Here is a 57,671-nt window from a genome sequence, read left to right on the forward strand (position 1 = left end):
ATCTTCAGTAAACTCTGCATACACCGTCGCTGACATCACCAAAGTAAACACCATGGCAAGTGTAAGCAATATTGATAAAAATTTTCCTTTACCTATCATTGAATAATTCCTCCTTTTAACCTTTTTATGTACTATAAACATCATCTGTTATGACATTAACAGCACTTAATAAAACTGCTTTTGTTGGTTCCTAAATAGCTTATAAACCTGCTATTGTTAATACTTCTTCCAATCTCATCAACTATAGAAAGATAACTAAGCTGTAATATTACTAGATGAAATTGATGCATTAACAATTACTTCTTTTATTGTCCTATCACTACTTCATAATCTGTATCACCAATTTCAACTGTCAATCTTTCTGCATCACTTAATACTGCTGTTGCAACTACTATTTCACCATCAGTTGTTGATGCTAATTCACTTCCATCAAACTTAAGTGTAAAATCAGATATTGTATCACCACCAAGTTCTACTGTTACAACTGAAGTTGGTAATGCACCTTGTGCTTGTGGTGTGTGAGAAATAACAGCTTCATCTGGTACAGTGCCTACAAATACTGGTTGTCCATCTTTTTGCAATTCTATTGTATTGTCAATGTTGTATCCATATCCTTGAGCTGTAATATGCAATGCTCCATATGGTAAACCTTCTTGAACCGTCCCTTCTACAACTATCTCACCTGATTCATTTGTAGTTCCTGTGTACGCTAGAAAATCATCTTCCTCTGTCATAGTATCCAGTATTTTAAGATCAGATGCCCATGGCCCATCTTCACCGCCACTTTCACCTACAAAAATCGGCATACAAATAACCACATCTGTATTTACTGGAAATCCACTAATTGTAAATGAAATTGTATCTCCAGCTTCATAATAATTTTGGGATAAGTCTGCCACACTCAATACAACTTCTTCCCATTGAGCAAATAATATCATATTGCTATCTACCTCTGTAGAGTCTGTAAATTCAGTTCCTTCTCCATCAGAATCAGTATTCCATCCTTCAAATGTATAACCAAGTCTAGTTGGAGTATCTGGAAGAGATTGTACAGTTTTGCCATGTACAACTGTCACTCTTCTTTGCTCTTCAGAAATCATGTTTCCACCATTGCTGCTAAATCTAACTGTATATGATCTAGGTGACATTGTAACTGTTTCTTCTGAAGCCCCTTCAGTTATTGTTCCTGTAGTGCTTTCATAACCGCTCTTATAAACATCATAGTCATATGTTCCATCTGTCAATTCAATATCTGCTTTTCCGTCTGAGTCAGTTGTTGCTAATTCTCCGTCAATGTTTACAGTTGCTCCTTCAATTGGATCGTCTTCATCATCCATTACAGTAAACTCAACTTCTCTAATGTCAATTTCGTCTATTTCTACACCTGTGGCTTTTGTTGTCTCAGAAACTGTGGCCTCAGAACTTGTAGCCCGTTGAATGTTTGCGTTTACATTAAATGTTGTTATATTTGAATTGCCCAAAGCTTCTATCCTTGATCCTTCTGCTGTTTCTGATACTTCTACAGTCGTTACTGTAGTTCTTCTCATTGAAGTCCTTACTCCTGGAGTATTTACATTCATGCTTCCTAAATTGGAATCTCTTATCCTGATTGACTCACTTCCACCTCCATCAATTGTAAGTCCATCAAAATTAGTATCTGCTGCCGTAAAGTTGTCTATTCCTTCTGCCAAAGTAACTTCATCATTTACGTCCACATTTTCAACAATTACTGAGTCTCCTTCTACATTCAAATCACCATCTATAGTAACATCATATAAAGCTATACCGTCTGCTTCTATAGTTAAATCACCATCTATTGTAGCATCATTTCCTATTATTGTCTGCCATGCAACAGAAGCTGTAAAGTTGCCATCATAATTAGATCCATCAAGGGTAATCAATGATATGCTATCATCTTCAAGAGCTTCACTTAATCCTGCACTGTCTGAAGGCTCTGCTTCACTATTTGGATTCCATACAATTTCAAGCTCTGCTATGTCTGAATCATCCATGCCATCTTTGATTGCAACAGCTTTAATTGTAATGGAACCTCCACCTGAACCCTCTGGATTAGATACCTCAAATACTCCCTCGTAACGAGTATCATCCGCACTTGGCTCACTTCCATCAACTGTGTAATATATAGAAACATCATCTGTCGCACTCTCCATCATTACCAAAACGTCATCCTCATAATATACTCCATCAACATTCTCAGGTTCTGTTTCAATAATAATATCATCAATCGTTGGTGTTGGTGTTGGTGATGTTTCTGATGCTGTTCTGCTTCCGCTTGGAGATGTAGTTGTAGTTTCCTCTTCATCGTCTGAAGCATCTGCTAATGTAACTCCATCTTTTAATACCAATTCCTCTGGCTGGGTTTCAAAAGATACTCCACTTACATTAACTTCTGCATTTTTAATTGTACCTTCACCTCTAATAGCTACAATAGCATTTGCTTTTAGGTTGTTTACAACAACGTTTTCTGCAATGTTAACTTCAGCGGCTGCTCTTATATCAAGAGTTTCTACTGTGCCTTCCTCAAAGCTTACTTCAGAATCTGAATTAACATTTACTTCGTTGAAGTTACCCTTTAATCCAATTGCTGCCTTTGAAGCTTCTTCTGCTATGTCTATTTTCTTAAACCCTTGTCCAGTAAGTTCTTTTGTTTCAACCCTTGCACCAGATTTTAATGTTAAGTTTTCTACATCTGTACTGCCTTGTGCTTCAACTCTTATCTGTCCATTCTTTTTCTGAACTACTGTATTTGAAAGGTTAGAATCCTTAATCACTATAGAATCCTGACCTCCACCGGCAATAAGTGTATCTCCTTTAACTGTAACGTTATCAAGATTTACATCTCCTTCGCCAATACCTTCTGTCAAATATAATATGCCTTCAACTATTGTATTACTGAGATTAACATTAGATGTGCTTACTATTAGATTTCCTTCGATTGTCCCTGTTCCTGTTTGAGGTCCACTATTCCCTGCAACATTAACTACTTCTGTAGCAACATTGTTAAACATTGCCACCGTCTCTGCTCTTCTTATAGGATTTCCTGATCTGATGGTGTCATCTTCATAACCACTGATATATCCTTCTTCCACTGCAGTAGCTACAAAGCCTCTGCTCCAATCTGCAATATCTTCACTATCAGCAAATCCTGCTAGTGATACCGTACTATTTGACTGTTCTCGCCTTAATATGTTACATACTATTGCCATTGCTTCTTCGCGAGTAATAGGGTTATTAGGTCTCATTGTGCCATCTTCGTAGCCTGATATGTAGCCTATTTCACTGGCTTTGGCTATTTCCTCATAAAACCAGTCTTCTGAATTTACATCGTTAAAGGATGTTATACCCACATCTTTGTAACCAAATAAACTGTTAGCAATAGTTACAAATTCAGCACGGGTAATGTTTGAATCAGGCCTAAAGGTGTCATCATCGTAACCTGTAATAAACCCCCTCTCTATCCAGTTTTGAATTTCACTTTCTGCCCAGTGACCTACAATATCACCTGGATTTTGTGCGGATAAGCCTGCGACGTTTATGCCGCACATCATAAATATCATTGCCGCACATGTAAAAATAGCTAAGGTCTTTCTCATTTTTCTGTGCAAAATAAATCGCTCCTTTCATGTGTTTTAATGTCTTGCTTTTTAGTTTATTTCAACTACACTTTTAAACATAAGTTCAAAATACATTCTTTATTGTCTATATTTACAAATACAAAAACACTAAGAGCTAAAGCATCAAATTATATGACTCCCCGATATTAAATTTTTAAAATACTATGAATTTACTATAAAAAACTTAGAACCGCTATTATAATAGCTCAACATTGCTATTAATATAGCCTAGAAATGTTTTAATAAGATAACGCAAGATTAAAATCCCTTCTTCCAAGTAGTTTTTGTAGATTTAAACTGCTAGTCCCCACAGTTTAAGGGATACTTCCTTTACGTTCCAAAAAAATTACTCAAATTTTTATTGAGTATTTACATTATATAAACTATTAGAAATAAAGTCAATGTTTTTTTTATACTTTTTTTGTATTAAAATTTAAATGCTATTTTAAAGCATATTTCGAACACTTTCGTAACACAATTGTAATAAATTACTCTTTATCTTTTATTTTCAGACGATATTTACGTCTTTTTTCTGCCTCTTTGTAAATTATTCCCTCTTGCTCTGTCTTTAAAATCAGTGGCGGAACCTCTGATGGGTTTCCATCATCGTCTAAAGCTACAAAAGTTATAAAGGCTCTGTTTGTAAGCATGGTGCTCCCTGTTTTTATATTTTCAGCATAAACTTTTACGCACACTTCCATAGAAGTTCTACCCACCCAAGTAAGCCTTGCATTTAACATTACCACTTCTCCTAATCGTACAGGATGCCTAAAATCAAGGCTGTCCAATGCTACAGTTGCAACCACCTTATTAGAATGTCTTGATGCCGCCATAGCACCTGCAATATCAATCCAATGCATCAACTTTCCACCTAACAGGTTTCCCAAAAGATTGGTGTGGTTAGGAAGTATTAGTTCTGTCATTTGAACTTCAGACTCATTTGCAGTCTTCCCCTTACTGTTTTCTTTATATTCATTTGAAATTTGGCTCATTTATCATTCTCCTTAATATATAATTTCTTGTATTTATAATACTACAATTTCATTAACCTCTATATAATTTTTCCCTTTATCTTATTCTAAGACTCCACCTAAAGCCTCTATGTTTAGCTTTAGATAAACGAGTTCATTTTATATATTGTATCAAAAAAACGGCAATTCTTTGCCGTTTAAAATCTAAAATACATATTTAATTAGAAACTCCATCATCAAGATAGTGTTATTCCAACAGAATTTATCAAGTAATTAAGTCTCTCACTATCTAACCCATCATTTATTTTAATACCATTTATACTAAGCAATCCTACAGTATATACTGGAATCTGAAGTACACTTTCTAAATATCTACTAAGACCTTTAAGCTGAGAACCTCCACCTATAATATAAGCCTTCCCGACTTTTTCTCCAAAACATCTCTTTTCATAAAACTCAAAACACTGAAATATCTGCTTTACTATTTCATCAATAACAGATTTTATGCTGTTATGAATTAATTCCTGCTCTTCGCTAGAGTTTAAATCTAAAGACTTTAACCCTTGAATTTTTTTAAGTCTTTCTGCGTCAACCAGCCTTTTATTTGCGTTCTCTGCAATAACTTCATCTAAATTACTGCTTCCTTTTAATATAACTTTGTTAAATTCTAAAACTCTGTCTTTTAATATATTAACTATTGTTGTTTCAGAACCAAAATCTAAAACAGCAAATGTACTCTGATCAAGCTTCCCATATCTATTTTTCTTAAACCATGTATCACTTTCAGAAATTACTATATCCCTGTTGAAAAACTTTGCCGCACTATTAGCAGGGATATCTACTGATATAGGTTTTAACCCCAACTCAACCAATATATCTATATAACTCTTTATAATACTCTTTAAAACAGCAGTAACAAAAACCTTAACTTTAGGAACTCCATCATCTTTTATGTCTTTTAAAACTTTGTAATCAATTTTGTGAGCATCCAAGTCTATAGGCATGCTTTGAGAAATAGTCATTTTCACGGTATTATCTAAGCTTTCACCAGGAATATTCTCAACCAAGAAAACACGCGAAATAATGTTGGTACCAGACATTACTATTTTAGCATTCTTTGTCCTCACACCAATATCTTTCATAACTCGCTTTATTTCATTGGTAACAGCACGAACATCTCGAATAGCACCATTTTTGATTGAATCCTTAGGTGTAGAAGCTATACCAAAATTTTTTATAAAAACCTCATTATTTTTGCCTGTTTCCACCTCTACAATTTTTATGTTTCTAAAGCCAATGTCAATACTTAAAAGGTTGTTTTTTAAGAAAGGTATAGTCACCATTGTATTACTCCTTAAGTATTATAAATTTTTATCCAATCTTGTTCCTATATATTATATCTTATCATCCATGAATTTTAAAATCAATAATTTTAATTGAACTTACATATAAAAATAATACAAAACAAGTTTTTTTGAATTTTCTTACTTACAAAGTTAGTTTTAGTTTCTTTATATTTATAATATCATCCTCTTTCAAATATTCATACAATAATCTTATTATTTCCTCTTTAGAGTTTGATTTAAATATTTTATCCTTTAGACCAGCGGACTTATACATACCTTTTAAGTACCAGGCAATATGTTTTCTCATTTCCCTAATAGCTGTATATTCTCCTTTATATTCAGTCATCATATTGAAATGCTTGATTATCATAGATACTTTTTCTTCATAACTAACATCATTAACTGAATGTTTTAACATATTTTTAAAAATCCACGGATTGCCCTGTGCACCTCTTCCAACCATCACAGCATCACAATTAGTTTGATAGAGCATATTTTTTACGTCTTCAGATGTTAAAACATCCCCATTTCCTATTACTGGTACGTCCACAGCTTTTTTTACTTCTCTTATTATTTCCCAGTCTGCCTTGCCCTTATAAAATTGTTCCCTAGTTCTGCCATGAACGGTAACAGCTTTAGCTCCATTTTCTTCAGCAATTTTTGCAATTTCAACAGCATTTACTTTTGTATCGTCCCATCCTTTACGAATCTTAACAGTTATCGGTTTTTCAGATGCTTTTGAAACTTCTTTCACAATATCGCCTACCAATGAAGGCTGAAGCATCAATGCACTCCCTTCTCCATTTTTAGTTATTTTAGGAGTGGGACATCCCATATTTATATCAATTATACATGCATTGCTCTCATTTAAACGCTCTGTAACCTTTGACATAATTTTAGGATCTGAACCAAATATCTGAATAGCACAAGGCTCTTCAGATTTATCGATAAAGGTAAGTTTTTTTGTTTTTTCATCTTTATAATAAAGCCCCTTTGCACTAACCATTTCAGTGTACACAAGACCGCAACCCTGTTCTTTACACAAAACGCGAAATGGCATATCTGTCACTCCTGCCATCGGGGCTAAAAAAACATTGTTTTTAAAATTAATATCTCCAATACGCATGTCATTCCTCCACATTATATTTTATCACATTAATCTCTCAAAAATAATATTTTTTAAATATTTTTTTAGATGTTCAGACAAGGAAGCACATTGAACTCGTTTAGCTAAAGCTAAATATCAAATCTTCAGGTGGAGACTCAACGCTACCTGAAGATTTATAAGAGCAACTCACATTATAGAAAGTGGCGTCTTAGAACAAGATAAAAAAATTTGTTTACAAATTATTCACAATATTTATGGTATAATATTATATTATAAAAGATACTCTGGGGGTAACAATCTATGAACAAAGTACTTAAAGAAATACTCAGCTGGACACTCCACATAATTATAGCAGTTATATGCGGACTTGCAATAAACATTTTTGTTCTTCAACCAACACAAGTTCAGGGAATATCCATGGAATCTACATTGACACAAAACGACAGAGTAATAATAAACAAGCTTATGCATACTTTCAATCGTGAACCTGATTATGGTGATATTGTTGTTATTGATAGTCGTGTAGAAAGACCACGCTCAATAAAAGATGATGTTATGGATAGCCTTAAGTATAATGCTATTTCGTACCTTTTAACAGGAGAACAGGAAGAAATACTCTGGATTAAAAGAATTATAGCAAAAGAAGGCGATACCTTAGAATTTAAGGATGGAGATCTCATTAGAAATGGTGAAGTGTTAGAAGAGACATATATCAATGAGCCTATGCATCAATCACAAGCGAATTGGGAAGTTACAGTACCGGAAGATCATGTTTTTGTTATGGGTGATAATCGCAATCACAGTAAAGACAGCAGAAAAATTGGAACTGTTCCCCTAAATCATGTACTTGGCAAATACCTTTTTAAGTTTTAATAGATTTTGCTTGCTTATTCTAAAAAAGTATTAGGACTCCCATGGGAGTCCTAATACTTTTTTAGAATATAAAACTTTATAAAAAAACAGTCCTATTTATTCTCCATACAGACTGTTAAACATAGAATCTTTTCCTGTGTACTTTTTAAAAGACAGGTTTATCAAAGACTTTTCTTGGTTTTCTTCAATAAGTTTCATTGCTTCATCTACCTTAAAAAAATTTTCATTTTCTTTTTGGGATTTCATTATGTACCACGTTGTTTTGTTACAGAATGGGTTTTGACGTGAATCTGGACAGTACTCATAATTTGTGTGACCTGCAGTTGAAACAAACTCGGCCGAAACACCGGACTCTTCTTCTACCTTCTTTTTTACAACCTCATTGGAAAGTTCCCCGTCACTAATTTTACCTCTAGGCAGCATCCATTTGTCTTTTTCATTTTTTTCAAGAAGAACCTTATCCCCTGAGAATACTACTCCGCCAGCATAATTCCTAACAATCATAACCAAAAACCCCTTTCGTATTAAACTTGATAATTTATACCATCTTCCTAAGGAATAACGGACTCAAAACCTTTTTCAGGAAGAATTAGTTCGCATTTATCATTTCTTACGTTGGGCTGTTATTTTGAAATGTATATATAAATGTCTTATATATATTATAATACTACAAGGGCTAATTTTATTCAATTATTATGGAAAAAAAGAAAAAACTATTTTTAAATAAATAAGTTTATATACAATTGTCACTTACAGTACTTTTTTATAGTACCAATTTTACTAGTTTTCACCCTAGCAAAAATTTCTGTACCTTCTTCTCTGTGCTCTTTTTTTAGTATTTCCCCGTTTTGATGCAAATAAGAAATCACCCAGCCTTCACTATATGGAACAAACAACTCTGCCTCAGTTTCATTTTGAGGGAGTATTTCCAATATACCTTCTACCAGCTCATCAATACCTTCACCGCTGGTTGCAGAAATTTCAAAACACTTTCCATTTCTGTTTACTACTCCAGGTCTTGAATGATTAGAAACCAAATCTATTTTATTAAATACCATAATAACAGGCTTGTCTAAAGCTTCTAAGTCCTTTAAAATATTATTTGCAACCTGAACCTGTTCCTCTGTTTCCTGACTTGATATATCCACTACATGAATAAGTACATCTGCATAAACTGCTTCCTCTAATGTAGATTTAAATGCCTCTACAAGGTCATGGGGCAATTTTCTTATAAAACCTACTGTGTCAATAAGCAATGCATGCTTTCCCTCTCCTAGTTCCAATTTCCTTGTAGTAGGATCTAATGTTGCAAAAAGTTTGTCTTCAGAAAAAACATCTGCGTCACATAACTTGTTCATAAGCGTTGACTTGCCGGCATTAGTATAACCTACCAATGCAATGACAGGCACATCACTGTCATTTCTAGAAACTCTTAAAGAGTTTCTTCTTTTTTCTATTTGTTCTAATTGTGAATTTAAATACTTTATTCTCCTTCTTATATGTCTTCTGTCAGTTTCAAGCTTCTTTTCTCCAGGCCCTCTTGTACCTATACCGCCTCCCAGTCTTGAAAGCTGCTTACCCATTCCTGCAAGTCTTGAAATTCTATATTTTAACTGAGCCAATTCCACTTGAAGCTTACCTTCTTTAGATCTGGCTCTTTGAGAAAATATATCAAGAATTAAGCTGGTTCTGTCAATCACTTTTACCCCAACTATTTTTTCTATATTTCTTATCTGTGCTCCTGAAAGTTCATCATCAAAAATAATTAAATTAGCATCGAGAGCCTGAGACATCATTCTTACTTCTTCAACCTTTCCCTTGCCTACATAAAAGGCTGCATGCCTTTTTTGCCTTACCTGAATTACTTTTTCCAGCACAACTGCACCAGCAGTGGCTGCAAGCTCTCCTAACTCATCTAATGACCTTTCGTTATAGCTCATCCCATCAATTTTATCTTTTGGTGAACTTTCCATTCCTACAAGAATGGCTCTTTCACTTTCAATGTTGTTTTTATGAAGCCAATTCTTTTTTTGTCTGTCGGTTTCAAATATATTGTCTTGATGATTAATACTTCCACCCCTATTCTTTTTTTATATTACTTTACCATTTTATCCCCATAAATTCCACCTGTGCTTTAAACTCCAGTAGAGCCAAAGCCTCCTCCACGATTAGTTCCTATTTCTTTTACAGAGTTTACCCTAGTAAATTTAATTCGTGGAACAACCTGAAGTACTATCTGAGCTATTCTATCACCTTTTTTTATCTTATATATTCCCTTTTTGTTTTCCTTGCTGTCAATTTCAATTACAGAATGCTCTGTCTTTTCTGACGTATTGCTCATTATTATCCCAAGCTCATCTCTGTATCCACTGTCAATAGTCCCTGGTGAATTAGATATCCTCAATGGAGTCTTGTAAGATATTCCACTTCTTGGTCTAACCTGTATCTCATACCCCTTTGGTATAGCCATTTTAATTCCCGTAGGAACTATTGCCGTTTGCCCCGGCTCTATTAAAACATCCTCTGCCGCATAAACATCCATCCCTGAATCGCCTTCATTTGCATAAGTTGGAACTATTGCATCTTCCCTACAAACTTCTAGGTATATCTCTACATTACTCAAAAAAACCCCTCCTAATATTAAACTCCTTTTAAAAAATGTCCTTTTGTGAATCCATTTTCTTTTATCTTTTTTATTAAAGACTCATTCTTTGACAATGCACTATCCTTATTTTTAATAATATCTCTATACATATTTACAATACTTTTTATATCTGAAGGCTCCTCATCTGTAAAAGAAAGCCTTAACATATCAATTGACTCTATTTTATCAATATTTTCAGTACAAAGTAAAACCTTTGAGTTAAAAATTGTAGTCCTACAATCTATATTATCAAGCATAACAGGAAAATTCATGCCTTTTCTGTCTTTTAAATAAAGTTTTTCTTCTCTGCATCCACTTTTGCAACCTTTTACAGCATTTAAAGAACAGTGCTGACTTGTCATAACAGGTATTCTCCCATACACTAAAACTTCTTTTTGAAAATCTTTAAGATCTCTAAGATTTTTTATTTGATTTAAATTCATCTCATAAGAGAGCGTTGCACCTGAAAACCCTAACTCTTTTAATGTACAAATTGAACTGCTGTTAAAGACATTTAAAGAGTAATCGCCTATCACTTTTATATTTTCTATCCTCTTTAAAGCCCCTATATTTCCTGTAAGGAAACCATCCACACCACTATCCACTATAGAATCTAGTCTTGACTTTAAAAGCTTTTGATAATTCCCCCGTATTATTGGAGGAATGCTTATAAAAACTTCCGGTACTCTTTTTTTTATATAAGAAATCATCTTTAGTTTTTTTTCATCTCTAAACATTTTAATGGGAAGATACACTCTATCTGCATCAACACAGTAGTAATTAGCATCTTTATCTGATTTATAAAAATACACAGCTATGCCAGAACTTTTGTATTTATAAGCTTTTTCTTCCCCTTCACATGAAAGATTATCAATTTTTTTTAAAAGCACTCTTTTATATTTATCCGCCCTGCAAGTCTCTAAACCTTCTAAAACTTTTCTTCTCAATCTGTTTATTTCGCTTACAGGCAGTGAAACATTTTCATGTAAATTAATATTTATTTTCTTAAATTCAAAAGGCGTTCCCCCTGTTTTTTCTGCCTGCTCTATTATTCTTTCTTTTGTAAGGGAACGGTTAATTGCTCTCTCAGCAGTTTTTGTACTCTTTTCTGTAAATTTATTACCTGAATAATCTTTTACAGTAAAAACTGCTGGCTCTTTATAGAAAATATCAATCTCACCTTCTATAGGAATTTTTTTTATCAGTTTTCCTGTAAAAGTTTCTGTTGCCCGTCTGTTTAATTCACTGCTAGATGTCTTATAAACTTTATCTCCCTTTGAAATTTTTCCTTTAATATCAGCTATTGATGCCACTTCCCCTGCTTTGCAGTTTCTAACATTTCTTTTTTTAGATTTTATTAATGTGACAACAGTACCCGGACTTTTATCTTCCCCATTCCATACCTCAATTCCATCTCCAATTGACAACTCTTCTTTTAACTTTAACGTAACTGCCTTTAAATGTCTGTCATAAGAGATTACATCTCCAAGATATATTCCCCAGTTTTTTGGTTTTTCAAAGCACATCATGCTTTTTCCAGTTTTTTCTTTTAGATGCCCTTGGGTAAAGCCGCCTCTATTAAAAATCTGAGTTAAATCTTTCATATCATTTTTATCTACACATTCTTTATAATTTTTTTCCCCTTCCAAAATTTTATTTAGATATTTTCTGTAGACTCTAACAGCAACAGCAACATATTCAGGGCTTTTCATTCTACCCTCTATTTTAAGGGATTTCACCCCTGTATCAACCATTTCATTTAAAATATATAATGAGCATAAATCCTTAGGACTTAATAAATATGACTTTTCTAAAACTTTTTCATTTTCATCAAACAATTGATACATAAGTCTACAAGGCTGAGCACACTTTCCTCTGTTTCCACTCCTGCCTCCGATAACACTGCTCATAAGACATTGTCCTGAATAGGAAATACAAAGAGCACCATGTACAAATACTTCTGTTTCAATTGTAGTATTTTTTGAAATATTGGCTATTTCACCAAGTGATAGTTCTCTTGCAAGAACAACTCTATTAAAGTCCAAATCTTCAAGAACTTTGACAGCTTCTAGACTGGATATTGTCATTTGAGTACTTCCATGTAGATGTAATTTGGGGAAAAACTTTTTAACTTCTCTTGCAAATCCTAAGTCCTGTACAATAACCCCGTCAATACCTGCATAGTAGACCTCATTTAAAAATTCAAGGGCACTTTTTAGTTCTTTATCTGATATAAGGGTGTTCATAGTAAGATATACATTCACATTTCTTATGTGAGCATATTTTATAGATTGAATTAACTTATCTTTATCAAAATTAGCTGCAAGCTGCCTTGCACTAAAATCCTTCCCTCCAAGATAAACTGCATCTGCACCATTTTCAACAGCTGCCAAAAATGACTGCCAGCTTCCACAGGGTGCAAGGAGCTCAACATTACTTTTTTCTTGCATAACTACTCCCTTTTCTCTCTTTTTAATGCATTCCTGACTTCATTTAGCTCTGCCTCTCTCTTTGCAAGTTGCAATTGATAATTGGTATTCTTATTCTCTAAAACTGCATTCTCATTAGAAAGACTGGTGTTTTCATCTTTAAGTTTTTGAGCTTCTTCTCGCAGGTTGTTTAACTCTTCACTTAAAGTATCAATACTTTCTCGTGACTTAAAATAGTCATCTGCTACATTTACAGCTGTTAAAACAGATGCCATAGAGGTACTGAGCTTGCTATTCTGTTTCATTATTGTATTGAGCTTTTTGTCGATATAGAGAGCAACCCTTTGTATATACTCTTCTGATTCAATTCCTACAAGGGTATAATCTCTGCCCGCTATTCTAACATTTACCTTGTTTTTGTCTGACACAGATACCAGCTCCTTTTTGCAAATTAACTCCTCAAATTTATAAGGGAGTTTTTATATTCTAACATTTCTCATAAAAAAGACACATTTTTTAATATTATACTATATTTCGTCATAAAAATCATTCACAATTTATATTTTTTTAATTTTATCTTTAATTTTTTTGTTTTAAAACTTTAAAATAGAAAAAGGAGAATGATAATTATACCATCCCCTTTTTTATAGCCTTTTACTTCTAAATCTGGAGAGGGATCCATTTGTCAATCCCCAGTATAAAAAATTTATAAAATTAAAATTTTCATAAATTTATATACTTCCAGCTAAAAAAGAAAAGGGGGCAATTTGCCCCCTTATTTCTTTTTATTAATTAATCTATAAAGCTAATTTCTAATATGTGTCTTGACAATAAAGCGTAGTCTGTAGTGTCAATGTTTCCGTCTCCATTAATGTCTGCTGCATCTAAATCTGCACCTGGAACAGGTATATCAAGTATAAGTCTTGACAACATTGTTGCGTCTGTTGAGTCAATAACTCCATCTCCATTAATGTCACCAAGCATAAAGTCAGTGTCGTCATCATCATCGTCATCGCCATTAACTATAGGAGCTTGTGTGTATGTCTCTTCTGGGAAGAACTCTGCCATTGTACCAAATGCGATTGCAACATCACACTGTGCCCAATAACGGTGGAAGTATACTTCTGGATCTTCGCCAGCTTCATAAGCTGATCTGATTGTGTCATACATAGGATCGTCATAGTAGTTTGAACGGATATCAATGAATGTTACCCCTGGCTCAATTACATCACCATTAGGCATTGTTCCACTCCATCCTGCTGGAACGTCTATCTCTTGGAAGAACTGGTGGAAGTCTCCACGTAGTTCAGGAGCCATAACTCCTCTGTCTGTACGATATAACGTCCAAAGACCATCTAACATATCTTTAGCAAGGTCTAAAGCCTCTTGCGCTTGTGGAGTAAGTGAACCAGTGTTCTCTCGTACACCTGCTGCATATGTAATAAGACAACTTGCAAGTGAACCTGTAACACCAAGGTCTTGACCTTTTGATTCAATTATTACGTTAAGTCCGCTATTAGCTGATCTGCTTCCAGTCCATGTATCTGGTTGTCCTTCCCAATCTATTCCTGATGGAACGTGGAAAAGTCCAGTATCTTCATCAATATCAACTACATCTAGAACCCAAGGTACCCAGTTATCAAGCAAGTCTGCTGCCATTTGGTTTCCTGACTCAAGATATAAGTCAACTATACGGTGCATTGACCATGCCTGCATACCAAACCAAGTGTTACTTCCTGGATCTTTGTAAACAGGATTTTCTTCATATATCATGTCATAGAATGTTGCTGCACCAGCTGGGTAGTTTTCATATCTACCTCTCCATGAGTTTGTAACACCACCAGCTATTGCTCCTTCTGATGATTGCAACCAAGTGTATAATTCAAGCTGTCTTTCCAAACTTGTTTCCCAGTCTCTAACAGCATTTGGTGATTGAGGTGTGAAATCATCTTGAGTTGACATTATCCATGCAAGGAATGGACTTTGGTATCCAAAGTGAGAGTGACTACAGCCAATTTTCCAAGCCCAGTCATACTCTATTCCGCCACCCCATGATGTATACCATGCCAATAGGTAGTGAGCACTGTTATAACCTGTACCAGGTACTGGATCTCCACTAGCACCTGAACCTATTTCATAGAAATACTTATCAAAGAAATTGTTTCTTGTATAGTCTCCCATTTGTGTTGCAAGTTGAACTGTATTTGAAATATCTCCTTGATTTCCTTGCTCTTGAGCCCATTTGTTAGCCCAGTATACACCTTGGATAGCACGAGCTTCAGCGTCAGGTGCATTTGTAAAACGCCACTGTGTTGAATATTCGTCGTCTCCTGTATATAGGTCAAGGAATCCATTTGGTCCACCATATTCAAATTCTTCTATTGATGGATGAGGGATTGTCTTCCATGTTGACTCATACTCTCCTCTTTGGAAAGTGTTAATGAATGTAGCTTCATCACCATCTCCAAATCCATACCAGTTATCAACGTCCATTAGCCAATGCATAAGGTACATGCTTGGACTGTAAGTACTTGACAACTCGTCATGTATAGGGTCAACTCCTACAGCTCTTCCAAATTCCAAATCAGATGGATATTCACTAGGGTCGTCAAGCTCATCTGCATAAGTAGCAGGTTCCTGTGGATTATAGTTTGTCATACCAGCAAGCTGAATGCTATCATCAGGAACTAAATACTCAACAACATCCCATGATTCATTGAAAGGTGCCCAATCTTCTGTTATCCTTCCATAAATTGCTTCTAGCCAAACGTAGTAACTTAATGCTTCACTTGTTGTAACATGTCCAAAGTCAGGTGCCTCTGCCATCATTGTTTCAAGTGCGTGATAAGGAATTCCCTCTCTAGGACTATAATAGCCACTGCTTTCAATGTCATCGTAAAGCTCTAGAAAAAGATCCTCATATGAAGTTCCTGTTGGTGTGTGGTCATAAGGTAAGTGTTCTGATGTCCTCATAATTTCTGCAAATGATGTAAGTGGCATCATAACACTAACAACCATAATTACTGCTAGTAAAATAGACATTTTTCTTTTAACCATTCTCTCTTCTTCCCCTTTCATTTATACATGTTTATTTTTTAAGTTATACGATGATACAATGCAGTCTACCCACAATTAAACCATTCCCCCTTTTTGCAGATATTATTTTCTGCATCAATCTCATCATAAAACTAAGCTAAACCAAACATTCCAAATTTATTTTACTAATTAAGTTAGAGAAAATTCTAATTCTCTCACTTTTAAATTTCACTATTTTCCCAAAACTCCAAGGCACTATAACTCTTGCTTTTATGCCTTACACTTTATTTAGCAACATTAAAGTAAAAATCCAGCATTGTTACATAAAAATACAGTGTGTAACAAAAACATCAATATTAAAGTCTACATGAAACATCAAAGATTATAAATATGGAACAGTCAAATGGATATATTGGTTGGACGTAGACATCAATAAATTTTTAATTGCTTTTAACCGTGCATTTTAAAATGCGACATCAAATAGAAGATATTTTAAAAGTAGCATTGTCCTGTGCTTACATTATTGCTTCATAATTTTAAATCTAAAGTGGAAATAGTAAAAATAGAATAGTGAATCTTCAACTTAACGCATGTAGCAATTGCACCATATATTTTATTTTCAATGTTCTGTAATATAAGTTTATAGTTCTATTTTACATTAAAACAATTAGATAATCAATAAATTTATTATAAATATACAATAGACTATCTAACTAATTAATGTAAAAATAATACACAAACCTGTATATTACAATTTATTTTTATTATAATACACATCATAATTATGTGCAAGTAATAATATTATTTTTTGATTTCTTCCATACCATTCTCTCCTGCCTCAATTGGTTTTTCCTCAGTTGTTTCTTCCTTGATTATTTCTGTCTTATTATCCTCTTCTTCAAAATTGTTTTCCTCGGCTGCTCTTTCCTCATTTACTTCTTCATTGATCGCTTCTGTCTTTTTCTCTTCTTCCTCAAATGTGTCCCCTTCAATTATTTCTTCCTCGGTTGTTTCAAAACAAACCTCAGGTATTTCCTGTTTTGCACCACACATATTACAATAAGCATCTTTACATTCAAGTTCTGCATCACATTCAGGGCAAATTTTAATGTTTTTTAACAACAAAATCTTATCCTTCATAGACTGTATGTTTTCCTTGTATTTCATTATTTCTTCACAAACTTCTTTGTATTCATTGTCTACTGTTTCTTCCGATTCATATAGATTGTATATTCTTTCCCCAATTTTAGCATAAGCCTTTTGAATCTTTTCTTCTTCCGTGTTTATGTTTAGCCCCAACTTAGTAGCTTCAACCATATTACCTGATTTCTTTGCAGCAACTTTAGCAGAATTTGACACTCTTTTAGTAATATCCTTTAAAAAAGTCATAACATTTCCCCCTCTTATTTTCAGTAAATATAATTATATATATATAATATACTATATAGATTGAAAAACCAATAGAAAAATAAATTTTTTAAACTTTTATATTAATATTTTTATCTAATAACTATCTTCTTATTAATTTGTATTATTATCTATTTAATATACCACTTATTTTTCACAAAGTTTCCAAAAGCTTTGTCAGTATTTCCAATATTTTTTATCAGTCGTTTTCATTGCATGCATCTAAAAGATCCTTTATTCTTTTAAACAATTCTTTGTGGTAATTATCTATTTTTTCTATTCCTATTTCATGACTTTTTCTCCATTTTAATAGCCATGAATAATCCTCCTTAATCATCACTTAACATTCTTCCGGTTTTGGGGTTTATGTAGACAAGCCAGTATCCAAATGCTCCATACTGGGAATCTTCTCCCTCAACCTGTGCCCACCTGCACATTTCTCCAAAAGGTTTTTCATCCACCCTATAAAGTCCTGGAATTCCACAGACAACATACCTTAAATCTTTTTTTTCATCTTCATATATTCCTGCTATGATATGTTTGTATTTAAAATGAGCCATCATTACCAGAGGATTGAAAAGTATGGGAATTCGTATATTGAGTTTGTAAAAAATATTGTTTAGGTGTACAGGACTAACTATTTGCCACCATCTGTAATCCTTTCTTTCTACCCTGAAAGGATTGATTTTTTTAAAAGACTGGTCAAAATCCGCAATTAACCTACTAAATACCTCTTTTACATCAATACCTTGAGATTTTTCACCTTCTTTTTTAATATCGGTTTCAGATTTTTTCTCTTTGCTGTCGATACTTTTATCCATAACTTTTGAACTGTTTTTTATTTCAACATTTTTATCATTTTTTTCTTTTTCAAACTTAATAGATTTTTCAACTTCTTTTTTATAAGACTTAAAATTTTTATCTGCAAAAATTTTGTTTTCACTGTCATTTTTAACTTTTTCGGAAGTTTTATTCATATTCTCACATTTATCGCATTCATTTTTTTTGTCCAAACTACCTTTTTCCAAAATGTCTTTTTCCTTTGTTACTTTTTGCCTGCTTAAAAAGTTTTTAAGTTTACCTTTCCAATCTAGCTTTTCTTTTTTATAGGCCGCTAAAGGACATATAATATCATCGTCATCTAATGATTCTGCCACCAAAGCTACAACATTGAAATACTCAATTGGTATACCTGTACCTCCAACATTAGAAGGCTCAAATTTTTTTTGCAATTCTGCTTCTCCTTCTTTTAACTGGATACAGCCAAAGCAAAATGGCACAATGTTTTGTTTATTTACTTTCATAATGTAAAGTTTGTATTTTAAATTTTCAGTTTTTAAGTTAGAAACATGACAACTAAGTCTTCCCCTGCCTTCCCTCACTTCAATTCTTACATATCCTAGTGGATCCTTTTCTTGTTTAAATTCCCTGTCTTCTTTTTTTAACATAAAGAAGGTTTTATAATATTTAATCATTTACATCCCCCCCTACACATTTATATGTCACTTTGAGGGGTACATTACTATTTTAAAAAAATTCATAAGAAAATTAAGGAGAGTTTTCAAATAATAAATTGGCTAGCATTGCAAACTGTTGAATTGAAAGAGTTTCACCTCTTGCATTTTCATCTACCTCAATAATTTTTAATAATTTTTTTATTTGCTCTTTTGACTTATTAAATTCCCCGGCATTATAAAGTGCATTTATCAAAGTCTTTCTTCTCTGTGCAAAAGAACATCTTACCGTCTTAAAAAACATAGCCTTATCTAAGAGCTCCACTGGAGGTTCTTTGTTGATAACAAGCTTTATAACTGTAGAATCCACGTCAGGCTTAGGAATAAAACAGTGGGGGGACACATCAAAAACCTTTTTTGATTTTGAATAATACTGAACAGCAACAGAAAGGGCACCATATTCCTTTCCTCCCGGACTTGCTGCTATCCTCTGTGCAACTTCCTTTTGAATCATAAATACCATCATATCTACTTTAGTATCTTCTTCTAAAAATTTCATTATAATGGATGTAGTTATATAATAAGGAAGATTTGCCACAACTTTTATATTTGAAGCTTTCTCGTCAGATATAAGTGTTTTTATATCTGTTTTCATTATATCCATATTTAAAATTTCAACATTTGAAAAACTGCTCAGGTTATCTTTTAATGCAGAAATAAGATATCTGTCAATTTCTATTGCTATTACTTTTTTAGATCTTTTAGCAAGCTCTGAAGTCATAGTACCAATCCCAGGTCCCACTTCAATTACAACATCATCTTTTGTTATATCTGCACTATCTACTATTTTCTTTACTATATTATCATCATTTAAAAAATTTTGTCCCAGTGACTTTGTTAAACGTATATTGTGCTTTTGAATTATTTCTCTTGTATTTTGCATACTTTTATCTCCAGTATAGATTTAAAACTCTTTCTACTTTATCTTATTCTAAGACTCCACCTTCTATAAGATGGAGTTGAGTCTCCACCTAAAGCCTCGACGTTTAGCTTTAGCTAAACGAGTTCACTAAGTCTTTCGTAGCTTTTTAAAACGAAACCCCACCCTTTAAAAGGTGGAGTTTTATTTTGAGTGAGTCAGTCTCTTAATATGTATACCCTGACATCTCTCACGCCCCAATTTATAACATCTTCCATCTCCTCTTTGTAAAGGTCTATTATATCACCTTTTACAGCACTTCCAATATCAGCCGCCAATGCATATCCATAATCAGGAACATCTCCAACCCCTTCAACATATAGTCTTGTTCCCAGTGGTATAACATTTGGATCCACAGCTACAATTCCAGGTCTCACCTCTATACCTGTATAAGTTATGCCAAATTGCGGGTGATCAGGTGTCTTGCCAGTGCACTGATAAGATGCAGTATATGAAGTAGCCCTCATATCAAGAACATCTGTATACCTAAATTTATCTCCTCTTGAGCTAACATAACTTGCGACAGTTCCATATTCAACAACTTTTTCCGAAGGCTCGGAAATAACGCTTTCATTCATAAGCCTTCGATATACTTCTTCACCATCTTCATATTTAACTGCATATACTTCTTCTATAATACCTTTGCTGCCCTCTTTAACTACTTTTTGCTCTCCTATTTCCATGTTGCCGCATTCTTCTTCTACAACCTCATAGGGTATTGACTTTTCTTCTGCTACCAACTTATGACTCACTCTAACAACCTTCACTTCCATATCTTCCTCTACTTCTTGACTGTATCTAGCACCTTCAATTTTGTCTCCAACGGCAAGATTGACAGGCTCTTCTTTTAATGCCTCACCAACAGTATCTTTTACAGTCATTATTGTTGTTTCTTCCCCATCCACATCAACTATTAAAGGTATAGCTTTTTTTATATCTATAACGTTGGTATTTTTCTTTTGTAATTTGCTTTCTAGAGGTAAGCTGACATAGTCATGTTCACTTATCTCTATTTCATTTTGACCCAGTACTCCTTCAACGGTAGATTTCATTGTACGAACTATAATTACGCTGTCATCATAATTAATAACCACATCTTTACTAAAATAAACACTAGTCCCAACAATCACTGACATAGATATCACAAAAGCCAAAATCATTGCCGCAATCGCTTTTAATGAAACATACCTCCTGATACTTTTACCAAGTAATGGTGACAAATTATCATCCTCCTACTTAAAATATTTTAAGGGCTAAGGGATATTCTATTTCAAATTATTTTTTTTGTCAAATCTTTCTTTCATACCAGCTCAATCCCTTTGTATATAAAGCACACCATTGATTTATTCATATTTTCCCAATTATAATTATACGCTCTTTTCTAGCATTTCAAACGTCATTCACTTAAATTTTAAAAATTTTTTAGATTACAGAAGCTTACAAAACCCAGGGTTTTTGCAAGCTTCTGTAATCTAAAAAAAGAGGGGGGGTTTGAAACCCCCCTCTTTTTATCATTATAAATTTGGCATACCTTGGTACATACCTGCATAATCAGGATTTGACATTCCCTGATGCATACCTGCATAATCAGGATTTGGCATCATCCCATACATCATCATGGGCCAATTCATCATGGGCCAATTCATCATGGGCATATATGGCATTTGAGGCATACCCGGCATACCCGACATGCCCGGCATTTGATTCATATAGGGCATTTGAGGCATACCCGACATTTGAGGCATGTAAGGCATATGCTGTTGCATATGCTGTTGCATATGATGGGGCATGTGATGAGGCATATGATTCATATTAGGCATTTGCCCCATATGTAATGGTGGAAATTGAGGCATTTGAGGATTTGGCAACATATCCGTCATTCCACCTTTTTGATTGGGACTATTTTGCTCAGGCATTCCCCCACCTTTATTAACCTTGTTTTTTTCCATAAAATAACCTCCGATACATATTCTTTTAACATATCACAGCTTTTTAGCTGTAATTAAACTTTTACTCAACTGCTATAGAGCAGCCACACTGCCTTCTCCCATTAAGAAGAACAATATATACTCATTATATGTATCAAAGATTAAATGGTTACTCTAAACCCAAAATTCCTCTAACTAAAACTCCCATGTTTAACTAAAACCGAGGAAAATTACTATATTTTAAATATTTTTTTTGCATTATCAGTTGTTTTTTGTGCAACCTCTTCTAGCTCCATACCTTTTATATCAGCAATCTTTTGTGCAACAAACTTTACATATCCTGAATAATTCCTTTTACCTCTGTAAGGTTCAGGTGCCAAATATGGACAATCTGTCTCAATCAAAAGTCTTTCTATAGGCACATATTCTGCAACTTCAACAGCCTTTCGAGCATTTTTAAAAGTTACTGTACCACCTAATGAAATATAAAAGTTATTGTCCATAACTATTTTTGCCATTTCTACACTGCCAGAAAAACAGTGAAAAACCCCGCCAACCTCTTTAGCTTTTTCATTTTTTACTATATTTAGCACATCTTCATGAGCATCTCTGTCATGTATTATTATAGGTAGCTTTATATCTTTTGCTAAGTTTATCTGCCTTTCAAATACGTTCTTTTGAATGCTTTTAGGCGAAAAATCATAGTAATAGTCAAGTCCTATCTCTCCTATTGCAACTACTTTTTTGTTTTTAGCATAATCTTCAAGAACTTCAATAAACTCCTCATCCATATCTTTTGCATCATGTGGATGAATACCTATTGCAGCATAAAAATTTTCGTATTCATCGGCTAAAGATACAGCTTTTGGTACTGATTCCCTGCTTGAAGATGCATTTAATATATAGCTTACCCCATTTTTAAAAGCCTCTTTTATAATTTCCCGTCTGTCTTCATTAAATTTTTCATCATCATAATGTGCATGTGAATCAAAAAACATAATACTCTCCTATAAACTATATTTTTATATAAACAATGTCAGGAATGGTGAATTTACTTTATTTTGGATCCACTTTCTAGCATTCCGTCCACTGTTGCAAGAACCAGCTGCTTGTCATTTGAAGCAGCAAGCACCATTCCTTGGGATTCAATTCCACGAAGCTTAACCGGCTTTAAATTAGCAACAACTATAACATATTTTCCTATAATATCTTTAGAATCATAATGTTTTGCTATGCCAGCCACTACCTGTCTGGTTTCTTCTCCCACTTCAAGCTTTAGTTTTAAGAGTTTGTCAGCCTTCTCAACCTTTTCGGCTTCAAGAACTTTCCCCACTCTAAGATCTATTTTTGCAAAATCATCTATTGATATTTGTTCTTTTTTGTTACTTTCTTCCATCTTTTTAGAAGCCTTTTCTTTTTTCTCTCTTTCCTTCTTTTCCTTCTTCTCAATTTTTTCAAGTTCCTTCATCTCTTTTTCCAAGTCTATCCTTGGAAATAATGTCTCGCCTTTATTTACAATTGCACCTTCAGGGTAGCTACCCCATTTTTTTGAACTTTCCCATGATGTTTCATCACCATCTGACAACCCAAGCTGGGTCCATATTTTTTCAGGTGTTTCAGGCATAAATGGCTCTATTAAAATTGAAATAATACGAATGCTCTCTGCAAGATTGTACATTACAGCAGCAAGCCTTTCCTTTTTTTCATCATCTTTAGCTAAAATCCAAGGCATTGTTTCATCTATATATTTATTTGTCCTTGAAACGGTCTTCCAGATTTCAGAAAGAGCCAGATTAAATTGAAGATTATCCATAAGTTCCTCAACTTTTTTTGGTGTATTTATTACCATTTCCATTAATTCATCATCAAAATCACCTGACTGTCTTTTATCCGGTATAGTTCCGTTGAAATATTTTTTTATCATTGCAACAGTTCTGCTTACCAGATTACCTAAATCATTTGCAAGGTCAGAGTTTATTCTATTAATTAAAGCTTCATTTGTAAAAACTCCATCAGAACCAAAGGGCACCTCTCTTAAAAGAAAGTACCTTATGGAATCAAGACCATACTTTTCTACAAGTATCACAGGGTCAACAACATTTCCCTTTGACTTAGACATTTTGCCGCCCTCTAAAAGCAGCCAGCCATGTCCATAAACCTGCTTCGGTAGTGGTTCACCAAGAGCCATCAGCATAGCAGGCCATATAATTGTATGAAAACGTACTATTTCCTTCCCTACCAGCTGCACATCTGCCGGCCAGTATTTTTTATAAGCCGATTCATCTTCTGACATATAACCTAACCCAGTAATGTAATTTGAAAGTGCATCAATCCATACATAAACCACGTGATCCTTATCAAATGTCACTGGCACTCCCCAATCAAAGGTTGTCCTCGATACACATAAATCTTCAAGACCTGGCTTTAAGAAGTTATTAATCATTTCATTTTGTCTTGAAACCGGCTGTATAAACTCTGGATTTTCTTCTATATGCTTTATTAACCTATCCTGATACTTGGACAGCTTGAAAAAGTAACTCTCTTCCTTTGTCAACTCAACTTCTCTTCCACAATCAGGACATTTGCCATCTTCTAACTGAGTTTTTGTCAAAAAGGACTCACATGGAGTACAATACCATCCTTCGTACTCACTTTTATAAATATCTCCATTGTCATATAATCTTTTAAATATTTTTTGAACTGCTCTCACATGATAGTCATCTGTGGTTCTTATAAATCTGTCATTTGTTATCTTCATAAGATCCCACATTTTTTTAATTCCTTCAACTATTTCATCAACATGCTCTTTTGGTGTAACACCTTTTGCTTCTGCAACTCTCTGTATTTTTTGTCCATGTTCGTCTGTTCCAGTAAGAAACATTACATCAAAGCCTCTAAGCCTTTTATATCTAGACATTGCGTCTGCAGCAACAGTTGTATAGGAATGACCTATATGTAATTTACCACTTGGATAATATATAGGTGTAGTTATATAAAATTTTTCCCTGCTCATTTTTAAAACTCCTCCTCATAATAATTAAACTAAAACAGAATAAAAATTCACGCTCTAAAAATTCCATTAATACTAATATACATATTTACAAACTTTTTTTCAAGTTATTATATTAACTTATGGTTATCTAATTTATGTGAAGAAGAAAATTCTAGAAACTAAAGTTTTGCAGTTTAGAACATGTAAATACTTCCACATTTTCATTCACTTAAATAATATGCACCGTGAACTTAGTGAACTCGTTTAGCTAAAGCTAAATTTCCCCAGTATAGAGCCTATTAAAATGCTATTTTACATATCCACACTGACACAATCACACTTGTAAAATCTGCTATTAAAGCTGCCAAAAGGGTATATCGAACTTTTTTTACTCCCACAGCACCAAAATAAACAGCAAGGGTGTAAAATATAGTTTCTGTTGACCCCATCATTGTAGATGTAACTCTTCCTATAAAAGAATCTGCTCCATATTCCTTTAATATGTCAGAAACCATTGCCAATGAGGCACTCCCTGAAATAGGACGCATAAACACGAGAGGCAGTGTTTCCGATGGAATATTAAAAAGTCCTGTAATTGGTTTTACTGCATAGATTAAAAGCTCAAGGGCTCCTGATGCTCTAAACACTCCAACGGCAACAACCAGCCCCACTAGTGGAGGAATGATTTTCAAAACAGTTGTTATGCCTTCTTTAGCACTATCAACAAATACATCATATACTTTTACATTCCTATAAAGACCTACCGATAAAATAACTACAAAAATTACAGGTACAGCATATGAAGATATTGCCTTTATAATATCCATATATTGTCCTCCTGATTTATATAATTTTAAAATTTTGTTTAGCTTTGGCTAAACGAGCTATTTCTGCATACAACTGAAAAAATCTTAACCGCCGTTACTCCTGCCACAGTAGCTAAAATAGTTGCAATCCAGATAGTCCCTATTACTTCTGTAGGATTGGCCGAGCCTGCCGCAACTCTTACTGCGACAATTGTGGCAGGTATAAATTGTACACAGCATGTGTTGAGAACTAGAAATGTACTCATAGCATCAGTTGATGTATCCTTATGCCTGTTTAGTTTTTGTAGCTCTTTCATAGCCTTAATCCCCAATGGTGTTGCTGCATTTCCCAGACCTAAAAAATTTGCAACCAAGTTCATAACTATTGCCCCTGTTGCAGGGTGATTCTTTGGTATCTCAGGAAACAAAAATTTTATTACAGGATTTAAAACTTTTGCAATTACCTTTATAATTCCACTCTTTTCTGCTACTCCCATAAGGCCGGTCCACAAGCACATAACTCCTAAAAGCCCTATACTAAGTTCAATTGCACTCTGTGATGACTCCAAAATAGCCTTTGTAACCTCATCAATTCTTCCGTTTATTATTCCAGTAATGATTCCTGCAATTAGCATACCTACCCAAATGTAATTTAGCACGTTGAACCCTCAAATACACAAAGTATGATTCTCTAAAGTAATTATATGGGCTTATATCATATTTATATTACATGTTTCTTTATATTTACTAAACTCATTTAGCTTTAGATAAATATAATTCTTCTTTAAAATTTTTAACATTATGTTGAATGTATGAACAAAATGTAAAATTTAAAAAAATTTTTGACTTTTTTAAAACTTTTAGTTGTTTTTTAGAAGAAATCATGTATAATTATCTTTATAATTGAAAAGGTTTTAAATTCCCTTTAATTAATTGTTTTATATTTTCTTTTTGTGGGAATATATAAAATTAGCATTAGTTATGTTTTAAATTGACATTAAAATTTGTAGTTGTATTTTTTTCAATTTTTTTTAAAAAAAATCTTGACTATAAATGGCATATATGGTATGATTAAAATGCAAAGTTTGTCGAATACTGTAATAATGGAGGAGGATTTATTATGAAATCTACAGGAATTGTAAGAAAAGTTGATGAGCTAGGAAGAGTGGTTTTACCAATTGAGCTGAGAAGAACTCTTGACATCGCTGAAAAGGATGCTCTTGAAATTTATGTTGACGGATCAACTATCATACTTAAGAAGTATGAGCCAGCATGTATTTTCTGCGGTAATGCAAAGGACGTAAGTGTTTATAAAGCAAAAAACATTTGTCCAGATTGTTTAAGAGAGTTGAAGAAATAATTAGACTCTGAAGAGAAAGTAAAAGAAGTTTGACTTTTTGTCAAGCTTCTTTTATTTTGCCAAAATTCCTTTATCTTATTTTGAGACTTCACCTGAATCTGCAATGTTTAGCTTTAGCTAAACTAGTTCTCTTCTTTACTTAGGAATGTCTTTAAAATAAAGCCCTATCCCAAGGACAAAGTCACTATGATTTAACAAGTTTATTATATACATCTCTTTTACTAATACCTCTGTCCTCTGCAACTTTTTTCATAGCCTCTTTTTTTTCAAAACCTTGAGAAATATATACTTGATAGTGCTCCTCTATTTCTACTGCTTCCCATTTGCTCTTTTTTCTTTGTAAAATCTCATCTTTGTCTGCTCCTTCAATTACTACAACAAACTCCCCTCTTGGCTTTTCGTCTTTATATTTTAAAGTTGCATCTTTTAAATTTAAATATATTATTTCTTCATATTTCTTTGTAAGTTCTCTGGCTAAAGCTATTTTCCTATCTCCTAAAACTTTATATACATCATTTAATGTATTAAAAAGCTTATGAGGTGCTTCGTATAACACTATAGTTCTTAATTCTTCTTTTAAAGACTCTATTTTTTCCCTTCTTATTTTTTTATTCATGGAAAGAAATCCTTCAAAAACAAAGCTCTTTGAAGAAATACCTGATAATACAAGCCCCATTATCCCCGCTACTGCTCCTGGTATCATTGTAACTTTAATTTCATTTTTGATACAAAGTTTTACAATATCTTCTCCCGGATCTGAAATCCCCGGGGTTCCCGCATCTGAAATTAATGCTATATTTTTGCCCTCTAAAATCTTTTTGATTAAAAAATCCCCTTTGATTTTTTTATTGTGTTCATAATAGCTTACGAGGGACTTTTTTATTTCAAAATGATTTAAAAGTTTCATTGCATGCCTAGTGTCTTCTGCAGCAATTAAATCAACTTCATTTAACACTCTTACAGCTCTGTATGTTATGTCTTCAAGATTTCCTATGGGAGTAGCAACCAGAAACAACATTCCCTTTGATTCAACTATCTCCATCCCCTCCCCTGCAATAAATTTTATTTATTTCATCTGAAAAAATTCCATGTTCATTATAAACGTACAAAGGCTCCATCATTTTTAATTGAGGTCTTCCATGTTTTATACCTTTAACTAAAATAAGATTTGCTTTTTTCTTTGCCGATGGATGAACAAATCTCATGTATTTAGGCTCTATAGAATACTTTCTCATTAACCATATAATATCAACCAGCCTGTCCGGTCTATGAACCATTGCCAGCTGCCCTTTAGGTTTAAGAAGTTTTTCCGATGCTTTTACAACATCTTCTAATGTACAGAAAATCTCATGTCTTGAAACGGCCTTTGTATTGCTTTCACTCAAAAGACCACCACCTGCATTCATATAGGGAGGATTTGAAACAATTACATTAAACTTAGAAGAACCTAAAATATCAACACTTTTTTTTAAATCACCACATATTATTTTTACTCTGTCGCCAATATCATTAAGTTTTATACTTCTTTTTGCCATTTCCGCCATATCTTCTTGAATTTCAATACCTAAAATGCTTTTAGCCTCAGTCTTTCCTGCAATTAGAATTGGAATGATACCTGTACCTGTACCAAGGTCTACAACAAAATCATTTTTTTTGATATCTGTAAAATTAGCAACTAAAACTGCATCAAGCCCAAAACAAAATGCATCTTCTTTTTGAATAATTTTTAATCCTTTATATTGTAAATCATCTATTCTTTCGTTTTCTTTAATTTTTACATCCATTTTTAACACCTACACCACTTAAAATTCTCTAAAACCCTATGGTTCTAATCTAACAGCTGCTTTCTAGACTAAGTTTTATGTTATTCTAAGTCTCCATCTGAAGCCTCTATGTTTAGCTCTAGCTAAACCAGTTCACTCTAATTATTAGGCACTTAAAAAGGAGTCATAAAAGAGATTTAACCCTTTGACTCCTTTTCCAACTCTTTGTATATTTTAACAAGAGTTCTCTTTTAATCAGATTACTGATGCCTAAACTCAAAAGTCCTTAAAACTATTTTCATCTTAAAAATGGAAACATAACGACCTTGAAATTTAATTTATTTTTGTTCTGGAGCATCAACAGGACAAACATTTGCACATGCTCCACAATCAATACATGCGTCAGCATCAATTACATATACGTCATCTCCTGCTGAAATACAGGAAACAGGGCACTCAGGCTCACAAGCACCACAATTAATACATGCATCATTAATTAAATATGCCATAACTAACACCTCCTATAAAGAATAGGCTATTGTTTTATACAAATAGCTCTTTCACTCATTCTTTATTTTACCACTAAATTCAGCGAAAGAAAACTATTTTTGAAAAAACCTTTTAAAATTATTATTTTGTCAGTCCTCTAACTCCTTTAATTCTTCTATATCAACATCTTCTTCTACCTCTTCTGCTTCATCATCTCTTACATCTTTTATTACTTTAACAAGACTTGCATCATATATTTTAAGATCAGTCTCATTTTCCTTATCAAGCTTTACTTTAACCAGTTCCTTCAGAAGACTTACAGAAATAACAATACCCTGACCATCAGGTGTTTCCACAATAGCTCCTTCTTTTGGAACTCTGGCAACTATTTCCTCATAAGCTTCCTGTTCATACTTTAAACAACACATGAGCCTGCCACATGCTCCTGAAATTTTTGTAGGATTTAGAGATAAACCCTGTTCTTTTGCCATTTTTATAGACACAGGCTGAAAATCTCCCAAAAATGAATAACAACAAAGAACCCGGCCACATACTCCTAGTCCTCCCATCATTTTAGCTTCATCCCTTACACCTATTTGTCTTAACTCAATTCTTGTTCTAAAAATCGAAGCAAGGTCTTTTACCAGTTCCCTAAAGTCAACTCTTCCATCAGCAGTAAAATAAAACAATACTTTATTGTTATCGAAGGTATATTCAACATCGATAAGCTTCATTTCAAGCTCATGCTCTTTTATTTTTTGAAGACAAATGTCAAAAGCTTCCTCTTCTTTTTTAGCATTTTCTTCATAGTGTTTTTTATCTTCATCTGTAGCCACTCTTATCACACCTTTTAAAGGTGTAACAATTTCTTCTTCGCTGACTTCTGTATTTGGAACTACCACATAACCAAATTCTACACCTCGGGCAGTTTCCACTATAGCATTTTGATTCAAGTCTATTTTCATATCACCTGGATCAAAATAATAAATCTTACCTGCTTTTTTAAATCTTACTCCTACCACCTTTACCATTATAATTCTTCCTCCTGAAGTTTCATAAGCATAACTTCTACAGCAAGCTGATAATTTACATTTCTTTTTATGTTATTGCGCAAATCATCAACTACTTTTATATTTTTGTAAATTCTTTCTGTAGAAAAATTATTTACATTCCTTAATATAATATCTTTTTTATCAGAGTTAATCAACATTTTTTCATTTCCAAACTTTCCAGTTACAAGTATATCCCTATAAAACACCAACATTATATCTAAAATTTCTTCAATATTTTCTTTGTTTTCTTCAAAAAAATCATATACACTAAAAATATCTTTAGCATTTGACTCATTTAATTTTAATAAAATTTCAATTGTTTTTTCACGGCACAATTTAAATTCGTCAGACTCTGAAAGTTCCTTTGCTTTGCCTATAACACCATCTGCATATGAGGCAATGAAATCTACTTCACCTAAATCTATTTTTTCATTATCAATAAGATATTTTTTTACCTCTTCAAAAGTATTTTTTTTGAAACTGTAATTTACACTTCTTGAGCGTATTGTCTCTAAAAGACCTTCATAATTTGATGTTGTCATTATAATGAGTGTGTATAACGGTGGCTCCTCTAAAGTCTTTAAAAGGCAATTTTGAGCCTGCACGGTCATTTTTTCAGCTTCCTGTATCAAATACACTTTTTTAGGTGAATAAAGTGGTCTTATCGACACATCCTTTTGCATCTTTCTTATATCCTCAACACCAATGCTATTTTTTTCTGTTTTAATACAGTAAAAATCAGGATTGGTTCCTCCCCTAAAAAGTCTGCATGGTTGACATTTTCCACAGCTCCCATCTTCACCCCTTTCTTTGCATATTGCTATTGAGGCAAAGATTTTTGCTATAGTTCTCTTACCTATACCTTTAGATCCTGAAAAAATATATGCATGTCCTATTTTATAACTTTTTATTTGTGTTTTAAGGCGATTGACAATTGTCTGCTGCCCTGTAATATCATTAAAATTCACATTAATCCCTCTGAAATTATATTAAAAGATCTAAGACCAGCCCTCTTATATCTTCAATTTTTTTTAGTATTTTAATATTATCTTCTTCACCATTTAAAATATCATTAGTAAGCTGATCTAATTCTTTGTTAATTTTTTTTACATTTGCAAAAACTTTATACCTTCCTCTTCTATCTAGAGAACTATCTTTAGAAAACTTGTGAGAATTACTTACGGCCTCATCTAAAAATTCAGATATAAGCTTTTTATAAATTTTAAGTTCTCTTAAATCTACTTTTTGTCCTAATTTTTCTCCCTGTTTTTCAATCTGACCTATTAATTGTTTGATTCTTTCTTCAAAATTGCCGCCATCAAAACTTTTTAAATGATTTCTAAAAGAGGTTTCTTTTCCATCTATCGTCTTTTTATCATCTTTACTTCCCATTCCCTGCACATTGGCTGTATTCGCCATCGCTTCCTTTATCCTCATATTTATCACTCCATATCTGGTAATTTAAATAAAGTATAATGTGCTTTTATAGTATTGTCTTGGCAAGTTTATTGTATATTGTTTCATGCACCTCATCAATTGTCCTAAGCTTTTCTCCCTTAACACAGTCAACTCTAAACCAGTGATATTTTTTTGCTATATAGAGAGAATTGTTATAAGACTCCTCTAAGTAATTATAGTTTCTCTCATGAATATCCTTCTTTTCTTCACCGGTAATCTTATTCATTCTCCTATCCATAAGAATTTTACTGTATTTAGGAGGCATATCCAAAAAGAAGACACAATCTGGAATAGGAAGTTTGTACATATTAAATTCAAAATTCCAAAGCCAGTCTAAAAAAGCATCCTTTTGAGATAAATCTTTTATTTTAGCAGCTTGGTGAACCATATTAGAGGTTGTATACCTGTCTGCTAAAATTATTTCTCCGTTCTCATAATGTTTTCCCCACTTTGTTTTATATGATGCAAATCTGTCAACAGCATAAAAGGTTGATGCAACATATGGATTGACATCACTTGGATTTTTCCCAAAATCCCCATTTAAATACATTTTCACCAAAGCAGATGAATCACTTTTATAGTCAGGAAAGGTTACCTTTTTGACTTTATGCTTTTCATCAGTAAGCCTTTCAAACAGCTTTTCAGTTTGCGTGGCTTTGCCACTTGCATCAGAACCACTTTCTATTATAATCAGCTTTCCTCTCATAAAACCCCCAAAATATTACAAAGAAGTTAAAACCTGTACTTCTAATCCATCATACACACCATTTACATTACCACCGAATTTTAAAATATCATTTATGTATTCTATAGCACCTTCTGTTATGACTTCCCCAGGACACACAACAGGTACACCGGGTGGATATGGTGTTATCATCCCCCGACTTATCATTCCATTAGCACTGGTCAGCTTCATTCTCTTAAAGCTTTTGTGCATCAATTGGTCTAACTGAACTTTCTGCTCCGGTATATCCATCTTCTCAATACATATATCGGCTAATGGGGGGGAATTCTTAAAATTCATGTCAATATCACAAAAGGCATCTTCAAGCTTTTTTAAATCTTCCCCTTTGTTAGCACCGGTAGTTATGCAAACAATATTATATAAATCAGACATTTCCACCTGTATATTGTACTTGTTTCTTAAGATATTTTCAATCTTAAATGCTGACAATCCATAGTTTTTTGTGTTTATAACCAATCTTGTACCGTCTGTTTCCCCTATATTTAGCTTCTTTTTTGAAAGCACATTAAAATGTGTATTGTCATCTATATTTTTATGAAACTTTTTAATATCCTCAAGTAACCACTCTATAATTTGTTCTCCATCCTTCTCCATAACAGCTCTTGATATATCTAAAAAAGCCATCACCAAATAAGGGGGGCTTGAAGTCTGTAAAATATCAAGATTATATCTAATCTTTTCTACATCCACCTTCGAGCCCTTTACATGAAGATATGCACCTGGCGTAAGTGCTGGAAGAGTCTTGTGTGCACTCTGAATACAAATATCACTGCCATGCTCAAGGGCACTACATGGAAGTTTGTCAGAAAACTTCAGATGTGCCCCATGAGCTTCATCAACTATAAGTACTTTGCCATAAGAATGAACCAGCCTGCATATTTCTTTAATATCAGAACATATTCCATAATAATTAGGTCTTGTTATATAAACTCCAGCTGCATCTTGGTTCTCCATCAATGCTTTTTCAATATCACTAATTTTTAAGACTGACGATATCTTAAAATTATCTTCATACTCTGGTTTTATATACACAGGCTCAGCTCCTGCAAGCATCATCCCACTTACAGCTGCCCTGTGACAATCCCTTCCCACTATAAGTCTGTCTCCTTTTTTACACAACGACATAATAGCAGCCTGTATTCCACAAGTAGAGCCATTAACCAAAAAAAATGTCTGGTCAGCTCCAAAGGCTTTTGCCGCAAGTTCTTGAGCTTCCTTTATTATTCCCTCTGGTTGATGCAGGTTATCCAAACCTGGAATTTCAGTAACATCCATTAAATACAATTCATTGGCATTCGGAATATTACTGTCTTTCCCCTCTTTATGTCCCGGCATGTGAAATGAAACAGGACTTCTATTGGAATACTTCATTAAGGCATTGTATATTGGAATATTCAGATTAATGCTGACAGCTCCCCTCATTTTATTAACAGGACATTTTTACTTTTCTACCAGCCATACAGAGGTCACTCTGTGTCCTGGAAACATCTCCCGAGCTTTTTCTTTTGCTTCTTTGACATTTGACGCATTTACCTTATCAACCTCTTTTTCGTCAAATTTCGAGCAGCTCTTTTTATCGGTGTGCCAAACTCTGTACAACCTTGATCTCTTTCTTTCTTTCATAATACATACCCCTAACATATTTTTTTAATTCTATCTCTATTAAAACATTATACCATTAATTTCTTGAAGAAAAAAGTCACTAAAAAAAACTACCTAGTGAACTCGTTTAGCTAAAGCTAAACATCGAGACTTCACGTAGAGACTAAACTCTACCTAAAGATTTATAAAAGCAACTCCACCTTATAGAAGGTGGAGTCTTAGAATAAGATAAGCTGGGTTTTTGTTGTTTTTTTACTTTATATTCTTGCTACACCTGACTTTTTCGCCGCTTCTGCAACCTCTTTTGCAACCTCTTGTCCCACCTTTGGATCAAAAGGTTCTGGTATGACATAATCTTCATTTAACTCTTCCTCTGTTATCAAAGATGCTATTGCCTCTGCTGCAGCTATTTTCATCTGATCATTAATATCACTGGCTCTCACATCAAGAGCACCTCTAAATATCCCTGGAAAAGCCAAAACATTGTTTATTTGATTTGGAAAATCAGATCTTCCTGTACCTATAACTTTTGCCCCTGCTTCTTTTGCCTCATCAGGCATTATTTCAGGAACTGGATTGGCCATGGCAAAAATTACTGGATCTTTTGCCATAGTTTTTACCATTTCCTTTGTTAAAGTTCCTGGTGCTGAAAGACCAATAAATACATCTGCTCCCTCTAATACTTCCTCTATTGACCCTTTTTTCATTTGTAAATTTGAAATAGCAGCCATTTCCTCTTTTTCTTTGTTTAAATTGTCTCTTCCCTTATAAATTGCTCCTTTTCTGTCACATAAAATAACTTTTTTAAGTCCCATACTCATTAAAAGCTTTGTTACCGCTATCCCTGCTGCTCCAGAACCATTTACAACTACAGAAATATCGTTTATATCTTTTTTCACTATCTTTAATGCATTAATCATGGCAGCTAAAGTTACAACTGCTGTGCCGTGCTGATCATCATGAAATATAGGTATATCACACTGTTCTTTAAGCTTTTTTTCAATCTCAAAACATCTTGGAGCTGAAATATCTTCAATATTTATCCCTCCAAAGCTTCCCTGCAAAAGCCTTATTGTATTAACTATTTCATCAACATCCTTAGAATTTATACACAAAGGAAATGCATCAACATTTGCAAAATTCTTAAACAGTACACATTTACCTTCCATAACAGGCATTCCTGCTTCAGGTCCTATGTCACCAAGTCCTAAAACTGCACTTCCGTCAGTAACAACAGCAACTAAATTCCATCTTCTTGTATAAGTATATGATAAATTTATATCTTTTTGAATTTCAAGACAGGGTTCTGCAACTCCTGGAGTATATGCTAAAGATAAATCTTTTTTACTATTTGCAGCCACTTTACTGATTACTTCAATTTTGCCCTTCCATTCTTTATGTAACTTTATTGCCTCTTCATTATTTGTCATAAAATACCTCCAAATTCAATATTAAGTTTTTAACTTTCTTTATTCATATCATATATTATTCTCAAGCCTTCTATAGTAATAAGGCCATTTATTTCATCAATTGTCTCTGACTCACTGGCTATCAATCTAGCCAATCCACCTGTAGCAATTACTTTTATATTGTGCTCTTTCATTTCTTTTTTAATTCGTCTAACTATATAGTCTACCTTTCCAACATAACCATACACCATCCCGGACTGCATACTTGCTACCATGTTTTTACCTAAAACATTATCCGGTTTTACAAGCTCTATTCGTGGAAGTTTTGCTGTCCTTTGAAATAATGCTTCTGCTGAAATCTTAATACCAGGGCAAATTACTCCACCAAGATATTCATTTTTAGAAGATATGGCACAAAAGGTAGTGGCTGTTCCAAAATCAACAATTATTACAGGTCCTCCATATATACCACATGCAGCTACTGCATTTACAATCCTGTCTGCTCCAACTTCTTTTGGATTGTCATATTTAATATTAATCCCAGTTTTAACACCTAGTCCCACAATTATAGGTTCCAATTTAAAGTATTTTCTCAGTGCATGTTCTAAAGAATACATTATAGGAGGTACGACAGATGCCATAATTATTGCTTCAATATCAGAAATTTTAATGTTTTCATACCTAAATAAATCCAGAATAAACATCCCAAACTCATCTGATGACTTTTCTCTGTCAGTACTCATTCTCCAGTAATTAATAAGTTTTTTTCCTTTATATACTCCCAATGTTATATTTGTATTTCCCACATCCAAAACAAATATCATTTTTATACCTTCTTTACTGTATTCATTAAGCTTTAAACTAAACGCCAAGTTTTAAACTTCTAATCTCTTTTATCTCAAGTTTTATTTCTTTTTCTATTCTTTCAATATCCAGCTTTATATCTGCAACCGTTTCAACTTCTCTCATCTTTCCTGAATCTCTATAAAAGGATTTTCTGTTTTTATAATTTTGTTTTGAATTACCATAATCTTTTTTATTGTTATTCCCACCTCTGTAAGAATTACCATCTCTATAATTATTGTTTTTAGAATTATTATCCTTGTTGTAATTATTTTTTTTATTTCTATTTTGAAACTTAGACTTATTGTTACCTTTAAATGATGAAAAATCATTATACTTTTTTCGCTGATAGTCTTTTTTTCTATTGTTGCTATTACTACTACTATTATTATTATTGTTATTATTATTGTTATTGTTATTGTTGTTTTTATTATAATTGTTATTATTGTTGTTGCTCTTAGTGTTTTTATAGTTATTACTTTTGTTGTTATTAGGTCTACTGTTATTTTTATTAACAGCAGTATTTACATTATTATTTTTATTATTAATCTTTAAAACCCCCTTTTGGATATATCATCCAATGTTTTGATTTGTTAATACAAATTTTGTCTACTCATAAAGTAGAACCTTTGCCTTGCCTGCTTAAACCCCGTCAATAACCTAAGAGTCCTCTAACAGAAATCTCACCTGATAACACTTCCTTTCTTGTTCCATCAACACATTTAACAATAAGTTTACCTTGGTTTGTTATATCTTGAGCAATACCTTTATGCTGTTCTCCTTTAATTAAAATGCTGACTTCTTTTCCTAAAGTAACAGAATGTTTTTTCCAAAGCTGTATTATTGAGTCTAAACATCCTCTGTTAATCTCATCATATACCTTCTCTAATTTAATTAAAATCGCTTTAATTAATTCACTTCTTCTTATAATTATATCACTTTTTTGTCCCATGTAAATTGATAATGATGTGGCTTTTTCCTTTAACTCATCTAAAAAATCTTCTTTTTTGTGCCAAACATTTAGACCAATGCCTAAAACTACAAAATTCACCCTGTCCATTTCCATACTGGCTTCAGTTAAAATACCACAAATTTTTTTTCCATCTAATATTATATCATTTGGCCACTTCACACCAAAGTCAATACCTGTTAATTCTTTTATGGCTTCAACCACTGCAACAGATGCTGCCAGTGTAATAATCTGCAATTCTTCCATGGCTACTTTAGGTTTTAGAACAACAGACATTAAAATACCTTTTTTATCTGTTGAACTCCACTCTCTTCCCATCCTACCCCTTCCAGCTGTTTGAGAATCAGCTATAACAACTGTGCCTTCCTCACAACCTTCTTGGGCTATTTTTTTTGCATAATTATTTGTCGATTCAATTTGCGGAAAGTATATTGCATTTTTTCCCAATAACCCATTCTTTCTATACTGCATTATTTCCCAAGCGTTAATAATATCTGGGGTATATGTAAGTTTATACCCTTTCTTAGAAGAAGACTTTATAATATATCCTTCTTCTCTAAGTTCCTTAATGCATTTCCATATGTAGGTTCTTGAAACATTTAAGGACTCACTTAGCTGCTCTCCAGAGATATACCCTTCCTTTGACTGTTTTAATCTTTCTAAAACTCTATTCTTCACATCTTACCTCTCTTAAATGTAAACTCTATTTAGATGGTTGGTTTTTTTATGACAAAAGGTCTTTCAATCTCTTCGTCAAGAAAAATTACCGTTTTATCATCTTCATATCTTTTAAGTTCTTTTCTTTCCACTAAGTGGGAATAATAATGATACAGCAGGGTATCATTAAAACTTGAATCCTCATCTCTATAGTCCTCAATTATATTATTTGTATACAACTCTTCAGAATTATCAAACAAAACAGGCGAATCCAACCTCTTATCTAAAATACTAATCTGATCGCCAATAATCGTGCTTGTAATAAGGCATTCAGGAAACCGATATAAACCAAAAGTGTAGTTTTCTATAGGCATAATAGAGTCTAAATATAATTTCATAATATCACTGTGAACAAGTCCTACATCATATAAATATCTGTCTGCCACATAACAATATCTCTGATACAACTCAAACTTAAGGCATTTAAATTTATCCGAGTTATACTTTTCAATGTCATCTTTAGGATTTAAAAGTGCCGATATACATTTAGTTTTATCAATACCAATAGATACTTCCTTGTCATGCCATTTTGAAAGCTTCAATCCACACTCTACAGCATTTTCAAACTCCTCAACTGGAACATAATAATACACTTCTACCATAGAAACACCCCCGCGACCCTCTTGTTATAATATTTTTTCATTAATGCCTTAATATTTATTTTATCCTAAAAACTCAAATTTTTTATAATATTTTATACCTTCTTTATCATCACAATTATTTATCACTTTTTCAATGTCTATTCCAAACACTTCATTTCCATGGTATATTTCCCTTAACGGTATTAAAACAAAAGCTCTTTCAAACATTAAAGGATGTGGTATTTTAAGATGTTCCAAATTAAGCCTTACTAAATCAAAAAGCAGTATATCAATATCTATTGTTCTAGGCCCCCACTTAACAATCCTTTTTCTATCTAAAAAGTTCTCTATTCTTTGCAATTGCCCTAAAAGAGTTTCAGCATTAAGTTCAGTATAGATTGACACCGCCATATTTAAAAAACATTCTTGGTCAGTATATCCAACAGGTTCGGTTTCATAAATGTTAGATGCCTTATCCACTTTCACATTGTCTAGATGGGAAATCTCTCTAATTGCTTCTTTCAAATACCTCTCTCTATTTCCCATATTAGACCCAAGGGATAAAAACACATTATGCTTCATCTCTTGACCTCTTTATTTCTATGCCCACCCATTTAAACTTTCCCTTAATAGGTGCAGAAGGTTTTTTTATAACCACTGATATTTCCTGTATTTCTTTAAATGTCGACATTATTTCCTGGGAAATTACATGGGCAAACCTTTCTACAAGTCGAAATTTGTTATTTTCATTAATTCTTTTAACAATATCATAAACTTTTGAATAATCTACAGTATCATCAAGGTTATCACTTTCTCCTGCTTTTTTCAAATCTAAAAACAACTCTATATCTATTTTAAAATATTGCCCACTTTCTCGCTCCTTAGAAAGCACCCCATGATATCCATACAACTTAATATTTTTTAAGATTATACTATCCATAAAAGTCATCCTTTAACTTTATCTTATTCTAAGACTTCATTCTATAAGGTGGAGTTGAGTCTCCACCTTAAGCCTCGATGTTTAGCTTTAGCTAAACTAGTTCACTTTTGTGTCACCTATAGCATTATATTCTAACCATAGCATCAGTCATTCTAGCTGCCCTAACAATTTCCTTTACATCATGAACTCTAACCATATCTGCGCCATTTGCAATTCCCAATGTAACTGTGGCTGCAGTACCTTCAAGCCTCTCATTTACAGGAAGTTCTAAAACATTGCCAATAAGTGACTTTCTTGATGTTCCGATTAGCACCGGAGCATTTAAAGAATTTAACTCTTTTAATCTTCTCATTACGTCCAAATTGTGTTGTAACGTCTTGCCAAATCCTATTCCAGGATCTATAACAATACTCTCTCTACGAACTCCTGCATTTTCTGCTATTTCGATACTTTCTCTTAAAAATCTTATTATATCTCCCATTAAGTCTTTATATTCCTTTTTATCACTATTATGCATCATTACAACACCTGAACCTGTTTTTGAAATAACTTCAGCCATGTTTTTATCTTTTTGCAATCCCCAAACATCATTTACTATACTTGCACCAGCTTCAATTGCTTTTTCTGCCACCAAGGCTTTTGATGTGTCAACAGAAACAGGAACATTTATTTCCTTGACTATCTTTTCAATAACAGGAGCAACTCTGTTTATCTCAGCTAAAGGGTCAACAGGCTCGTATCCTGGTCTTGTAGATTCGCCTCCCACATCAATTATATCCGCTCCATTTTTCACCATATCTATAGCCCTTCTCACAGCACCGTCTAAATTTGAATATTCTCCTCCATCAGAAAAAGAGTCCGGTGTAACATTTAATATTCCCATTACATATGTTTTCTCTCCGATTGGAAGTTTGTATTTCCCACATTCAAAAAACTTTGGTTTTCCAATATCTAATACCTCAATTACCCTTTGTACTTCATCGGCTATCTCTGTAAAAACCCCTCGATGGACACCAAGTTTATAAACAAGTCTGCTATATTGTCCATATGTACCCATTAAAAGCACATCAGATTTTTTTATACTACAGTCTAAAGTTCCTCTGTTTATAGCTGCATCTCCCCCCTTTCCAAGCATCTCCTGCTTTATAATGTTTGCAGCATATGAACTTATGTTCTCTATTTTCATCACAATAAAAAGTGCCTTGGCTGCAAGACATGGTATTGATGCAGCATCTACTCCCACCTTGCGAATTTCCTCTTTGGAAACATGCATATTATCTATCTGAACAATTCTTGCGTTAATCATGTAGCTTTCCTCCTTTAAACTGTAACTTCTTTTTTATAAGTCCTACTCAAAAAGATTCACTCTAGATTATGAATTTTCTTGTTTGGCATGTTAGGTATTCTCATTAAACTCAATATAAATATTATAATAAAAAACCACAAATTATTAAAGTGTTTTTAGCATGATAAACCAAAGATGATTTAAATTACTTTTTGTGGTATAATTACATTATTGCAAATTAAGCTTTCTATATTAATATTATAATACAATTAGAAATGTGGGATTATACATGCCAAAAAAAATAGGAATAATAGATTTAGGATCAAATTCAGTGCGACTTGTAATTTTTGAGGTCAAAAAAAATGGTGCCTTTAGATTGATTGATGACATTAACGATCCAATAAGGCTTATGGAAAATATGATTTATAATAAATTCTTAAATGACCTAGCTATGCATAGAGCGATAAAAACAATTAAACTCTACAAAAAGCTTTGCAATGCCTACGAAATTAATTCAAACAGGATAATAGGAGTTGCTACTGCAGCTGTTCGAACTGCCGAAAACCAAGAACACTTTTTGCGACTTCTTGCAAATTCCACTGGTATAAATTTCAAAGTGCTTTCAGGCAAAGAAGAATCGCTTTATGTTCATAAAGCAATTTCTAACTCTATAGACATAAACCAAGGTATAATTGTTGATATTGGTGGGGGAAGTACTGAAATAATAAAGTTCAAAGACAAGAGCATAAAAAATTACGCCTGCCTTCCTATAGGTTCTGTTTTTGCCACAGAAAAGTTTCTAGATAAAAATATAATTCCTCCTCATAAACTCAATGACCTAGATAAATACATAAATAAGTTGTTGTCCGCATCAGACTGGCTTTTTGAGGAAACAAATCCTGTTTTAATAGGAATAGGAGGGGTGATTAGAAATCTTGGTAAAATTCATAGAAAGCACGTAGATTATCCAATTAATCAAACTCATAACTATCAAATGAGTATAGAGAACTTTCACTGTGTATACAATACTTTAAAAGGTACAGACTTAGAAACTCGAAAGAATATTGAAGGGCTTTCTAAAAATAGAGCTGATATAATAGTTGGAGGTCTTTCTATTTTAAGCTCAATAATATCTGCTATTTCACCAAAGAAACTTATAATAAGCGGTTTTGGTCTAAGAGAAGGAATTCTTTATAATCATCTTTTTTCAAATACAAAGCTAAATCCTCAAGAAGATGTGCTTTCATTGAGCCTTTATAGTTTTATGAACCTTTACGGTGTAAGACAAAATCATGCTGAACAGGTATGTTTTCTCTCATTATCTCTGTTTGACCAATTAAAGCCTCTTCATAAATTTAGCGACTCAGAAAGAAGACTTATTAAAGTTGCCTCTCTACTGCATGATATTGGTATATCAATAAGCTATTATGAACACCACAAACACTCATTTTATATTATACTAAATTCCAGATTAAACGGTCTTTCTCATAGAGAAATTGTACTTATTGCTGCAATAGCTGCTTCCCATTCAGATAAGCCCTTTAATGCAGAATGGAAAAGTAAATACTCTTCCATTCTACTGCCTGGAGATGTTGAAATTTGTGAAAAACTTTCAATTTTCTTAAAATTATCTGAGTGCCTTGACAGAAGTGAAATGGGAATAATAAAATCTATAGAGTGCCAGATTTCAGATGCATCGGTTAAAATTCAAACCATTAAAGATGGTGATGCCGAACTGGAATTAAGTCTTTCTAACGAGTACAGTGATTTATTTAAAAAATATTTTGGGAAAACACTTAATATACTGTGACAAAAGTGAACTCGTTTAGCTAAAGCTAAAAATCGAGGCTTCAGGTGGATACTCAACTACACCTGAAGATTTATAAGAGCAACTCCACCTAATAGAAGGTGTAGTCTTAGAATATGATAACGTAAGGGAGATTATATATGGGAACTGAAATTGAAAGAAAATTTATTATAAATAAAAATAAACTTATTGATTTGCCAAATGGTATTTTATACAGACAAGGTTATTTAAGCACTTCAAAGGAAAGAACTGTCAGGATACGAGTTTTTTCAAAAAAAGCTTATATAACCATAAAGGGTTTATCACAGGGTGCATCTCGCTTGGAATATGAATATGAAATTCCTTTTAAAGATGGAAATGAAATGTTAGATAAATTGTGTAAAAAGCCTGTAATCGAAAAAATCAGACACAAATATTTATATGAAGATTTTATATGGGAAATAGATGTTTTTTTAGGTGAAAATAAAGGTTTGATATTGGCAGAGATAGAGCTTGAAAAAGAAGATGCCTTTTTTAAAAAACCCTCGTGGATTGGCAACGAGGTAACTGGAGACCCTAAATATTATAATTCCAGCTTGATTAAAAACCCATATAAAAACTGGTAGTTTATTGATAGAAAAAGGGGGGCAATTTGCCCCCCTTTATTTTTGATTATTTTAATTATTTAAATGCATCTGCAACAGCAAAGTATGCAGGTTTTGGCATATAATCTCTGTCAAAAATCAATGCATGATCCTCACCTTGGAAGTGATTTGGTATCCATGAATATTCATCAGTGAATCCCCATATTACAAATGTATTTACATTTGGATTATCCACTGCAATAGATGTTACATCACCATAATTTGAAGCCTGAACTTCATAATCATGATCACTTGCATGTTCATTCATTCTAATATCAACCTCTGTAAATGCAACTTCCATGTCTATATCTGCGTAACGTTTTACATTTCTGTCAATGTTTTCTATAAAGCTTGGATGCATATTATTTATATAGTGTCCCTGGAATCCAACTGCATCAATTGGTACTCCTCTATCAAGTAGTCCCTGTACAAGTTCAAAACAAGCATCGGCTTTTCCACCGCCCATGTCTGATATATTATAGTCATTGTAGAATAGTTTTGCATCTGGATCTGCTTCTCTTGCAAATTGGAATGCATAATCAATATAGTCTTCTCCAATAACTCTCATCCAGACTGAGTCGTCTGTTCTCAATGGATGTCCTCCATCATCTGAAATCGCCTCATTTACAACATCCCAGTGTGTAACCTTACCTTTGTAATGAGTCATTACAGTATTAATATGATCTTCCATAATATCTAGAAGCTCATCACGTGTCCAGTCTCCATTTTCAAGCCATCCTGGTGTTTGAGCATGCCATATTAATGCATGTCCACGAACTTCCATGTCATGTTCCTCTGCAAATTCAACCAATCTGTCACCTGCACTAAAGTTATACTCACCTTGTGCCGGTTGTACAGTGTCAAATTTCATTTCGTTTTCTGCTACAATCATATTGAATTCTCTCTGTAGAACTTCATTGTACATTAAGTCAGACCCTTGATGGAATACACTTCCAACCGCTGCACCTATATGCATATCTCTACTTTCTGCAAGTTCACGCAAAGTAGTTCCATTAATAGGTGTTGTAGGAGCTACCGGAGTTGGTGCTGGTGTTGGAGTTGCCGTAGCTGCTGAGAATTCAAACCATTCAACATTAACCGAATCTGTAAATGTAAGGTATAAATCATATACACCGTCTATTGTCTGTAAGTTTGAAAATGCTTCTACATAGAAATTCCAACCTGCTGTATCAGTAACTGTAAGTATTCCTACTGGAGGACCTTCTGCAGTGTCAAGTCTTACTTCAATGTCTACACCTTCATTTTCAGTTGCAAAATAACCTCTGATTGAATTAGCACCTGGGCTAAAGTTCATATCTCTGTATACAACATAATCTCCAGGTTCAATCCATCCTATTGCATTTCCACCTTCACCTGTTCCAACAACTTCAATTGTAGTTGAGTTAGTGTCATCATAGTCTTCAGCCTCAAATCTTGTTAAGGCATCTTTTGTGTTCGGGCCTGGTGTCTTGTCTGATGGTGGCGGTGATATCAAATCTTCATCACCATAGTCATCATCATCATCATCTTGCTCTGATTCAACAGGAAACTCGTCAATAATTTCAAGTATGTACCTGCTTAGAAGTGTAGCATCAGAAGAATCTACCCTTCCATCACCATTTAAGTCTGCCGCTTCTTCTGGTACTGGTAATGAATCAGTTATTTCCAATATGTACCTTCCCATTAAAGCCAAATCTGAAGTGTCAATTTCTCCGTCATCATTTAAGTCTCCATAGGTAAACCCTGTGTTAGCTGAAACTTCATTTTTCAATGATCCAATGTCAAGTGAAAAAGCCATAGTCATAACAACTGCCATAACCACAACTAAAATTCCAGCCCTTTTTACTGCTCTTTTCATTAAATCTCCCCCTATTTATTTATTTTGACTGCCATAATGGCTTAGTCTCCAATTAAAATCCCTAATATAAGATTCGCAAACCTTACTTTTTTGATGTACTTTTCTTATTTTTATTATAACCAAAAACACTGCCCTTGACAAGTTAAACCAATCCATTTGAGTACATTTAATAAGCACAAGGAATGATATTCCACCAACTAATGTTTCTTCCACGTTTCATTTACATAAATAGCATTTGCCACATCCATTGATAAATATGAACAAAATTTAACTATTTCAATATATTTTTATAAAATCAACAACACTACTCTGAATATAATCGGCTGCTTGGAACAATATCTCTGGACATACTTGGACTACTCCATTCAAGTCGCATTATTCCATTACCCATATTTTTATAGTACTCTAACTTAATATCATATTTTTTACCTGCCTCAAGGTGAATTTCGCCCTTGTTTGTCACATTCCACATATCATTCCACTCATCAATTACTAGTTCACCGTCAATCCACAACCTTGCACCATTATCACGTGTAACATAAAATGTATGTTCTTCACTATGTACTGGCTCAATCTGACCTGTCCACCTAACGCTAAATTCTCCATCATTAATCATAGTTTTATGTGGAGGAGTTAGTCCCCAATTAAAATCAATAACAGAATCTACAACTTTTACTTCAAGGTCTGTCAAATCCATATTGTTATAGTATTCACCCTTTAATCCATCTCCATTCCCTTCTAATATCTCAGCCGGATTTGAGGTCTTTTCAGATGGAAAAAGTACACTTTGCGGAACTATCTCTTTAGGTAATCTCATGCTGCTCCACTCTAATCTAATACTTCCATAACTGTTATTTTTGTAATACTCAAGCTTTATATCGTGCTTTTGACCACTTTCAAGAAAGACATGTCCTATACTTTCTTTGGTCCACATATTACCACTCCACTCGTTTATTACCATCATTCCGTTTACCCATAACCTTACACCACTGCTGCGATTAATATGAAAGGTATACATATCACTGTTTTCTGGTTTTATCTGTCCTTCCCAGCGAACACTGTATGAACTTCCTAAGTCAGGGCGTGGTGATGTTGTACTCCAGTCAAAATCTATTTCTGAATCTATGCGAACTCCAGCTAAATTTGTAAAATCTGTATTAGAATAATACTCTCCTCTAAGCCCTTTACCCTCTGACTGTTCATCTATTGGTGCTGGTGTTATTTGTGGAGTTGGTAATGGGCTAACTGTCTCATCAGGCTTAATAATCGGCCTTGGAGTTGGTGTTATTCTTGGCGTAGATTGTGGCCTTTCAGTAGGTGTAGGTCTCGCCGTCCTTTCAGGTGTTGGCATAATGTTTGGGGTAGGCTCAGGCGTAGCACTTGGTGTAGCTGCTGGTGAAGGAGTCGGTGTAGAATCCAACTCAACTTCCGGCGTGCTCTCCGGTGTAGGCTCTGGCGTGCTTTCAGGTGTATTGTCTGGTACGTTCTCCGGCGTACTCTTTGGTGTGTTCGATGTATTTTCTGTTGTATTCTCTGGTGTATTTTCAGGTGTACTCTCTGGTGTATTCTCTGGCGTGCTCTCTGGTGTATTTTCAGGTGTACTCTCTGGTGTGTTCTCTGGCTCAACTTCAACATCTGAAGCTGATTCACTCATATCACTTTGATCTAAGTGGTTCTTTGAAATCTCCATATATTCTTCAATTATATCCTTTAGCGACATATTTTTGTATTCTTCGATTGAAATATCCTCTTTATGTTCATTAATCTCAGTAAATATAGTATATTTACCCATGGATATATCGTTTTTAGTTGCTAGTTCTCTATGTTCACTACTTGACTTTGCAACCACCATATTTATTCTCTCAAACTCTATTTCAATTCTGTTTTTACTATCTTTCAAGCTTTTTACTATTTCTTCCTCAAATGTTTTATTTTTATTATTAATTGCTCCTGCGAGCAAAACATAATTTTCCTCTACATCACTTAATACATTTATTTCATTATAGTGTTCCATTACCTTGTACAGACCTTCAGTTACTTTCATCCCTTCTAAGGAAATTTCTTTCTCTGAATCATCTGTCAAGCTTAAAGACAATACATTCAATATTTTTTGTTCTTCATCTATTTTAAACTCAACACTTGGATTTACATCAAGACTTACATATCCAAAAACATCAGAATCACCAGTATTCCAAACTGGAATATTATCACTAAACATCATTCCAGTTAAAATTAATAGCAAACAAGCTGCTACTGTTGATAACCTTTTAATATAGTAAGCCACATTTATAATATCCGATTTTCTAAATTCCACTTCCTGAGTTTTAAACATAGCAGGTCTTCTTTTCAATTTATAAAATTCATTGTCTTTAGTTAAGACTGTAACTGTATGCTGACCTATGTCCATAATTAAGCCTCTAAACCTCATTTAACCACCTCTCTACTTAACTGGGTTCCCCAAATAAGACTTTAAATGCTCATAATCATTTCCATATATGAGACAAATGGAAATAATATAATTTCTATTTCTTTGCAAAGTCCTGGGGTGAAAATCTACTATTTTTGTCAATTCCTTTATAGGAAGATATTTTTTATTAATTAACTTATGATATATTTCTTTATTTTGAACAATTTTACGTGCTATATCAACACACATTTTTCTTGAATCTCTATGTTTAGGCATATATTTAGGCATATCACTAATTTTCATTCCAAAAGCTTCTAATTTTCTATTATAATGCTTTATTTCCTGAAATAATTCAATTCTATCAAACTTTGACCCTGTCTCATCCTTTAAGTACTTTTCTTCATAACTTCTTTCGTCATTTTCTAGATACGAGAATGGAAGTTCATACCTGCTTTTAGATTTGAATCTAAAGTAATCAATTATTCTTCTTTTGATTACCTGTTCAGCAAAACTAAAAAAATTAAATCCTGTAGAACATTTTCTCGAATCATATTTTTCAATAGCTTCATTAAATGCAATTAGCCCTATACTATACTCATCACAATTCTTTATATTAGAGGTTTCAGGAATATCCTTTGAAAGAACCTTTAAAATAAACGGTATGTAGTCTTTAATAAAATTCTCTCTAACCTCTTTATCTCCGTCTTTTATTTTTTCAATAATTTGCGCAACAGATTCTCCGTCCGAATTGTAGACAGTAAAAACGATAATCACCATACCACCTCTTCTAGAAAAATACATATACCAATATAAAATAAACCCCATATGGGTACAATAAACCCTTTTATATCTCTTTTTTTATTTAAAAAATCTATATAATTATATTCTAACACTTAAATTAAATTTATTCCATAGATATATATATATGTTTGCAAAAAGTTCACCTAAATTCAGTGAACTCGTTTAGCTAAAGCTAAACATCGAGGCTTCAGGTGGAGACTCAACTCCACCTGAAGATTTATAAGAGCAACGCCACCTTATAGAAGGTGGCGTCTTAGAATAAAATAAAAAACCTCCCATAAGGTATTTAGCCTTTTAAAGAGGTCTATTACAGTCTTGCTATTTAAATCTATAATCTATTTATAAGTGACATTACCTCTGACCTAGTTCTTGCATCAGTTTTTATTATTCCCCTTAAAGCTGAAGTTACAGTTTTTGAACCTGGCTTTTTTATTCCTCTCATTGTCATGCATAAATGCTCCGCCTCAACAACTACAGCTACTCCTAACGGATTTATAATATCCATAACTATATCTGCTACCTCACTGGTCAATCGTTCCTGTAATTGAGGTTTTTTGGCAATAACATCTACAATTCTAGCCAGCTTGCTAAGTCCCATTATCGTTCCCTTTTTAGGTATATAAACTACATGAGCAATCCCAATAAAAGGAAGTAAGTGGTGTTCGCATACCGAATAAAGAGGAATATCTTTTACAAGAATCATTTCTTCATGACTATCTTCCTGAAACACTTTAACAGAGTCTTTAGGGTCAGTATACATCCCTGCAAATATTTCTTCATACATCCTTGCCACCCTGTCAGGTGTTTCTACCAGCCCTTCTCTGTCAGGATTATCTCCTATCGCTATAAGTATTTCTCTCACTGCTTCCCTCACACGCTGCTTATCAATCATTATTACTACCTCTTTCTAAAATTAAAATCATCTTTTATGCACACCAATTATTATACTGTATATATAGAAAAATAACAATAATTCTGTAAATAGCGTGTGTACTAATACTATTTTTATATTTTATGTTAAATTCATGAAGTTGATTACATAATCTGCAATTTTTTCACTAAATACCAATCCAATTCCCATCAGAATTATATTTGCTACTATAACAGACAACCCTGCCCTGCTACCATTTTTAGTTGTCAATATACCCATAATAACGCCTATAACTCCAAAAATAAATGAATATCCTAATAATGAAATAAACGCAAAAATCCATCCAATCGTAACTAAAACAACTAAAGCAGCAGTAGTTGTTTTTTGGTTATTAATGTTTTCCATATTCATCACCCTGTTTAAGTATTTCCAACTTTTTATATTGATATTCATTTTTCTTGTAAAATCTTTTCACTAAACACTGTACAAAATATAATTAATAGGTTATAATAGTATTATGTACTTGTATTTTTATTTGTAAAATTTCTAATTTTATTCTTTGCAAGAGATCTAGCAATATAGAAAGTATCCAGTTTTGTTATGCAAAAAAGGTGTCCATTTTAGGGTTTCATTATGTTCACACAATTGTTAATAATTAGATTTGAAAACCTATTTGCTTTTTGCTAAACTAATATCTAGCATGTTACGCATTATGTAAATCTACCAAAAGTACTTTATAAACTAAATTAATAAATAAAGGATGGTTAAAGTGTCTGTGGATTTTAATTTCTTAACTTCTAAACAAAAAAAGGTCTATACTGCAATTGAGTCATTCATTAAAGAAAATGGAATGCCTCCAACTGTAAGAGAGATAGGCGAATTAATTGGCGAAAAAACGCCTGGTGCAGTTCAAGGTATATTGAACAGACTTGAAGAAAAAGGCGTAATAAAAAGACAGGCAAGAGTAGCAAGGTCTATTCAGCTTGTACAGGAGGATTCAAACTATGCTGATCATGCATACCTCCCACTAATTAAAAAAGTAACCGAACGTAACGTAGATGATTTACTTAACATGTATAACATTGTTAAGTATTATCCTGTACCTTCTCATTTATTTGAGAATATTGAAGACTCCTTTATAATTAAGTGCCCTGACAATAGTCTTTTAGACAGCGGCATCAGCTATGAAGACACTTTAGTAATCGACATGAAAACAGAGCTTGGTAACGGGGACATAATACTTCTTATGTACGAAAACCTTGTTATCTTAAGGTATTATAGCTCTCACGAAGATTCAAACAAAGTCGTTTTAAAAGCCGACAGTGACTTGATTGGTAAAGAAGTTTTTGATAAAGGTGAAATAAAAATAATAGGTAAACTTATTGCAAAATATTCTAAATACTAGTCAATTTTTTAGTCATAATAGTATTTAAAATATTAAACTATTCGCCATTTTATCTAAGCTTTTAAAAAAACAGAAGGGTTTAGTTTAAAAACTAAACCCTTGTTTTTTAAGCTCATTATCGAAACCGATAAATTCACTGCTACGTTGTAAAAAAGTAAAATATGTTTTACCTTGTATTTTGCAGATTAAGGTTTTCTTATCTTATAAATAACTTACAATAAGATCTCCTACTTCTTTAGTTCCATAACCCATTCTACCAGCACCTAGGTTTTTAATATCGTCTTTAACAGCTTTCTTAATTGCATTTTCAATATCTTCTGCTGCTTTAACTTCTCCTAACTGCTCCAACATCATCTGCCCTGACGCTATTGCTGCAAGAGGATTTATAACATTTTTTCCTGTGTATTTAGGAGCTGAACCTCCTATTGGCTCATACATTGATACTCCTTCAGGGTTTATATTTCCACCAGCTGCGATTCCCATTCCTCCTTGAATAACAGCTCCAAGATCAGTTATAATGTCACCAAACATATTGTCTGTTACAATAACATCAAAGAATTCCGGGTTCTTAACCATCCACATACATGTAGCATCAACATGGCAGTAATCTGTTTCAATATCAGGATACTCTTTTGCCACTTCGTAAAATGTTCTTTCCCACAAATCAAAAGCAAATGTTAAAACATTAGTTTTGCCGCAAAGAGTTAATTTTTTTCCTTTGTTTCTCTTTCTCGTATATTCAAATGCAAATCTTATACATCTTTCAACACCTTTACGAGTGTTTATTGATTCCTGAATAGCAATTTCATCAGGCGTGCCTTGCTTTAAAAAACCTCCGCCGCCTGCATACAAACCTTCTGTATTTTCTCTTACAACAACAAAATCAATTTCTTTTGCTCCTTTATCCTTTAAAGGAGTATCAACTCCATCATAAAGCACAACTGGTCTTAAGTTAATGTATTGGTCAAGAGCAAAGCGAAGCTTTAAAAGAATACCTTTTTCTAAAATACCAGGAGCAACATCTGGATGCCCTATTGCACCAAGTAAAACAGCCTCTCTTGTCTTTAGCTTTTCAACATCACTGTCAGACAATACTTTTCCAGTTTTTAAATATCTGTCTCCCCCAAAATCATAATACTCTAAGTCCATATCAAAATTATACTTTTTGCTAACAGCTTTTAAAACTTTAATACTTTCTTCAACAACTTCAGGTCCTGTCCCATCTCCAGGTAAAACCCCAATATTATACTTTTTCATATTTAAAATCCTCCTTTTATAATTTTCAAATCTTTTTATAAGCTTTTATTATCTTGATTATTAAGTCCAAGTTTCATTAATCAAAAGCTAATATTAAAACATTATAATACTAATTATAAATCTTAAAACTAATTTATTCTTCCTGTTATTTATCTTTATTATGCTATTTTTTTTAATGTTTTTTGACATGCAGTGGTAATAAAAATTAGCTCTTCGCTATTTTGTGATGAGGCAGAAGATATAAAATTTTCAACATCAATTTTCTTAATCACAGAGCTATTAAAAAAGCTCTTACATGAAAGCCCTGTGATAAGTGAAGATTTAATGAACCAGATACTTGAATCCTTCATAAGCCAATTACCGCTTGTTTGGAAGAAAAAACTACAGCTTAGTGCTTGAATGTATTAATTTATCAAAGAACATCCAATATTTGTGTGGGAAAGTTGAGTTATGATAGTTAATTAAGTTTTTTACCAAATAACTCTGTCCTAAAACAAATATCTTTCATAACTGAACACCCAATATGTTCAGCTATAATATCAGCTAGTTTGCATAAAACATCATAATGTACTTTTTTATTTATAATCTTTTTGGATCCATCTTTTAAAACAATAACTAATTCATTTTCTTCCACCGAATCTACTTCCATATATGTATCTATTTGAAGTCTCTCAACATCCTTAATATTACATAGCTTTTTATTAATTAATATAATTGAATTATTATCTATTTTTATTAAAGTAGTTTTGTTAAAATAATTTTTAAATTTTTTATATATTATAAAGCTAGAAAACACAGGTATAAATGTTAATATAGTTATGTCTAAGTACCTACCTAGTGATATTGCATTAATAAAGAAAGTTTCTGAAACTAAACTATATATAAATAAAAAAACTATAGTAATAATTATGTGATTTATCCTTGAAATAGATATTAACTCTATTTTTATTTTTTTAGGAGAATCATAGTATATATTTACGTCTTCAGTTATTATATGACCAATAAGACTAAATCTTTTTTTCAAACCAACACCTCTTTTTTTGTTAAAAAACTCCACCTTAAAACCAATTTTAGCTGAAACTAAACAAATTCACTTCTAATGGAATAGATTCTAGCCTTTCTAATTCTTTGTCATTGGAACTTTTATAAATTCACTAATAACCTTTGAAAACTTGTATATTTCATTAAAATCTTCACTTTTATCAACAAGTATTCTTTTTTGATTATTTAGTATAAGATAAAGTATATATATATCATCTCCTTTTATTGCATGTAAAATTCTAATATGAGCTCTTTTAACTTTACTTAATTTACACTCTTTGATTCCATTTATTTTAACTAAATCTTCTCTTTTGTCAAACAAAACAGCATATCCATTAATTACACTTTTATATAATTCTGGCAAACTTGCAGTTAGTGGAAGAATACCAATAATAAAAATACTGCCAAAAAAAATTTTTTTCAGCAACTCAAATATATTTAATTTCTCTAAAATAACTTGGTTTTTTATTTCTATCAAAATACTAATAACAGGAAAAATTGTAAACACCAAAACCACAATTAGTACTATGATAAATGTGCACAATGGCTTGTTTTTGCTTTTTATGTAACTTATCGAATCTTCTCTTAGTACCAATTCGTTTTCATATTTCATATTATATTTATCCTCTCAACATTTTTATATATGAACCAAATTATTTAATCTTGATTAATTTTATAAGTTATCCAAACAATAATTACAATCAAATTAGTAAGCTCTACTTTATTAAAATGAAAATATTTATTTTCTCAAAAAGCATATTATAAAACTAACACTATACGACCTTTAGCACAAATAAGTGATGCAAAAACATACTTTTTGAGAAAATTCCTAATTTGGATTTATTTAATTAAATTATACTTTGTATTTACAATTCAATTTCTATTAAGCCATTTCTTCAGAGGTTGATGGTATAAAATCTCCAATAGGAACCCTTGGGGATCTTATTGTAAACCCCATATTCCCAATTACATTCATTTGAAAATTAAAACCAACTTTAATAGAATTTGCTTTTAGTTCTGTTATAGCTGTAATTCTATAAAATGGCCTTCTAAAAATTGGCATCGAAAACTCTGCACTAACATTATTTGTCAAATTTAAAGATATATCACCTGATTCATTACGAAATGGATTTCTTAAATCAATGTCATATCTGAAACTAGTATCAGCCCCTCTATACTTCTTACCTTGTGCCTTTATTCTTAATTGTTCTGGTTTTCCCTGACCATATCTAAGTTCAATACTTATATCAGTATTTATTTTTGAATAATTCATTCAACTTTCTCTCCAGTAGGATCCATTATGCACGAAATAAGTAGTATCAAACCAAGTATTATTGCAAAAGAATCCCAAAACCATTTACCAGAAAAATCTTGTATATATGCTTTTGAAGGATTATTTCTTTTATATTTAACAGGTAATCTCTCTCCTCTTCTATATCCTGTTGATGATTTAATAGTATACTCTTTCCCATCTTCATCCGAAAAACTTATTGTTGATGTAGACGCTTCGCCACTTGAATCATTAATTACTTCTATAACAATTCCATATGTGGATATCACGTCTCTACTTATATCCCACTTATCCCAAAAACCTTTAATTCCTTGCAGCAGCACCAATATTCCAATTATTAATAGAACTATTAGCTTAATTTGTTTGATATTTTTTTGCATTTTATCATTCTCCTACTAAAATGATTATTAAAGGTTTTAAAATTTCTAAACAATAATCTGTATTTTTATCTACAGTATATCTGCTAAATTTTGTACCGTCAATTATTTTAAATTTATAAATATGAAAATCTTTTCACTCACAGTATTTTCTGTTAAAATATTGTTAAAGATATTTAAGTTTTTTATAAATATGTTGTGGAGGTAAATTGTTTTGTTTTTTAATAGAAATAACGAAGCTTTAAATAAAAGTTCAATTGACCTGACAATAAAAAAAATTACATCAGATGATGATAAGTCTCTAAGAGAAAAACTCATATGTGAATTCACTCCATTTATAAAAAAAGAAGTAACTTCATTTACAAAAAAACTTTTTAGAATAGAAAATACTTATGAATTTAGCGTTGCTCTTTTAGCATTTAATGAGTCTATTGATTATTACAGTGAAACTAAAAATATCAGCTTTTTAGACTTTTCTTCTTTATTGATTAAAAAACGTCTTTTAGATTATGTAAAATTTAACGATACTAAAAAAGTATCTTTTATTTCTAATTTTGAACAAAAATACTCAGATTTATTTAATCAGCTATACTTACCAGAACAAAGCAAGTATAATAAAGAATATGCTGTATTGTACGAATTAAGTAAATTAAAAAAAATGCTTAAACCTTTTGAAACAACAATGCAAGATCTTCTTTTGTATACACCAACTTTAGATGAAACCAAACAATTATGTATACAAGTAGCAAAAGTAATCGTAGCAGATACTACTTTATTTAATAATCTTTGCAATAAAAAATCTTTTCCCGTTTCTCAGCTTCACAAAATAACAAAAGTCAAAAAAAGCACCTTGCGCATTTATAAATGTATTATTGTTGCAATAGCTTTTATCTTAGGTGCTGGACTGGATAACATTAAAGGTTATATTGATTTTGATATTTAGATATTGGAGGAAATAATATGCTTAAAAAAACAGGAATAGTTATTGATTTAAAGAAAAAAACTGCAATAGTAATGCTAAAAAATTTTGATTTTTACGAAGTAAAAAGAAAACCTTCTATGTTAGTAGGACAAACAATCATTTTTAGTAGTGGTAGGTTTTACAATTATAATGGTAAACGCGAAAGCAAAGTTTTAAAAGTCATAGGTTTTACTGCAACTTTCCTTATAATTATTCTTTTTATAATATATTTTTATTTAGAATATAAATACTTTTAAAATAGTTTTATGTGCTTGTTTCTTTATAAGCTTAACATTAAAAATAGTTTTTGAGATAGATATTCTCCTAAGTGAACTCGCTTAATTGTTTTTACTTTCTATAATAAAGTCTACACTTTACACTTTTACCATTGTCATAATTTTTTCTAATCCTTTAATTACACTAAACTCATCATAATTTAAGTATTTAATGCTATATTTATCAATTTTTTCACCAAACCTTTTTTTTAACTCTTCTGGTACAGAAAAATAAGAAGTTTTTCCAAAAGGTTTTGCCCATTCTTTAGTCATTTTTTCTATTTGCTCATCAGTGTAGAGTTCTCTATCCTTAAACATTTGCGGAATATCTTCAGAAATGAAATTTGCTAATTTCTCCATTTCTTTTTTGATATCAGAAGATGTTAATTCTTTATATTTATCTTTTATATAAACAGCATCGACAACACGTCCTGTAAAAGTATACCCTAAATAAAATCCTTTGTTAATTGAAAAAAGAAACCATGATTTTTTATAATCCTTCTCTTCATTTGTATCAACTAATCCATAATACCAACAAATACACTGTAAATCATTAAATGTACCTATAGCTCTACATAAATTTGTTTTTTTTGTTTTTAAAAATGCTTTATCTCTTTTTTCATAAATAGAATCAAAATTTTTATAAGGAAGAACTGTAAACAAATAGTAATGCTCAGAATTTAATTTAGCTTTTTTCATCCAATAACCCATTAAGTAATTTAGAACATCCGGATTCCGCCAGTAATCATCAGACAAAATGCCTTTTTTTAATTTTTTATATCTTTTCTTATCAGGAATTTCAACAAATATTTCATCAATGGTTTTTTTAATAAAAATACCTTTTCCAGATTCAACAGCTATTAATCTTCTGTTAAATAAATCAACTCCTATACGTCTTTTTTTGAAATGTTTTGAAATGTTTAAATTTTTGAGCCAATTAATCATAAAATCAAACTCCTTTTTTTAACAGCACAGATGAACCCCATTTCTACCTGTGCTGTTTTATAACAACACCCACTACCTATAAATGTAAAAAACCTTTTTTAGCTCTTCTATAATTTTTACTTTTATTAAAACTAATCAAATTCATAGCCTCTTTTTTTAAATTCGTTTTTACCTAATTCATCCCATTTATCAAAAAAGATTTAACCCTATATAATTAGTTTTGAATTGGCTAAAATATTAAAAAGAGGAGTAGTTTTTATGACAGTTTAAGTTATTATATTGAAATAATTTGCTTTATTTTAAGAATTCTAAAATTTATATTAATTTCTGTATATATTATTCTTTTTTTGATATGGGTATATAGGTCACACAACAATCTAGTTTTGTCATATTAGCCTCCGGTTCTATCCCCATCATGACACAACATATCAATAGCTATTGCAATAGCTATTGATTCTTCTATATACTTTTTGTTTACAATTTCTATATTATAATATCTTTTAAATAATTTTTTTGAACATTTGTACATTAAATTATCACTATAATAAACTTTGTAATTATGAAATAACCAATCAGGGTTTTCAATTCTTAAATGAGGATTAGTTATTTCAAATTCAGGATTCCCTAGAGTCTGCGCTCTGATAATAAATTCAACAAACGGCGAACAATTCACTAATATTTGAATATAACGCTCAGGAAAATATGTATGTTCTATAATACTATTATCGTTTATTTTAAAATTTCGAGTATTCACATGTCCATCAAAGAAAAAGAAAATCTTTGTTTTTTTTTGTATTCTTTCTATTTCAACATAAATATCCTCATCTTTTAGAGTCACTTTTCCAAAAAGATTATCAATAACATTATGTCTTAATCTAATCATATCAAATCACCTCTTGTTCGATTTCAACCCCCACCTTTTTTTAGTGG

General features: G+C 32.5%; 56 protein-coding genes. 7 read left to right on the forward strand and 49 right to left on the reverse strand.

Translation table 11 applies throughout. From position 1 onward, the window contains the following. Window positions 1-305: 305 nt before the first annotated feature. The 4 genes from RBH29_RS07870 to dusB all read right to left on the reverse strand — a co-directional run bounded on the left by RBH29_RS07870 (window position 306) and on the right by dusB (window position 7,078). Window positions 306-3,626 carry an S-layer homology domain-containing protein gene (locus tag RBH29_RS07870; RefSeq protein ID WP_306696232.1) on the reverse strand — a complete coding sequence of 1,107 codons (3,321 nt, stop codon included), beginning with the start codon at window positions 3,624-3,626 and terminating at the stop codon, window positions 306-308. Window positions 3,627-4,123: 497 nt separating this feature from the next. After that, window positions 4,124-4,627, reverse strand: coding sequence for an acyl-CoA thioesterase (locus RBH29_RS07875; RefSeq protein ID WP_306696233.1), 504 nt, complete (start codon window positions 4,625-4,627; stop codon window positions 4,124-4,126). A 215-nt stretch (window positions 4,628-4,842) separates the two neighbouring features. Then, the gene (gene pilM, locus RBH29_RS07880; protein ID WP_306696234.1) at window positions 4,843-5,949 is read right to left on the reverse strand and encodes a pilus assembly protein PilM; all 1,107 of its coding nucleotides are present in this window, start codon (window positions 5,947-5,949) and stop codon (window positions 4,843-4,845) included. A 145-nt stretch (window positions 5,950-6,094) separates the two neighbouring features. Then, the gene (gene dusB / locus RBH29_RS07885; RefSeq protein ID WP_306696235.1) at window positions 6,095-7,078 is read right to left on the reverse strand and encodes a tRNA dihydrouridine synthase DusB; all 984 of its coding nucleotides are present in this window, start codon (window positions 7,076-7,078) and stop codon (window positions 6,095-6,097) included. Window positions 7,079-7,360: 282 nt separating this feature from the next. On the opposite strand from dusB, the gene lepB reads away from it, so the two are divergent. Next, window positions 7,361-7,933, forward strand: coding sequence for a signal peptidase I (gene lepB / locus RBH29_RS07890; RefSeq protein ID WP_306696236.1), 573 nt, complete (start codon window positions 7,361-7,363; stop codon window positions 7,931-7,933). Window positions 7,934-8,029: 96 nt separating this feature from the next. On the opposite strand, the gene RBH29_RS07895 is transcribed toward lepB, so the two are convergent. The 16 genes from RBH29_RS07895 to RBH29_RS07970 form a co-directional block, all read right to left on the reverse strand. Next, window positions 8,030-8,437: an NUDIX domain-containing protein gene (locus tag RBH29_RS07895; RefSeq protein ID WP_306696237.1), complete on the reverse strand. Its 408-nt coding sequence runs from the start codon at window positions 8,435-8,437 to the stop codon at window positions 8,030-8,032. Window positions 8,438-8,679: 242 nt separating this feature from the next. Continuing rightward, the gene (hflX, locus tag RBH29_RS07900; RefSeq protein ID WP_306696294.1) at window positions 8,680-10,002 is read right to left on the reverse strand and encodes a GTPase HflX; all 1,323 of its coding nucleotides are present in this window, start codon (window positions 10,000-10,002) and stop codon (window positions 8,680-8,682) included. Between the two features lie 65 nt (window positions 10,003-10,067). Further along, window positions 10,068-10,556, reverse strand: coding sequence for a dUTP diphosphatase (gene dut / locus RBH29_RS07905; protein ID WP_306696238.1), 489 nt, complete (start codon window positions 10,554-10,556; stop codon window positions 10,068-10,070). A 17-nt stretch (window positions 10,557-10,573) separates the two neighbouring features. Beyond that, complete coding sequence (locus tag RBH29_RS07910; RefSeq protein WP_306696239.1) at window positions 10,574-13,027, reverse strand: DUF3656 domain-containing U32 family peptidase; 2,454 nt, start codon at window positions 13,025-13,027, stop codon at window positions 10,574-10,576. A 2-nt stretch (window positions 13,028-13,029) separates the two neighbouring features. Continuing rightward, complete coding sequence (locus RBH29_RS07915; protein WP_306696240.1) at window positions 13,030-13,434, reverse strand: cell division protein ZapA; 405 nt, start codon at window positions 13,432-13,434, stop codon at window positions 13,030-13,032. A 364-nt stretch (window positions 13,435-13,798) separates the two neighbouring features. Next, a complete protein-coding gene (locus tag RBH29_RS07920) occupies window positions 13,799-16,063 on the reverse strand; it encodes a glycoside hydrolase family 48 protein (RefSeq protein WP_306696241.1) in 2,265 nt (754 codons plus the stop codon). A 780-nt stretch (window positions 16,064-16,843) separates the two neighbouring features. Next, a complete protein-coding gene (locus RBH29_RS07925) occupies window positions 16,844-17,431 on the reverse strand; it encodes a hypothetical protein (protein ID WP_306696242.1) in 588 nt (195 codons plus the stop codon). Window positions 17,432-17,648: 217 nt separating this feature from the next. After that, complete coding sequence (locus RBH29_RS07930) at window positions 17,649-17,789, reverse strand: hypothetical protein (RefSeq protein WP_306696243.1); 141 nt, start codon at window positions 17,787-17,789, stop codon at window positions 17,649-17,651. Continuing rightward, window positions 17,779-18,924 carry a DUF7922 domain-containing protein gene (locus RBH29_RS07935; RefSeq protein ID WP_306696244.1) on the reverse strand — a complete coding sequence of 382 codons (1,146 nt, stop codon included), beginning with the start codon at window positions 18,922-18,924 and terminating at the stop codon, window positions 17,779-17,781. Before RBH29_RS07935 ends, RBH29_RS07930 begins: the two co-directional genes overlap by 11 nt. A gap of 73 nt (window positions 18,925-18,997) precedes the next feature. After that, on the reverse strand, window positions 18,998-19,846 hold the full coding sequence (gene rsmA, locus RBH29_RS07940; RefSeq protein ID WP_306696245.1) for a 16S rRNA (adenine(1518)-N(6)/adenine(1519)-N(6))-dimethyltransferase RsmA: 849 nt from the start codon (window positions 19,844-19,846) through the stop codon (window positions 18,998-19,000). Window positions 19,847-20,040: 194 nt separating this feature from the next. Then, on the reverse strand, window positions 20,041-21,102 hold the full coding sequence (locus tag RBH29_RS07945) for a 3D domain-containing protein (RefSeq protein ID WP_306696247.1): 1,062 nt from the start codon (window positions 21,100-21,102) through the stop codon (window positions 20,041-20,043). A 294-nt stretch (window positions 21,103-21,396) separates the two neighbouring features. Continuing rightward, window positions 21,397-21,831 carry a hypothetical protein gene (locus RBH29_RS07950; RefSeq protein WP_306696248.1) on the reverse strand — a complete coding sequence of 145 codons (435 nt, stop codon included), beginning with the start codon at window positions 21,829-21,831 and terminating at the stop codon, window positions 21,397-21,399. A 212-nt stretch (window positions 21,832-22,043) separates the two neighbouring features. After that, window positions 22,044-22,808: a TatD family hydrolase gene (locus RBH29_RS07955; protein ID WP_306696249.1), complete on the reverse strand. Its 765-nt coding sequence runs from the start codon at window positions 22,806-22,808 to the stop codon at window positions 22,044-22,046. Between the two features lie 53 nt (window positions 22,809-22,861). Beyond that, the gene (gene metG, locus RBH29_RS07960) at window positions 22,862-24,823 is read right to left on the reverse strand and encodes a methionine--tRNA ligase (RefSeq protein WP_306696250.1); all 1,962 of its coding nucleotides are present in this window, start codon (window positions 24,821-24,823) and stop codon (window positions 22,862-22,864) included. A 278-nt stretch (window positions 24,824-25,101) separates the two neighbouring features. Continuing rightward, window positions 25,102-25,629: a spore maturation protein gene (locus RBH29_RS07965; protein WP_306696251.1), complete on the reverse strand. Its 528-nt coding sequence runs from the start codon at window positions 25,627-25,629 to the stop codon at window positions 25,102-25,104. A 38-nt stretch (window positions 25,630-25,667) separates the two neighbouring features. Then, entirely contained in the window at window positions 25,668-26,267 is a 600-nt protein-coding gene (locus RBH29_RS07970; protein ID WP_306696252.1) for a nucleoside recognition domain-containing protein, read from the reverse strand. Window positions 26,268-26,728: 461 nt separating this feature from the next. On the opposite strand from RBH29_RS07970, the gene RBH29_RS07975 reads away from it, so the two are divergent. Beyond that, entirely contained in the window at window positions 26,729-26,968 is a 240-nt protein-coding gene (locus RBH29_RS07975) for an AbrB/MazE/SpoVT family DNA-binding domain-containing protein (RefSeq protein WP_306696253.1), read from the forward strand. Between the two features lie 184 nt (window positions 26,969-27,152). Here RBH29_RS07975 and rsmI read toward each other — a convergent pair whose 3' ends face one another. From rsmI to folP, 17 genes are all read right to left on the reverse strand, one after another. Further along, a complete protein-coding gene (gene rsmI / locus RBH29_RS07980) occupies window positions 27,153-28,010 on the reverse strand; it encodes a 16S rRNA (cytidine(1402)-2'-O)-methyltransferase (RefSeq protein WP_306696254.1) in 858 nt (285 codons plus the stop codon). Then, entirely contained in the window at window positions 27,997-28,752 is a 756-nt protein-coding gene (locus RBH29_RS07985) for a tRNA1(Val) (adenine(37)-N6)-methyltransferase (protein ID WP_306696255.1), read from the reverse strand. Before RBH29_RS07985 ends, rsmI begins: the two co-directional genes overlap by 14 nt. A gap of 317 nt (window positions 28,753-29,069) precedes the next feature. Next, window positions 29,070-29,240 (reverse strand): 4Fe-4S binding protein, encoded by a 171-nt coding sequence (locus RBH29_RS07990; protein WP_306696256.1) that lies wholly within the window; start codon window positions 29,238-29,240, stop codon window positions 29,070-29,072. Between the two features lie 129 nt (window positions 29,241-29,369). Then, window positions 29,370-30,251 carry a PSP1 domain-containing protein gene (locus RBH29_RS07995; RefSeq protein ID WP_306696257.1) on the reverse strand — a complete coding sequence of 294 codons (882 nt, stop codon included), beginning with the start codon at window positions 30,249-30,251 and terminating at the stop codon, window positions 29,370-29,372. Further along, window positions 30,251-31,240, reverse strand: coding sequence for a DNA polymerase III subunit (locus RBH29_RS08000; RefSeq protein ID WP_306696258.1), 990 nt, complete (start codon window positions 31,238-31,240; stop codon window positions 30,251-30,253). Before RBH29_RS08000 ends, RBH29_RS07995 begins: the two co-directional genes overlap by 1 nt. Window positions 31,241-31,256: 16 nt before the next feature. Next, window positions 31,257-31,709, reverse strand: a complete 453-nt coding sequence (locus RBH29_RS08005; RefSeq protein WP_306696259.1) for a YaaR family protein — start codon at window positions 31,707-31,709, stop codon at window positions 31,257-31,259. 46 nt (window positions 31,710-31,755) lie between these two features. After that, window positions 31,756-32,436, reverse strand: a complete 681-nt coding sequence (locus RBH29_RS08010; protein WP_306696260.1) for a dTMP kinase — start codon at window positions 32,434-32,436, stop codon at window positions 31,756-31,758. A 15-nt stretch (window positions 32,437-32,451) separates the two neighbouring features. Continuing rightward, window positions 32,452-33,897 carry an aminotransferase class I/II-fold pyridoxal phosphate-dependent enzyme gene (locus tag RBH29_RS08015; RefSeq protein ID WP_459076767.1) on the reverse strand — a complete coding sequence of 482 codons (1,446 nt, stop codon included), beginning with the start codon at window positions 33,895-33,897 and terminating at the stop codon, window positions 32,452-32,454. A gap of 18 nt (window positions 33,898-33,915) precedes the next feature. Beyond that, on the reverse strand, window positions 33,916-34,098 hold the full coding sequence (locus RBH29_RS08020) for a hypothetical protein (RefSeq protein ID WP_306696261.1): 183 nt from the start codon (window positions 34,096-34,098) through the stop codon (window positions 33,916-33,918). A 236-nt stretch (window positions 34,099-34,334) separates the two neighbouring features. After that, window positions 34,335-35,507 carry an NAD(P)-dependent malic enzyme gene (locus RBH29_RS08025; protein WP_306696262.1) on the reverse strand — a complete coding sequence of 391 codons (1,173 nt, stop codon included), beginning with the start codon at window positions 35,505-35,507 and terminating at the stop codon, window positions 34,335-34,337. 29 nt (window positions 35,508-35,536) lie between these two features. Continuing rightward, a complete protein-coding gene (locus tag RBH29_RS08030) occupies window positions 35,537-36,310 on the reverse strand; it encodes a type III pantothenate kinase (RefSeq protein ID WP_306696263.1) in 774 nt (257 codons plus the stop codon). Window positions 36,311-36,451: 141 nt separating this feature from the next. Then, on the reverse strand, window positions 36,452-36,661 hold the full coding sequence (locus RBH29_RS08035; protein ID WP_306696264.1) for a hypothetical protein: 210 nt from the start codon (window positions 36,659-36,661) through the stop codon (window positions 36,452-36,454). A gap of 320 nt (window positions 36,662-36,981) precedes the next feature. Continuing rightward, entirely contained in the window at window positions 36,982-37,977 is a 996-nt protein-coding gene (locus tag RBH29_RS08040; RefSeq protein ID WP_306696265.1) for a biotin--[acetyl-CoA-carboxylase] ligase, read from the reverse strand. A 29-nt stretch (window positions 37,978-38,006) separates the two neighbouring features. Further along, window positions 38,007-38,618: a hypothetical protein gene (locus RBH29_RS08045; protein WP_306696266.1), complete on the reverse strand. Its 612-nt coding sequence runs from the start codon at window positions 38,616-38,618 to the stop codon at window positions 38,007-38,009. Window positions 38,619-38,678: 60 nt separating this feature from the next. Beyond that, on the reverse strand, window positions 38,679-39,179 hold the full coding sequence (gene folK, locus RBH29_RS08050) for a 2-amino-4-hydroxy-6-hydroxymethyldihydropteridine diphosphokinase (protein ID WP_306696267.1): 501 nt from the start codon (window positions 39,177-39,179) through the stop codon (window positions 38,679-38,681). Next, the gene (gene folB, locus RBH29_RS08055) at window positions 39,169-39,537 is read right to left on the reverse strand and encodes a dihydroneopterin aldolase (protein WP_306696268.1); all 369 of its coding nucleotides are present in this window, start codon (window positions 39,535-39,537) and stop codon (window positions 39,169-39,171) included. Before folB ends, folK begins: the two co-directional genes overlap by 11 nt. A 124-nt stretch (window positions 39,538-39,661) precedes the next feature. Further along, entirely contained in the window at window positions 39,662-40,843 is a 1,182-nt protein-coding gene (gene folP / locus RBH29_RS08060) for a dihydropteroate synthase (protein ID WP_306696269.1), read from the reverse strand. 268 nt (window positions 40,844-41,111) lie between these two features. Between folP and RBH29_RS08065 the strand changes: the two genes are divergently transcribed. Next, the gene (locus RBH29_RS08065; RefSeq protein WP_306696270.1) at window positions 41,112-42,632 is read left to right on the forward strand and encodes a Ppx/GppA phosphatase family protein; all 1,521 of its coding nucleotides are present in this window, start codon (window positions 41,112-41,114) and stop codon (window positions 42,630-42,632) included. 137 nt (window positions 42,633-42,769) lie between these two features. Beyond that, the gene (locus RBH29_RS08070; protein WP_306696271.1) at window positions 42,770-43,234 is read left to right on the forward strand and encodes a CYTH domain-containing protein; all 465 of its coding nucleotides are present in this window, start codon (window positions 42,770-42,772) and stop codon (window positions 43,232-43,234) included. Window positions 43,235-43,289: 55 nt separating this feature from the next. Here the strand turns inward: RBH29_RS08070 and RBH29_RS08075 are convergent, their stop codons facing one another. The 5 genes from RBH29_RS08075 to RBH29_RS08095 form a co-directional block, all read right to left on the reverse strand. Beyond that, window positions 43,290-45,110, reverse strand: a complete 1,821-nt coding sequence (locus RBH29_RS08075) for an endo-1,4-beta-xylanase (RefSeq protein WP_306696272.1) — start codon at window positions 45,108-45,110, stop codon at window positions 43,290-43,292. Window positions 45,111-45,414: 304 nt separating this feature from the next. Next, window positions 45,415-47,538, reverse strand: a complete 2,124-nt coding sequence (locus tag RBH29_RS08080; protein ID WP_306696273.1) for a PA14 domain-containing protein — start codon at window positions 47,536-47,538, stop codon at window positions 45,415-45,417. 12 nt (window positions 47,539-47,550) lie between these two features. Beyond that, entirely contained in the window at window positions 47,551-48,342 is a 792-nt protein-coding gene (gene sigI, locus RBH29_RS08085; protein WP_306696274.1) for an RNA polymerase sigma-I factor, read from the reverse strand. A 304-nt stretch (window positions 48,343-48,646) separates the two neighbouring features. Further along, window positions 48,647-49,210 (reverse strand): GTP cyclohydrolase I FolE, encoded by a 564-nt coding sequence (gene folE / locus RBH29_RS08090; RefSeq protein ID WP_306696275.1) that lies wholly within the window; start codon window positions 49,208-49,210, stop codon window positions 48,647-48,649. Window positions 49,211-49,330: 120 nt separating this feature from the next. Further along, on the reverse strand, window positions 49,331-49,594 hold the full coding sequence (locus RBH29_RS08095) for a hypothetical protein (protein WP_306696276.1): 264 nt from the start codon (window positions 49,592-49,594) through the stop codon (window positions 49,331-49,333). Window positions 49,595-49,958: 364 nt separating this feature from the next. Between RBH29_RS08095 and lexA the strand changes: the two genes are divergently transcribed. Beyond that, entirely contained in the window at window positions 49,959-50,594 is a 636-nt protein-coding gene (gene lexA, locus RBH29_RS08100; RefSeq protein ID WP_459076768.1) for a transcriptional repressor LexA, read from the forward strand. Between the two features lie 201 nt (window positions 50,595-50,795). Here the strand turns inward: lexA and RBH29_RS08105 are convergent, their stop codons facing one another. From RBH29_RS08105 to RBH29_RS08125, 5 genes are all read right to left on the reverse strand, one after another. Further along, entirely contained in the window at window positions 50,796-51,851 is a 1,056-nt protein-coding gene (locus RBH29_RS08105; RefSeq protein WP_306696279.1) for a 3-isopropylmalate dehydrogenase, read from the reverse strand. A gap of 457 nt (window positions 51,852-52,308) precedes the next feature. Next, complete coding sequence (locus tag RBH29_RS08110; protein ID WP_306696280.1) at window positions 52,309-52,875, reverse strand: hypothetical protein; 567 nt, start codon at window positions 52,873-52,875, stop codon at window positions 52,309-52,311. 96 nt (window positions 52,876-52,971) lie between these two features. Beyond that, complete coding sequence (locus RBH29_RS08115; RefSeq protein WP_306696281.1) at window positions 52,972-53,505, reverse strand: hypothetical protein; 534 nt, start codon at window positions 53,503-53,505, stop codon at window positions 52,972-52,974. A gap of 270 nt (window positions 53,506-53,775) precedes the next feature. Then, complete coding sequence (locus RBH29_RS08120; protein WP_306696282.1) at window positions 53,776-54,165, reverse strand: hypothetical protein; 390 nt, start codon at window positions 54,163-54,165, stop codon at window positions 53,776-53,778. Next, window positions 54,162-54,563: a DUF3592 domain-containing protein gene (locus RBH29_RS08125; RefSeq protein WP_306696283.1), complete on the reverse strand. Its 402-nt coding sequence runs from the start codon at window positions 54,561-54,563 to the stop codon at window positions 54,162-54,164. Before RBH29_RS08125 ends, RBH29_RS08120 begins: the two co-directional genes overlap by 4 nt. Window positions 54,564-54,774: 211 nt before the next feature. Between RBH29_RS08125 and RBH29_RS08130 the strand changes: the two genes are divergently transcribed. Together RBH29_RS08130 and RBH29_RS08135 are read left to right on the forward strand one after the other, a co-directional pair. Next, window positions 54,775-55,503: a hypothetical protein gene (locus RBH29_RS08130; RefSeq protein WP_306696284.1), complete on the forward strand. Its 729-nt coding sequence runs from the start codon at window positions 54,775-54,777 to the stop codon at window positions 55,501-55,503. Window positions 55,504-55,520: 17 nt separating this feature from the next. Next, window positions 55,521-55,778, forward strand: a complete 258-nt coding sequence (locus RBH29_RS08135; protein WP_306696285.1) for an anti-sigma factor domain-containing protein — start codon at window positions 55,521-55,523, stop codon at window positions 55,776-55,778. Window positions 55,779-55,895: 117 nt separating this feature from the next. Here the strand turns inward: RBH29_RS08135 and RBH29_RS08140 are convergent, their stop codons facing one another. Then, a complete protein-coding gene (locus tag RBH29_RS08140; protein WP_306696286.1) occupies window positions 55,896-56,741 on the reverse strand; it encodes a hypothetical protein in 846 nt (281 codons plus the stop codon). 391 nt (window positions 56,742-57,132) lie between these two features. After that, window positions 57,133-57,624 carry an LURP-one-related/scramblase family protein gene (locus RBH29_RS08145; RefSeq protein WP_306696287.1) on the reverse strand — a complete coding sequence of 164 codons (492 nt, stop codon included), beginning with the start codon at window positions 57,622-57,624 and terminating at the stop codon, window positions 57,133-57,135. Window positions 57,625-57,671: the final 47 nt, after the last annotated feature.

Origin of the sequence: Herbivorax alkaliphila, from assembly GCF_030848475.1 — a bacterium.
GTDB lineage: Bacteria > Bacillota > Clostridia > Acetivibrionales > Acetivibrionaceae > Herbivorax.

Coding starts and splice junctions, on each gene's coding strand:
- RBH29_RS07875 (WP_306696233.1), bottom strand. CDS start 4,627: ATGAGCCAAATTTCAAATGAATATAAAGAAAACAGTAAGGGGAAGACT.
- pilM (WP_306696234.1), bottom strand. CDS start 5,949: ATGGTGACTATACCTTTCTTAAAAAACAACCTTTTAAGTATTGACATT.
- dusB (WP_306696235.1), bottom strand. CDS start 7,078: ATGCGTATTGGAGATATTAATTTTAAAAACAATGTTTTTTTAGCCCCG.
- lepB (WP_306696236.1), top strand. CDS start 7,361: ATGAACAAAGTACTTAAAGAAATACTCAGCTGGACACTCCACATAATT.
- RBH29_RS07895 (WP_306696237.1), bottom strand. CDS start 8,437: ATGATTGTTAGGAATTATGCTGGCGGAGTAGTATTCTCAGGGGATAAG.
- RBH29_RS07910 (WP_306696239.1), bottom strand. CDS start 13,027: ATGCAAGAAAAAAGTAATGTTGAGCTCCTTGCACCCTGTGGAAGCTGG.
- RBH29_RS07920 (WP_306696241.1), bottom strand. CDS start 16,063: ATGGTTAAAAGAAAAATGTCTATTTTACTAGCAGTAATTATGGTTGTT.
- RBH29_RS07925 (WP_306696242.1), bottom strand. CDS start 17,431: ATGACTTTTTTAAAGGATATTACTAAAAGAGTGTCAAATTCTGCTAAA.
- RBH29_RS07935 (WP_306696244.1), bottom strand. CDS start 18,924: ATGATTAAATATTATAAAACCTTCTTTATGTTAAAAAAAGAAGACAGG.
- rsmA (WP_306696245.1), bottom strand. CDS start 19,846: ATGCAAAATACAAGAGAAATAATTCAAAAGCACAATATACGTTTAACA.
- RBH29_RS07950 (WP_306696248.1), bottom strand. CDS start 21,831: ATGGAAAAAAACAAGGTTAATAAAGGTGGGGGAATGCCTGAGCAAAAT.
- RBH29_RS07955 (WP_306696249.1), bottom strand. CDS start 22,808: ATGTTTTTTGATTCACATGCACATTATGATGATGAAAAATTTAATGAA.
- metG (WP_306696250.1), bottom strand. CDS start 24,823: ATGAGCAGGGAAAAATTTTATATAACTACACCTATATATTATCCAAGT.
- RBH29_RS07965 (WP_306696251.1), bottom strand. CDS start 25,629: ATGGATATTATAAAGGCAATATCTTCATATGCTGTACCTGTAATTTTT.
- RBH29_RS07975 (WP_306696253.1), top strand. CDS start 26,729: ATGAAATCTACAGGAATTGTAAGAAAAGTTGATGAGCTAGGAAGAGTG.
- rsmI (WP_306696254.1), bottom strand. CDS start 28,010: ATGGAGATAGTTGAATCAAAGGGAATGTTGTTTCTGGTTGCTACTCCC.
- RBH29_RS07985 (WP_306696255.1), bottom strand. CDS start 28,752: ATGGATGTAAAAATTAAAGAAAACGAAAGAATAGATGATTTACAATAT.
- RBH29_RS07990 (WP_306696256.1), bottom strand. CDS start 29,240: ATGGCATATTTAATTAATGATGCATGTATTAATTGTGGTGCTTGTGAG.
- RBH29_RS07995 (WP_306696257.1), bottom strand. CDS start 30,251: ATGGTAAAGGTGGTAGGAGTAAGATTTAAAAAAGCAGGTAAGATTTAT.
- RBH29_RS08005 (WP_306696259.1), bottom strand. CDS start 31,709: ATGAGGATAAAGGAAGCGATGGCGAATACAGCCAATGTGCAGGGAATG.
- RBH29_RS08010 (WP_306696260.1), bottom strand. CDS start 32,436: ATGAGAGGAAAGCTGATTATAATAGAAAGTGGTTCTGATGCAAGTGGC.
- RBH29_RS08015 (WP_459076767.1), bottom strand. CDS start 33,897: ATGAGGGGAGCTGTCAGCATTAATCTGAATATTCCAATATACAATGCC.
- RBH29_RS08020 (WP_306696261.1), bottom strand. CDS start 34,098: ATGAAAGAAAGAAAGAGATCAAGGTTGTACAGAGTTTGGCACACCGAT.
- RBH29_RS08025 (WP_306696262.1), bottom strand. CDS start 35,507: ATGACAAATAATGAAGAGGCAATAAAGTTACATAAAGAATGGAAGGGC.
- RBH29_RS08030 (WP_306696263.1), bottom strand. CDS start 36,310: ATGATATTTGTTTTGGATGTGGGAAATACAAATATAACATTGGGAGTA.
- RBH29_RS08035 (WP_306696264.1), bottom strand. CDS start 36,661: ATGATTTTTCATCATTTAAAGGTAACAATAAGTCTAAGTTTCAAAATA.
- RBH29_RS08045 (WP_306696266.1), bottom strand. CDS start 38,618: ATGGTAGAAGTGTATTATTATGTTCCAGTTGAGGAGTTTGAAAATGCT.
- folK (WP_306696267.1), bottom strand. CDS start 39,179: ATGAAGCATAATGTGTTTTTATCCCTTGGGTCTAATATGGGAAATAGA.
- folB (WP_306696268.1), bottom strand. CDS start 39,537: ATGGATAGTATAATCTTAAAAAATATTAAGTTGTATGGATATCATGGG.
- folP (WP_306696269.1), bottom strand. CDS start 40,843: ATGATTAACGCAAGAATTGTTCAGATAGATAATATGCATGTTTCCAAA.
- RBH29_RS08065 (WP_306696270.1), top strand. CDS start 41,112: ATGCCAAAAAAAATAGGAATAATAGATTTAGGATCAAATTCAGTGCGA.
- RBH29_RS08070 (WP_306696271.1), top strand. CDS start 42,770: ATGGGAACTGAAATTGAAAGAAAATTTATTATAAATAAAAATAAACTT.
- RBH29_RS08075 (WP_306696272.1), bottom strand. CDS start 45,110: ATGAAAAGAGCAGTAAAAAGGGCTGGAATTTTAGTTGTGGTTATGGCA.
- RBH29_RS08080 (WP_306696273.1), bottom strand. CDS start 47,538: ATGAGGTTTAGAGGCTTAATTATGGACATAGGTCAGCATACAGTTACA.
- sigI (WP_306696274.1), bottom strand. CDS start 48,342: ATGGGGTTTATTTTATATTGGTATATGTATTTTTCTAGAAGAGGTGGT.
- folE (WP_306696275.1), bottom strand. CDS start 49,210: ATGATTGATAAGCAGCGTGTGAGGGAAGCAGTGAGAGAAATACTTATA.
- RBH29_RS08095 (WP_306696276.1), bottom strand. CDS start 49,594: ATGGAAAACATTAATAACCAAAAAACAACTACTGCTGCTTTAGTTGTT.
- RBH29_RS08105 (WP_306696279.1), bottom strand. CDS start 51,851: ATGAAAAAGTATAATATTGGGGTTTTACCTGGAGATGGGACAGGACCT.
- RBH29_RS08115 (WP_306696281.1), bottom strand. CDS start 53,505: ATGAAATATGAAAACGAATTGGTACTAAGAGAAGATTCGATAAGTTAC.
- RBH29_RS08120 (WP_306696282.1), bottom strand. CDS start 54,165: ATGAATTATTCAAAAATAAATACTGATATAAGTATTGAACTTAGATAT.
- RBH29_RS08125 (WP_306696283.1), bottom strand. CDS start 54,563: ATGCAAAAAAATATCAAACAAATTAAGCTAATAGTTCTATTAATAATT.
- RBH29_RS08135 (WP_306696285.1), top strand. CDS start 55,521: ATGCTTAAAAAAACAGGAATAGTTATTGATTTAAAGAAAAAAACTGCA.
- RBH29_RS08140 (WP_306696286.1), bottom strand. CDS start 56,741: ATGATTAATTGGCTCAAAAATTTAAACATTTCAAAACATTTCAAAAAA.
- RBH29_RS08145 (WP_306696287.1), bottom strand. CDS start 57,624: ATGATTAGATTAAGACATAATGTTATTGATAATCTTTTTGGAAAAGTG.